This window comes from Binatus sp. (SeqCode), assembly GCF_049584895.1.
In the GTDB taxonomy this organism is placed as follows: Bacteria; Desulfobacterota; Binatia; order Binatales; family Binataceae; genus Binatus.
Map to the genome: position 1 here is coordinate 1 of NZ_JBAUYR010000107.1, position 57,671 is coordinate 57,671.

49 protein-coding genes, 2 tRNA genes and 1 pseudogene (1 of these 52 running past the window's edge) are annotated in these 57,671 nt (G+C 60.5%); 33 read left to right on the forward strand and 19 right to left on the reverse strand.

Annotation, left to right across the window (positions count from 1 at the left end; translation table 11 throughout):
• Nucleotides 1-1,465, reverse strand: a pseudogene (locus WB650_RS18840) (vitamin B12-dependent ribonucleotide reductase); the annotation flags it as partial.
• A 403-nt stretch (nt 1,466-1,868) separates the two neighbouring features.
• Between WB650_RS18840 and WB650_RS18845 the strand changes: the two are divergent.
• The 6 genes from WB650_RS18845 to hemB all read left to right on the forward strand — a co-directional run bounded on the left by WB650_RS18845 (nt 1,869) and on the right by hemB (nt 8,881).
• A complete protein-coding gene (locus WB650_RS18845) occupies nt 1,869-2,315 on the forward strand; it encodes a DciA family protein (RefSeq protein ID WP_423961600.1) in 447 nt (148 codons plus the stop codon).
• A gap of 77 nt (nt 2,316-2,392) precedes the next feature.
• Nucleotides 2,393-4,069, forward strand: a complete 1,677-nt coding sequence (locus WB650_RS18850) for a DUF1800 domain-containing protein (RefSeq protein ID WP_423961602.1) — start codon at nt 2,393-2,395, stop codon at nt 4,067-4,069.
• A 66-nt stretch (nt 4,070-4,135) separates the two neighbouring features.
• Nucleotides 4,136-5,374: a DUF1501 domain-containing protein gene (locus WB650_RS18855; RefSeq protein WP_422306531.1), complete on the forward strand. Its 1,239-nt coding sequence runs from the start codon at nt 4,136-4,138 to the stop codon at nt 5,372-5,374.
• Between the two features lie 214 nt (nt 5,375-5,588).
• Entirely contained in the window at nt 5,589-6,497 is a 909-nt protein-coding gene (locus tag WB650_RS18860) for an RnfABCDGE type electron transport complex subunit D (RefSeq protein WP_422306527.1), read from the forward strand.
• A complete protein-coding gene (locus tag WB650_RS18865; protein ID WP_422306525.1) occupies nt 6,418-7,812 on the forward strand; it encodes a DUF2330 domain-containing protein in 1,395 nt (464 codons plus the stop codon). The genes WB650_RS18860 and WB650_RS18865 overlap by 80 nt, the downstream gene beginning before the upstream one ends.
• A gap of 94 nt (nt 7,813-7,906) precedes the next feature.
• Nucleotides 7,907-8,881: a porphobilinogen synthase gene (gene hemB, locus WB650_RS18870; RefSeq protein WP_422306523.1), complete on the forward strand. Its 975-nt coding sequence runs from the start codon at nt 7,907-7,909 to the stop codon at nt 8,879-8,881.
• A gap of 239 nt (nt 8,882-9,120) precedes the next feature.
• Here the strand turns inward: hemB and cobA are convergent, their stop codons facing one another.
• From cobA to WB650_RS18900, 6 genes are all read right to left on the reverse strand, one after another.
• The gene (gene cobA / locus WB650_RS18875; protein ID WP_422306521.1) at nt 9,121-10,692 is read right to left on the reverse strand and encodes a uroporphyrinogen-III C-methyltransferase; all 1,572 of its coding nucleotides are present in this window, start codon (nt 10,690-10,692) and stop codon (nt 9,121-9,123) included.
• A gap of 299 nt (nt 10,693-10,991) precedes the next feature.
• Nucleotides 10,992-11,933, reverse strand: coding sequence for a hydroxymethylbilane synthase (hemC, locus tag WB650_RS18880; protein WP_422306519.1), 942 nt, complete (start codon nt 11,931-11,933; stop codon nt 10,992-10,994).
• Nucleotides 11,934-12,244: 311 nt separating this feature from the next.
• Nucleotides 12,245-12,706: a hypothetical protein gene (locus WB650_RS18885; RefSeq protein ID WP_423961605.1), complete on the reverse strand. Its 462-nt coding sequence runs from the start codon at nt 12,704-12,706 to the stop codon at nt 12,245-12,247.
• Nucleotides 12,707-12,753: 47 nt separating this feature from the next.
• Nucleotides 12,754-14,082, reverse strand: a complete 1,329-nt coding sequence (hemA, locus tag WB650_RS18890; protein WP_422306517.1) for a glutamyl-tRNA reductase — start codon at nt 14,080-14,082, stop codon at nt 12,754-12,756.
• A gap of 1 nt (nt 14,083) precedes the next feature.
• Nucleotides 14,084-14,914 carry a c-type cytochrome biogenesis protein CcsB gene (gene ccsB, locus WB650_RS18895; protein WP_422306515.1) on the reverse strand — a complete coding sequence of 277 codons (831 nt, stop codon included), beginning with the start codon at nt 14,912-14,914 and terminating at the stop codon, nt 14,084-14,086.
• Nucleotides 14,915-14,919: 5 nt separating this feature from the next.
• The gene (locus WB650_RS18900; RefSeq protein ID WP_422306513.1) at nt 14,920-15,597 is read right to left on the reverse strand and encodes a precorrin-2 dehydrogenase/sirohydrochlorin ferrochelatase family protein; all 678 of its coding nucleotides are present in this window, start codon (nt 15,595-15,597) and stop codon (nt 14,920-14,922) included.
• Nucleotides 15,598-15,708: 111 nt separating this feature from the next.
• On the opposite strand from WB650_RS18900, the gene WB650_RS18905 reads away from it, so the two are divergent.
• The 11 genes from WB650_RS18905 (at nt 15,709) to WB650_RS18955 (ending at nt 26,053) form a co-directional block, all read left to right on the forward strand.
• On the forward strand, nt 15,709-16,044 hold the full coding sequence (locus WB650_RS18905; RefSeq protein ID WP_423961608.1) for a DUF192 domain-containing protein: 336 nt from the start codon (nt 15,709-15,711) through the stop codon (nt 16,042-16,044).
• 431 nt (nt 16,045-16,475) lie between these two features.
• Nucleotides 16,476-16,646 (forward strand): Flp family type IVb pilin, encoded by a 171-nt coding sequence (locus WB650_RS18910; protein ID WP_422292543.1) that lies wholly within the window; start codon nt 16,476-16,478, stop codon nt 16,644-16,646.
• Between the two features lie 81 nt (nt 16,647-16,727).
• The gene (locus WB650_RS18915) at nt 16,728-16,898 is read left to right on the forward strand and encodes a Flp family type IVb pilin (RefSeq protein WP_422306509.1); all 171 of its coding nucleotides are present in this window, start codon (nt 16,728-16,730) and stop codon (nt 16,896-16,898) included.
• An 81-nt stretch (nt 16,899-16,979) separates the two neighbouring features.
• Nucleotides 16,980-17,150 carry a Flp family type IVb pilin gene (locus WB650_RS18920; protein ID WP_422306507.1) on the forward strand — a complete coding sequence of 57 codons (171 nt, stop codon included), beginning with the start codon at nt 16,980-16,982 and terminating at the stop codon, nt 17,148-17,150.
• 512 nt (nt 17,151-17,662) lie between these two features.
• On the forward strand, nt 17,663-18,754 hold the full coding sequence (gene cpaB, locus WB650_RS18925; protein ID WP_422306505.1) for a Flp pilus assembly protein CpaB: 1,092 nt from the start codon (nt 17,663-17,665) through the stop codon (nt 18,752-18,754).
• Between the two features lie 30 nt (nt 18,755-18,784).
• The gene (locus WB650_RS18930; RefSeq protein ID WP_422306503.1) at nt 18,785-20,677 is read left to right on the forward strand and encodes a type II and III secretion system protein family protein; all 1,893 of its coding nucleotides are present in this window, start codon (nt 18,785-18,787) and stop codon (nt 20,675-20,677) included.
• 77 nt (nt 20,678-20,754) lie between these two features.
• On the forward strand, nt 20,755-21,978 hold the full coding sequence (locus WB650_RS18935) for an AAA family ATPase (protein ID WP_422306501.1): 1,224 nt from the start codon (nt 20,755-20,757) through the stop codon (nt 21,976-21,978).
• Between the two features lie 9 nt (nt 21,979-21,987).
• Nucleotides 21,988-23,364 carry a CpaF family protein gene (locus tag WB650_RS18940; protein WP_422306499.1) on the forward strand — a complete coding sequence of 459 codons (1,377 nt, stop codon included), beginning with the start codon at nt 21,988-21,990 and terminating at the stop codon, nt 23,362-23,364.
• 18 nt (nt 23,365-23,382) lie between these two features.
• On the forward strand, nt 23,383-24,318 hold the full coding sequence (locus tag WB650_RS18945; protein WP_422306497.1) for a type II secretion system F family protein: 936 nt from the start codon (nt 23,383-23,385) through the stop codon (nt 24,316-24,318).
• 1 nt (nt 24,319) lies between these two features.
• Nucleotides 24,320-25,258, forward strand: coding sequence for a type II secretion system F family protein (locus tag WB650_RS18950; protein ID WP_422306495.1), 939 nt, complete (start codon nt 24,320-24,322; stop codon nt 25,256-25,258).
• 294 nt (nt 25,259-25,552) lie between these two features.
• The gene (locus WB650_RS18955) at nt 25,553-26,053 is read left to right on the forward strand and encodes a hypothetical protein (RefSeq protein WP_422306493.1); all 501 of its coding nucleotides are present in this window, start codon (nt 25,553-25,555) and stop codon (nt 26,051-26,053) included.
• A 140-nt stretch (nt 26,054-26,193) separates the two neighbouring features.
• Here WB650_RS18955 and WB650_RS18960 read toward each other — a convergent pair whose 3' ends face one another.
• The 3 genes from WB650_RS18960 to WB650_RS18970 all read right to left on the reverse strand — a co-directional run bounded on the left by WB650_RS18960 (nt 26,194) and on the right by WB650_RS18970 (nt 28,899).
• Nucleotides 26,194-27,675: a sigma-54-dependent transcriptional regulator gene (locus tag WB650_RS18960; RefSeq protein WP_423961612.1), complete on the reverse strand. Its 1,482-nt coding sequence runs from the start codon at nt 27,673-27,675 to the stop codon at nt 26,194-26,196.
• Between the two features lie 274 nt (nt 27,676-27,949).
• Entirely contained in the window at nt 27,950-28,222 is a 273-nt protein-coding gene (locus WB650_RS18965; protein ID WP_422306489.1) for a hypothetical protein, read from the reverse strand.
• Between the two features lie 77 nt (nt 28,223-28,299).
• Nucleotides 28,300-28,899, reverse strand: a complete 600-nt coding sequence (locus WB650_RS18970; RefSeq protein WP_422306487.1) for a hypothetical protein — start codon at nt 28,897-28,899, stop codon at nt 28,300-28,302.
• Nucleotides 28,900-29,099: 200 nt separating this feature from the next.
• Here WB650_RS18970 and WB650_RS18975 point away from each other — a divergent pair, with 200 nt between their 5' ends.
• Nucleotides 29,100-31,355, forward strand: a complete 2,256-nt coding sequence (locus tag WB650_RS18975; protein WP_422306485.1) for a hypothetical protein — start codon at nt 29,100-29,102, stop codon at nt 31,353-31,355.
• Nucleotides 31,356-31,761: 406 nt separating this feature from the next.
• Here the strand turns inward: WB650_RS18975 and WB650_RS18980 are convergent.
• The 6 genes from WB650_RS18980 to WB650_RS19005 all read right to left on the reverse strand — a co-directional run bounded on the left by WB650_RS18980 (nt 31,762) and on the right by WB650_RS19005 (nt 36,637).
• Nucleotides 31,762-31,837 (reverse strand) — tRNA-Asn (locus tag WB650_RS18980).
• Between the two features lie 137 nt (nt 31,838-31,974).
• Complete coding sequence (locus tag WB650_RS18985) at nt 31,975-32,844, reverse strand: hypothetical protein (RefSeq protein WP_422306482.1); 870 nt, start codon at nt 32,842-32,844, stop codon at nt 31,975-31,977.
• Nucleotides 32,845-33,044: 200 nt separating this feature from the next.
• Complete coding sequence (locus tag WB650_RS18990; protein WP_422306480.1) at nt 33,045-33,407, reverse strand: RNA recognition motif domain-containing protein; 363 nt, start codon at nt 33,405-33,407, stop codon at nt 33,045-33,047.
• 273 nt (nt 33,408-33,680) lie between these two features.
• Entirely contained in the window at nt 33,681-34,571 is an 891-nt protein-coding gene (locus WB650_RS18995) for an alpha/beta fold hydrolase (RefSeq protein WP_422306478.1), read from the reverse strand.
• A gap of 198 nt (nt 34,572-34,769) precedes the next feature.
• Nucleotides 34,770-35,525, reverse strand: a complete 756-nt coding sequence (locus WB650_RS19000; protein WP_422306476.1) for an acetoacetate decarboxylase family protein — start codon at nt 35,523-35,525, stop codon at nt 34,770-34,772.
• Nucleotides 35,525-36,637 (reverse strand): LLM class flavin-dependent oxidoreductase, encoded by a 1,113-nt coding sequence (locus WB650_RS19005; RefSeq protein ID WP_422306474.1) that lies wholly within the window; start codon nt 36,635-36,637, stop codon nt 35,525-35,527. Before WB650_RS19005 ends, WB650_RS19000 begins: the two co-directional genes overlap by 1 nt.
• Before the next feature lie 340 nt (nt 36,638-36,977).
• Here WB650_RS19005 and WB650_RS19010 point away from each other — a divergent pair, with 340 nt between their 5' ends.
• Nucleotides 36,978-38,321 (forward strand): 2-isopropylmalate synthase, encoded by a 1,344-nt coding sequence (locus tag WB650_RS19010; protein ID WP_422303347.1) that lies wholly within the window; start codon nt 36,978-36,980, stop codon nt 38,319-38,321.
• Between the two features lie 187 nt (nt 38,322-38,508).
• On the opposite strand, the gene WB650_RS19015 is transcribed toward WB650_RS19010, so the two are convergent.
• Both WB650_RS19015 and WB650_RS19020 read right to left on the reverse strand, forming a co-directional pair.
• Nucleotides 38,509-39,735, reverse strand: coding sequence for an MFS transporter (locus tag WB650_RS19015; protein WP_423961617.1), 1,227 nt, complete (start codon nt 39,733-39,735; stop codon nt 38,509-38,511).
• A 230-nt stretch (nt 39,736-39,965) separates the two neighbouring features.
• Complete coding sequence (locus tag WB650_RS19020; protein ID WP_422303160.1) at nt 39,966-41,039, reverse strand: AI-2E family transporter; 1,074 nt, start codon at nt 41,037-41,039, stop codon at nt 39,966-39,968.
• A 219-nt stretch (nt 41,040-41,258) separates the two neighbouring features.
• Here WB650_RS19020 and WB650_RS19025 point away from each other — a divergent pair.
• From WB650_RS19025 to WB650_RS19070, 10 genes are all read left to right on the forward strand, one after another.
• Nucleotides 41,259-41,333, forward strand: a tRNA-Val gene (locus WB650_RS19025).
• Between the two features lie 70 nt (nt 41,334-41,403).
• The gene (gene thrS / locus WB650_RS19030) at nt 41,404-43,341 is read left to right on the forward strand and encodes a threonine--tRNA ligase (protein ID WP_422303161.1); all 1,938 of its coding nucleotides are present in this window, start codon (nt 41,404-41,406) and stop codon (nt 43,339-43,341) included.
• A 121-nt stretch (nt 43,342-43,462) separates the two neighbouring features.
• A complete protein-coding gene (gene infC, locus WB650_RS19035) occupies nt 43,463-43,912 on the forward strand; it encodes a translation initiation factor IF-3 (RefSeq protein WP_422303167.1) in 450 nt (149 codons plus the stop codon).
• Nucleotides 43,913-43,943: 31 nt separating this feature from the next.
• Nucleotides 43,944-44,141 carry a 50S ribosomal protein L35 gene (rpmI, locus tag WB650_RS19040; protein WP_422303162.1) on the forward strand — a complete coding sequence of 66 codons (198 nt, stop codon included), beginning with the start codon at nt 43,944-43,946 and terminating at the stop codon, nt 44,139-44,141.
• A 56-nt stretch (nt 44,142-44,197) separates the two neighbouring features.
• The gene (gene rplT / locus WB650_RS19045; RefSeq protein WP_423961619.1) at nt 44,198-44,563 is read left to right on the forward strand and encodes a 50S ribosomal protein L20; all 366 of its coding nucleotides are present in this window, start codon (nt 44,198-44,200) and stop codon (nt 44,561-44,563) included.
• A 119-nt stretch (nt 44,564-44,682) separates the two neighbouring features.
• Nucleotides 44,683-45,729, forward strand: a complete 1,047-nt coding sequence (locus WB650_RS19050) for a phenylalanine--tRNA ligase subunit alpha (RefSeq protein ID WP_422303163.1) — start codon at nt 44,683-44,685, stop codon at nt 45,727-45,729.
• Nucleotides 45,726-48,146, forward strand: coding sequence for a phenylalanine--tRNA ligase subunit beta (gene pheT / locus WB650_RS19055; RefSeq protein ID WP_423961621.1), 2,421 nt, complete (start codon nt 45,726-45,728; stop codon nt 48,144-48,146). The genes WB650_RS19050 and pheT overlap by 4 nt, the downstream gene beginning before the upstream one ends.
• Nucleotides 48,147-48,191: 45 nt before the next feature.
• Nucleotides 48,192-48,491 carry an integration host factor subunit alpha gene (locus WB650_RS19060; RefSeq protein WP_422298369.1) on the forward strand — a complete coding sequence of 100 codons (300 nt, stop codon included), beginning with the start codon at nt 48,192-48,194 and terminating at the stop codon, nt 48,489-48,491.
• A 5-nt stretch (nt 48,492-48,496) separates the two neighbouring features.
• Nucleotides 48,497-48,955 (forward strand): MerR family transcriptional regulator, encoded by a 459-nt coding sequence (locus WB650_RS19065; RefSeq protein WP_422303165.1) that lies wholly within the window; start codon nt 48,497-48,499, stop codon nt 48,953-48,955.
• A 91-nt stretch (nt 48,956-49,046) separates the two neighbouring features.
• On the forward strand, nt 49,047-50,780 hold the full coding sequence (locus tag WB650_RS19070; RefSeq protein ID WP_423961624.1) for a thiamine pyrophosphate-dependent enzyme: 1,734 nt from the start codon (nt 49,047-49,049) through the stop codon (nt 50,778-50,780).
• Nucleotides 50,781-51,005: 225 nt separating this feature from the next.
• On the opposite strand, the gene WB650_RS19075 is transcribed toward WB650_RS19070, so the two are convergent.
• Entirely contained in the window at nt 51,006-53,510 is a 2,505-nt protein-coding gene (locus WB650_RS19075) for a glycosyltransferase (RefSeq protein ID WP_422303940.1), read from the reverse strand.
• A 336-nt stretch (nt 53,511-53,846) separates the two neighbouring features.
• Here WB650_RS19075 and WB650_RS19080 point away from each other — a divergent pair, with 336 nt between their 5' ends.
• The 4 genes from WB650_RS19080 to WB650_RS19095 all read left to right on the forward strand — a co-directional run.
• A complete protein-coding gene (locus WB650_RS19080) occupies nt 53,847-55,541 on the forward strand; it encodes a two-component system sensor histidine kinase NtrB (protein ID WP_422303939.1) in 1,695 nt (564 codons plus the stop codon).
• Nucleotides 55,542-55,551: 10 nt separating this feature from the next.
• The gene (locus tag WB650_RS19085) at nt 55,552-56,991 is read left to right on the forward strand and encodes a sigma-54-dependent transcriptional regulator (protein ID WP_422303938.1); all 1,440 of its coding nucleotides are present in this window, start codon (nt 55,552-55,554) and stop codon (nt 56,989-56,991) included.
• Nucleotides 56,992-57,168: 177 nt separating this feature from the next.
• Nucleotides 57,169-57,384 carry a twin-arginine translocase TatA/TatE family subunit gene (tatA, locus tag WB650_RS19090; RefSeq protein WP_422303937.1) on the forward strand — a complete coding sequence of 72 codons (216 nt, stop codon included), beginning with the start codon at nt 57,169-57,171 and terminating at the stop codon, nt 57,382-57,384.
• A 22-nt stretch (nt 57,385-57,406) separates the two neighbouring features.
• Nucleotides 57,407-57,671, forward strand: the 5' portion of a protein-coding gene (locus WB650_RS19095) for a hypothetical protein (protein ID WP_422303936.1). It continues 59 nt past the right edge of the window; only the first 265 of its 324 coding nucleotides appear in the window; it begins with the start codon at nt 57,407-57,409; the stop codon falls past the right edge of the window.

Here is a 57,671-nt window from a genome sequence, read left to right on the forward strand (position 1 = left end):
GTCCCATATGCTCCGCGATGCGCGCCGACTGCAAGTACGCCTCGCCCGTCATCAGCGCGGTAATCGCGGCAGCGTAGCTGCGGCCCTGGTCGGAGTCGTAGGGCATCCCGAGCGCCATCAGCAGCGCGCCGAGATTCGCGTAGCCAAGACCTAGCTCGCGGAATGCGCTGGCATTCTTTGCGATCTCATCGGTCGGGTACGACGAGTTATCGACGACGATATCCTGCGCGGTGATCATCACGTCGACCGCGTGCCGGAATGCGCGCACGTCGAACTCGCCGCGCTCGTCGATGAACTTCATCAGGTTGAGCGACGCGAGATTGCACGCCGAGTTGTCGAGATGCATGTACTCGCTGCACGGATTGGACGCGTTGATGCGTCCGCTGGCGGGGCAGGTGTGCCACAGGTTGATGGTGGTGTCGAATTGCATCCCGGGGTCGCCGCATGCGTGCGCGGCCTCGGCGATCATCTGCAGTATCTTGCGCGCGGAACGAGTCTCGGCGACTTCACTCGACTTGACGAAGTGCGTCTGCCAATCGGCGTCGTCGAGGACCGCCTGCATGAAGCCGTCAGTGGCGCGCACGGAATTGTTCGCGTTCTGGAAGAACACCGAGCCGTAAGCAGGGCCATCGAGCGACGAGTCGTAGCCCGCTTCGATCAGCGCCCACGCCTTGCGCTCCTCTTCGACCTTGCACTTGATGAAATCGACGATGTCGGGATGGTCGGCGTTGAGCACGACCATCTTGGCCGCGCGGCGCGTCTTGCCGCCCGACTTGATGACGCCGGCGCTCGCGTCGGCCGCCTTCATGAACGACAACGGTCCCGACGCTGTGCCGCCCGCCGAAAGCTTCTCCCGGCTTCCGCGCAGCGCAGACAGGTTCACGCCGGCGCCGGATCCGCCTTTGAAGATCATGCCCTCGTTACGGTACCAGCTCAGGATCGAGTCCATGCTGTCCTCGACCTTGAGGATGAAGCATGCGGAGCACTGCGGCTTGGCCTCGATCCCGACGTTGAAATACACCGGGCTGTTGAACGACGCGTTTTGATTGAGCAGCAGGTACTTGAGCTCGGCGTGAAAGGTGTCGCGCGCGTCGGCGTCGGCGAAGTAACCTTGCTTGTCACCCCATCCGCTGATGGTATCGACCACCCGCGAGATCAATTGCCGGACGCTGGTCTCGCGCCGCGGCGTGCCGAGCGGTCCGCGAAAATATTTCGAGACTACGACGTTGGTCGCCGTCTGCGACCATGCTCGCGGCACCTCGACGTCTTTCTGCTCGAATACTATGCGGCCGTCTTCGCCCGAGATGACCGCGCTGCGGAGGTCCCAATCGACCTGGGAATACGGATCGACGCCCGCGGTGGTGAAGAATCTCTCGAGCACGATGCCGCGTCCGGGCGCCGCGGAATTGACCGGAGGGGCGTTCGGAGCCGGTGCGCGGTCTGTAATTTTTGACTTCGAATCCATCTCTAAATCAATCGCTCCCCCGCCCATCACCGCATCCTCCCCGCCCCAGTTACGTGCGCGTTAAGCCCGCATTTAGGTCCACTATTGATGTCGTCGCTGTTTTGGTCGGCTTCGACGTTTTCCAGTGTCGCCAAGTGCGTCGTGAGGGCCAATATGCACGCGCTCCGTGAGGCGTGTCAAGCCCCGACCCCCTACAGGTAGTGTAGGACAGGTTGTTCACAACCCATATATTAGGTTGTGGATAACTTTTGGTAAATCTTCGCTTATATTAAAAATTATGACTGACCGATGCGGTTGCATTAATGCTGCTAATGGCGATCATTGGTTAAATGGACATTGAAAGAATTCGGTGCACATTCAGCCGGTATGCGTTCACTCGAAGGGGCGCTATCGTTGAGCCTTCATGCCGACTCGACGCCACAAGGCTCCCGAACAGATCGGCGCCGCGATGCAACCGGTGCTCGACCGGATCGACCGCGAGGGTCACTTCGCGATCGTGCGGCTGGCGAAAGCATGGCCGGAGATCGTCGGCGAGACGATCGCGCGCCGCACTGAAATCGTCTCGCTGAAATTCCACACCGCAGTCGTAAAAGTGTCGGGTGCGATGTGGATACAAGAGCTCAACCTGATGAAATCGCAAATCCTCGCGAGAGTGACCGATCGAATCGGCGACGATGCCGTGCGCGAACTGCGTTTCGTGCAAGGACGGCTCACTCGCCGCGAGCGTCCAAAATTACGCACCGTGCCGCGTGCCGTGCGAAAATCCATCGAGCTGCCGGAGTTGAAAGATCCCGAGCTGCGCAAAGCATTCGAACGGCTGATCGAGGCTTGGGGACGCTCCTCGAGGTAAACGAAAATACTCCCAGATACGTCAAATACCGTGAATCCGCTCGCTGCGGTGTTCGTACTATAGACGAGTAACCTGTCGTGGCTCTCGAAGCATCCAAGCAGGACCGCATTCTGCACGTTCTCAACCGGCTCGCGTTCGGGCCGCGCCCGGGCGACTTCGAACACGTCAGCGCGACGGGGCCTGAGCGCTACGTTCAGGAGCAACTGCATCCCGAGTCGATTGCGATCCCGAGCGACCTGACCGATCGCGTCAACGACCTTTCCACGCTGCACATGAATCCGATCGCGCTGTTCATCGAGTATCAGCGGCCGATCAATCTCGCGCGCAAGGACGCCAAGGCCGACGCCGGTGGCGACAAGAACGCGGTCAAGGACGCGACCAAGGACCTCCGAATCAAGCAGCGAGTCGTCATGCGCGAGGCGGTCGAGGCGCGGATGATGCGCGCTATCGAAGGGCCGCGGCAGTTGCAGGAAGTGATGACCGCGTTCTGGTTCAACCACTTCAACGTCTTCGCCGGCAAGGGCCTCGACCTCATCTGGACCGGCGCGTTCGAGGAGACTGCGATTCGGCCGCATACCTTCGGCAAGTTCCGCACGCTGCTCGGTGCGACCGCGCATCATCCGGCGATGATGTTCTACCTCGACAACTGGCAGAACACCGCGCCCGACAGCCCCGGCTCGAAGGGCAAGTTCGAAGGTATCAACGAGAACTATGCGCGCGAGCTGATGGAACTGCACACGCTCGGCGTCAACGGCGGATATACGCAGGCCGACGTAATCGCGCTCGCGCACATTCTGACCGGATGGGGACTGCCGAAGCCCGGAGGCGGCGGTGGTGAAGGAAATCGCGGGCCTGGTGGCGAGCGCATGGCGGGCGAGCGCATGGCCGGAATGTTTCCATTCATGCGCCGGCGGCAAAACTTCGGACGGTTTGGCGCGGCTGCTGCCGATCCGAGCGGATTTTACTTCGACCAGTCTCGTCATGACTTTTCTGAAAAAACATTTTTAGGACATCAGATAGAAGGCGGCGGGATCGAGGAAGGTGAGCATGCGCTCGACATCCTGGCGCGCAGTCCCGCCACAGCGAAGCATCTGAGTTTCAAGCTCGCGCAATACTTCGTCGCCGACGATCCGCCGAAAGCACTCGTCGAGCGGATGGCTCAGCGATACCTAGCGACCGACGGCGAGACGCGCGCGGTGCTAGAGACGATGTTCACCAGCGCGGAATTCTGGGACCCGCGAAACTATGGGGCCAAGTTCAAAACGCCTTACGAGTACGTTATCTCCTGCGTGCGCGCGACCGGCGTGCCGATTCGGAACTACCGGCCGCTCTACGGCACGATGCAAATTCTCGGCATGCCGCTGTATGCGTGTCAGACGCCCAACGGCTACGCCAACACCCAGGACGCGTGGCTGAATCCCGACGCGATGATGACGCGGCTCAGCTTTGCGACCGCGCTCGGCTCGGGAAATCTGCCGCTGGAAAATCCGCCGTTCGAAGAAGACGCGGACGCCGGCGGTGGTGGCGAGATGCGTCACGAGCCACCGGCGGTCGCGCGCAACGGCGCCGGCAAAGTGAATATCAACTTCGATCCCGGACCGCATGGACCCAAGATGACGCCGCCCGATCCGGTGCAGCTCGCCGCGACGCTCGGCGATTATTTTTCACCGGCGACGGCTAGCGCGGTCGAAGCATCGCCGACAAATCTGCGCGCGCCGCTGATTCTCGGCAGTCCCGAGTTCATGAAGCGCTGAGAGTTCACAATGAAGAATCCTTTTCAGGAAAGTAACGCGTGCATCGAGTGTAGTCCCGCGACTCCAATCAGCCGGCGCGCGTTTATGCGCCGCGCTGCGATTCTATCGGCGTCGGGAATCGTGCTACTGAGCCCGCACGCGTGGGCAGCGCGCTCGCCCGATAGCGACAGCAAGCGCAGGCTCATCGTTGTATTCCTGCGCGGCGCGGTCGACGGCCTGAACGTGGTCGTCCCGCACGGCGAGCCTGCGTACTACGACGCACGCCCGACGATCGCGATTGGACGCACGGGCGCGAACGACGGCGTGATCGATCTCGACGGACATTTCGGATTGCATCCCGCGCTCGCGTCGATGGACAGCCAATGGCGAGACGGCACACTCGCGTTCGTACATGCGTGCGGCTCGCCCGATCCGACGCGATCGCATTTCGACGCGCAGGATTTCATGGAGAGCGGCACCCCCGGCGTCAGGACCACGCAGGACGGATGGCTGAATCGCGCGCTCTCCTCTTTTCCCGGGACGCATTCGCCGACCGAGGCGTTGAGTCTCGGGCCGACGGTGCCGCGGATTCTGAGCGGCAAGGTGCCGGTTGCGAATATCGCGCTCGGCCGCGCTGCTGAGCGGCCGATGCCGATGGACCGGCCGGTGATCGAAGCCGCGTTCGACAAGATGTACGTCGGCAACGATTCCATCAGCCGCGCATATCGCGACGGGCGTCAGGCACGCATGCGACTGGTGAGCGAACTCACGCAGGACATGACCGAGGCCAATGCCGGCGCGCCCTCGCCGCAAGGATTTTCCGACGACACCGACCGCCTCGCGCGCCTGATTGGCCGCGACCCCACGATTCGCGTCGCGTTTATGGCGCTGGGCGGCTGGGATACTCACGTGAGCGAAGGCGCCGCCAACGGCCAGCTCGCGGGACATCTGAAGCCGCTCGGCGAAGGACTCGCGAGCCTCGCCAAACAGCTTGGGCCGAGCTACCAGGACACCGTCATTTTGGTTATCTCAGAATTTGGCCGCACGATGCACGAAAACGGAAACGGCGGCACCGATCACGGGCACGGCAACGTGATGTGGGTGATGGGCGGACCGGTGAAGGGGGGGAAAGTTTACGGCAAATGGCCGGGCCTCTCGACCGCGAGCCTCTACCAGGAGCGCGACCTCGCAGTGACCACCGATTTTCGCGAACCAATCGCAACGGTCCTAAAATCGCACATGCAGTTCACGGATTCACAGACCGATCGAGTATTCCCCGGACGCCCTCGCCCCAGCGGCAACGTCGACGGCTTGATCAAGGCGTGAATCGGACCCGAGTGTCAGGTTCCGGTCGACGTGTAGTGGCGTACGCCAATACGCCACGCGCGCAGCGCTACTAACAGAAAAAAGATTCCCGCCAGCGGGGCCGCGTCGAGGAGCCGCATCCTCGACAATTTAATCGCAAGGTTTTTTCGATCAGCCTGAATTCTCTGCAAGAAAATTCGCCGCCCGCGTTCAAAGAGTCGAGAGGGACGACTCGATGGACGCACTCAGCTCGACGCCAAAGCACTGGACTGCCTCGTTCGCCGACCCGCGCCTGTTCCAGATCTTTTCGCTCGGTATATTGCTGGCCGCCGGTGCCTACTTCCGCGACTTCAGTATCCGTCCCGAGCACGTCGTGCTGACCTTCGCCGCCGGTCTGCTGACGCAGGCCGCGTGCTGGAGGCTTACGCCGTCGAAGCCGCGCACCTTGCGCAGCGCCATCATCACCTGCCTCAGCCTGACGCTGTTGCTGCGCGCCGATAATCTGCTCGCACATCCGATTGCGGCCGCCTTCGCGATTTTGTCGAAGTCCATTTTCCGAATTCGCGGCAAGCATCTCTTCAATCCCGCGACCTTCGGCATCATCTTCGCGATCATCTTTCTTCCCGGCACCTGGGTATCTCCGGGTCAGTGGGGCCAGGACGTTGCCGTCGCCGGATGGGTCGTGATGCTCGGCATGCTGGTGACGAATCGCGCACGCCGCGGCGATATCAGCTGGATGTTCCTCGCGTTCTATCTGGGCGCGATCGCGCTTCGCATCGAATACCTCGGTCAGCGGTGGGCCGTCTGGACGCATCAGCTCGAAAGCGGCGCGCTGCTCCTGTTCGCATTCTTCATGATTTCCGATCCGATGACCGGCCCGAACGATCGCCGCGGCAGAATGGCGCACGCCGCTCTCGTCGCCGCGATCGCATACGCGTGGCAGGTGCGCCTCTACCACACCAACGGACTCATCTGGGCTTTGTTTATCGCGGCGCCATTTGTTCCGCTGTGGGACGCGATTTGGCCCGCGCGCAAATTCGAATGGACACAAAATGGAGGTACCCATGTTTCTTTTTCACCGTATCCCGATTCGCGTTTCGTTGGCGCTAGCGATCATCGCGCTGACTCTCGGCACGCCGCATGACGCGCGTGCGTTCTGCGGCTTTTATGTCGGCAAGGCTGACGAGCCGCTGGTGAATCATGCGTCGCAAGTCGTGATCGCGCATCATGACGACAAGACCGTCATCAGCCTGATGAACGATTACCAGGGCGAGCCGTCGGATTTCGCGCTGGTAGTGCCGGTGCCGGTCGTGCTGCAGAAGGGCCAGGTGCATATCGGCGACCGCGAATTGTTCCAGAAGATAGACGCGTACAGCTCGCCGCGCCTGGTCGAGTATTACGATCCAGACCCGTGCCAGTTGATGCGGCCGATGGCGATGGCAGGTAGTTTCGCTTCGAGGGAAATGGCGGCGGCCCCAGCGCCCGGTCAGGCTGAAGCCAAAGCGCTAGGCGTTACGGTCGAAGCTGAATACACCGTCGGCGAATATGACATTGTAATTTTGTCGGCCAAAGAATCGATGGGTCTGCAAACCTGGTTGCAGCAGAGCGGATACAAGATTCCGATCGGCGCCGACCGCGCGCTCGAGCCGTACGTTCGCAGCGACATGAAGTTCTTCGTCGCGAAGGTCAACCTGACCGAGCACAATCGCACCGGGCTGACCTACCTGCGGCCGCTGCAGTTCGCCTTCGAATCGCCAAAGTTCATGCTGCCGATTCGGCTCGGGATGATTAATTCGCAAGGGCCGCAGGACCTCGTCGTCTACATGCTCACCGAAAACGGACGCGTCGAGACCACCAACTATCGCACGGTGAAATTGCCGACCGGCATGGATATCCCCGAGTACGTCCGCGATGAGTTCGGCGACTTCTACAAGGCGATGTTCGACGAGCAGGTCAAGCACAACGACATGCGCGCGGTGTTCACCGAATACGTGTGGAACATGGGATGGTGCGATCCGTGCGCGGGCCCGCCGCTGTCGCGCGACGAATTGAAGAGCCTCGGCGTGTTCTGGCTCGACGACCAGCAAGGGGGTGTTCCGCGGTTTCGTCCTGGCGGGTTCATGCCGTATCAGCAGCCGGGCGGTCCGACGCCGGTGATGCTCACGCGGCTGCACGTCCGCTACAGCGCCGACACGTTTCCCGAAGATTTGATCTTCCAGGAGACGCAGGATCAGGAAAATTTCCAGGCGCGCTACGTGATGCATCGGCCGTGGGATGGATCGCCTACCGCATGCGAGGGCGCTCGCAACTATTTCGAGGAGCTGAACAAGCGCAAAGCGCACGAAGCTGAGACGCTCGCCGATCTGACAGGATGGAATCTGCAGGATGTGATCAAGAAAGCCGGCCTGCCGCCAGAGTCGCAGCCGAAGCCATGGTGGCAAGGAATCTGGGGTTCGTGACGCTTTGATCGTGAGTGCGCGCGGGGTTCAATCGCCTCGCGCGCACGTTATTCAGCCGCCCCACATATCTATATAATTCAACACGAGCACCACGATGGCCTTTCCAATCAATCGCCCGCGCCGTCTGCGACGCACCGAAACAATTCGCCGGATGGTCCGCGAGACGCGTTTATCACCGGACGACCTGATCCTCCCGATGTTCGTGTGCCCTGGGCGCGGCGTAAAAAAAGCTGTCGCCTCGATGCCTGGCGTCGCGCAGATGTCCGTCGACAACGTCGTCGCAGAAGCGCGCGAGACCTGGGCGGCCGGCGTCCCCGCGGTCATCCTGTTTGGAATTCCTGAACGCAAGGACGCGAACGGCAGCGAGGCATGGAACGACAACGGCGAGGTGCAGCGCGCGATTCGCGAGATCAAGGAACGCGTGCCCGGCATAGTGGTGATCACTGACGTTTGCATGTGCGAGTACACCGACCACGGGCATTGCGGGGCGCTCGCCGGTAATGACGTCGATAACGACGCGACGCTCGAACTGCTGACGCGCTCGGCGTTGTCGCACGCGCGCGCGGGTGCGGATATCGTCGCGCCGTCGGACATGATGGACGGGCGCGTCGGAGCAATCCGCACCGCGCTCGACAGCAACGGCTTCAGCCACGTCGCAATCATGGCGTATTCGGCGAAGTTCGCGTCGGCGTTCTACGGCCCGTTTCGCGAGGCGGCGGAGTCGGCGCCGAAATTCGGCGATCGCCGCTCATATCAGATGGACCCGCCCAACGGCGACGAGGCGATGCGCGAAGTGGCGCTCGACCTGGAAGAAGGCGCGGACATCGTGATGGTCAAGCCGGCTCTGCCATATCTCGATCTGATATACCGAGTGAAACAAGAGTTCAATGTGCCGGTAGCCGCGTACAACGTCTCCGGCGAGTACTCGATGATCCGAGCCGCCGGCATCAACGGATGGATCGACGAAGAACGCGCCACGATGGAAGTACTGACGTCGATCAAGCGCGCCGGCGCCGATTTGATCTTGACGTATTTCGCCACAGACGTAGCCCGCAAACTCCGCGGTTGAAATCGAATGTGAAACCCGCGATGGGTTTCACACTTCCTTCGGCAGGGGTGACCCCTGCACCCAGTACTAAGAAAGATGCGGGACTTCGTCCCTGTTAGAAGTTATGGGGCGGAGGCGCGGTCCTTCTTACCTCGCCCGTTGTTTTACGGGAGAGGAGGCCGGCGGGCGCAGCCGCCGGTAGGTGAGGGTTCCGGGCTTCATGCTACAAGCTTGCAACGTCGCTGCCCGGTCTTTCTGCGTCATCTATTTTTCTTCATCTGAGCAAAATACACGCGAATCGCTTCTGTCAGCGCTTCAATCGTATATTTTCGCGGCCTCACCACCACGTCAAATCCCCGATCCTCCGCTGTCGCCGCTGTGATTGGGCCGATCGCTGCCACTCTAATCCCCTTCCCCGACGTGCCGATCAGCTCGCAAAAATTCGTGACGGTGCTCGAACTGGTGAACGTCACCAGGTCGATCGCTCCCGACGCAATCATCTTGCGCATCCGCGTTATCTGCGGGCCCTTCGGCTTGACGGTTCGATACGTGGGCGCGACGATCACTTCCTTGGCGCCCTTGTCGCGCAGAATTTCGGGCAGCGCTTCGCGCGCCACCTCGGCGCGCGGAATCAGGAAACGCTTGCCGCGAATCTGCTTGATCCCGATGGCGGAAACGATTTCCTCCGCGCGATATTCGTCGGGAACCGCCGCAACTTCTAACGCATAGTCGGCAAGGCGTGCCGCGGTTGCAGGTCCGATCGCGGCGATCGACGCATTCCTGAGCGTGCGAATGTCGCGTCCCTGCGACTTAAGGCGTTCGATAAAACTCTCGACTCCCATCGCGCTGGTGAAAATTATCCAGTCGAATGAATCCCGCGACGGTGTCGAGACGCGTTTGATCGCTCGATCCACCGCTGCGTAGCTTCGCGGCGGTGCGGTTTCGATAGTCGGAAATTCCACGACCTCGGCGCCGAGCCGCCGCAGTGCTGTCGCGAATTCTGACGCGGCCGCGCGCGCTCGCGTTACTACGATAGTGCGTCCGAAGAGCGGGGTGCGCTCGGCCCATTGCAGATGCTCGCGCATGCCCGCGAGCTCTCCGACGACGATTACCGCCGGTGCGCCGATCCCTCCGCGCGCCGCTACGTCCGCGAGCGTTGCCACCGTCGCACTGACAGTTTTTTGCGCCGCCATCGTAGCCCATTGCACCGCGACCGCCGAAGTTTCATCGGGAAGACCAGCCGCGCGGACCCGATCGAGCGTCGCGCGCATCCGCGCCGTTGCCATCAGGATCACGATAGTGCCGCCGTGACGGGCCGCCGCGACCAGTTCTTCCCACGGCACCGCGCTCGCACCCTTGCTTTCATCTTCGTGGCCGGTGACGAACGCGACGAACGAGCCGTGCCCGCGATAGGTCAGCGGAACGCCCGCGAACGCCGGCCCCGCAATTGCCGATGTGACACCGGGCACCACTTCGAACTCGACTTGTGCGCGCGCCAGCGCCTCGGCCTCCTCGCCACCGCGCCCGAAGATAAACGGATCGCCGCCTTTGAGCCGCACGACGACCCGCCCCTTGCGCGCGTGCTCGATAAGCATCGCGTTCAACGCATCTTGCTCGATACTTTTTTTCGACCCGCCACGTTTGCCCGCGTAAATCAACTCGGCCTTCAGCGGCGCGAGCCTCAGCAGTTCGGGACTAACCAGGTCGTCGTAAATAACGACGTCCGCGCGGCTCAGCACATCAGCGCCGCGAATCGTGATCAAATCGGAAGCCCCAGGCCCGGCACCAACCAGGAAAACCCTGCCGCGTTTATGCTTTCCGGCGTTTGTCATTCCGTTCTTTGTGTCATTCTGAGCGAAGCGAAGAAACCCGGATCTCTCTCGGCGCAAGACACTTCAAACTCACCGAGAGCACGCAGAGCGCGAGCGCTATGCGTTTCAGCTTGAGTAACAGGCACCGGACGCAAAAGCGTCCGGCGAGATTCTTCGCTACAGCGGCTTTCGCTCAGAATGACACAGGGATCCACTCTTGATGACAAGAAGTATGTCCGCCTTTTTGTGTCATCCTGAGCGCAGCGAAGGATCTCGCGCGCCAGCGCGTCTCGCTCCAGCACGAAAGTCCCGGAAGCAACCTACTTTCCAATCATCGCGGCGGCGCCGCGCGCGAGCATTTTTTCGGCGAAGCGTTTGCCCGAATCTTCGGCCGCGGACGGTGCTAGATCAGGCGCCATTGAAATTTCCATCGACTCCGATAACTCTCGCGCACCGTCGGGGCTGAACAGCATGGCCGCGAGTGCGAGCGTATCGCCGACGATACTCGCCTTCACTCCGACCGGAGTCGTGCATGACGCGTCAATCGTGGCGAGGAACGCCCGCTCCGCCGCGGTTTCATAAAACGCGTGCGCGTCGTTGATCGCACCGAGCGTACGATCGAGCTCATCTCTTTTGCCATCCGCCAGCGTTTCGATCGCGAGCGCGCCCTGTCCACCAGCTGGAATGAAATCGTGCGCATCGAGCTCGACGAACTTCACATCTTTGACCCGGCCCAACCGCTTGACGCCCGCCATCGCGACTATGATCGCCTCGAAGCTTGCGTCGGCGACGTGCGCGAGACGCGTATCGACGTTGCCGCGCAGCGGCAGTATCTCAAGGCCTCGATTCTTCCTGAGCGCCTGGAAGCGGCGGCGCGACGACGACGTTCCAAGTCGCGCGCCCGCAGGCAGCGCGGACAATGTCGAGCCGTCGCGCGTCACCAGGATGTCGGAGGTATTCTCGCGCCCGGGCACGGCAGCAATGCGAAACTGTTCGGGCAGCAGGGCGGGGAGATCCTTCATCGAATGGACTGCGGCGTCGATCGTGCGGTCTGCGAGCGCCTGTTCGAGCTCTTTTATAAAGAGTCCCTTGCCGCCGACGTTCGCGAGCGATGCGGACGTCATCTTGTCGCCGCTGGTGCGAATCTCGACGACTTCAATTTCGATTCCGGGGATTTGAGCAGTCAGCCGGTCGCGAACGATCGACGCCTGAGCGAGCGCGAGCTTGCTTGGTCGCGATCCTATTTTGATTTTGAGGGGCACCGGGGAACCTAAACCGTAACCCTTTCCCGCGTGGGGATTATCCCCATATTGGCACCACACCTAAAGCTCTGCCGGCGGCTAGTACTCACGCTGACACTACTCTTCGTAGGACAGATCTGGATCGTGAGAATTGCGAAACCGATAGTCTAAGGAGCCTCTCGCTTGGTAACAGAATCCCATTTTTCGATGCTGGCCAGCGCCATCTTGGTAGAAGACGAAACCTACAGCCCAGACAGCTAAATTTCCGCCATCGAGCATTTCTCTCTGTCCAGGTTGAAGCGTTAGACGCGCCGACTTGGTCATGTTGAGAGTCATCCCAGCTTCCAAGGTAGGGCTCGGATCGTCTTTATGGTGCTCTCGTATCCATTTTCCAAAGTGTCCAGCTCCTCGTCGAAGGGTTGAGGTATGCGAGAGAACATACGCCATGGGACTGAATCCACAGGTCCAAGCTGAATTGTGACGTTGCTCGAAATGATTGTGGCGGTGCTAGCACCGATGTTAGAAAACTCCAAACAGACTTCTATCGGTCCGTTGGGGACGGGCTCTTTCGCGAAGGTTATATCGCGCACTCGAATCAGTGGGCGATGAGTCAGAAGTATTTCCTGCCGCAGCAATTCCCTTTGCGCTTCGTAGATTGCGTTCGTCTTGCCCATCCACTCAGCTTGTTTGCCCATCCACTCAGCTTGAGTTCGCCCCACGCGCACAAGCAGATATGTGATAATGACGAGCAGCGCGGCGCACGCGGCTTGGATTACGGCGCTAGCAACCATCATATTCTCGTGATCCTCGGTTCAGAGGGGAGTCAAGGCGCGGTGAGCCGTCACTCTAGGTCCGGGTCGTCGTCATCGGTGTCGGAATCGTCGTCTTGCGCGTCGAATTCGGCGCCCAACAGGCGGCGCGCGACTTCGGCGGCGAAGGCTGCGTCGAGAGTCTTGTCGTCGCGCTGCCTCAGTCCCGACAAAATACGATGAAGCAATTTGTTGGTCAGGCCGCGTGTCAGTAATTCGACTCGTTCGCGCTCTGCCGGCTCGAGTTGCGCGAGCCATCCGCGCGCGCGGCCCAGTTCGTCGTCGCGCAATCGTTCGACGCTGTAGCGGATGTCCTTGATAGTCGGCGTCAGGTCCAGGCCCGCGAGCCACTTGAGGAACGATTCGAGTTCAAGCTCGACGATTTGCTCGGCCTTTTCGGCTTCGCGCTCGCGGTCTCCAAGCGATCGTTGAACGAGCGCGCCGAGATCGTCGATATCATACAGATATACGTTTTGCAGCGCGTTCAGCCGCTCATCGAAATTGCGCGGCACGCCCATGTCGATCAAGAACATCGGCCGGTAGCGACGCTCGCGGATCACCGACTCGAATTCGTCGGGCCCGAGGATTGGCTTGGTCGATGAGACCGAGCCGATCAGCACGTCCACCATCTTGAGGTAAGGCTTATAGTTGTCGTACGGCACAGCGGTGCCGCCAAGATCGCGCGCGAGCGCGACTGCGCGATCAAAAGTGCGCGACGTTATCAGCAGCGACTCGATTCCGAGCGCGTTCAGTTGGCGCGCGGTCAGCTCCGCCATCTTGCCCGCTCCCATCAGCATGACGGTCTTGTCCTTCAGCGTGTCGAAAATCTGGCCCGCGAGCGCGACCGCCGCAGAACTGACCGAAACCGAACCGTGACCGATAAGCGTGCCCTTGCGCACGCGCTTGGCTACCGTGAACGCCTTGTGAAACGCGCGATGCAAAATCAGGCCGACGCTGCGGGCTTCGGACGCCTGTGCATACGCGAGCTTGAGCTGACCCAGAATCTGCGGCTCGCCGACGACCATCGAGTCGAGACTCGCGCCGACACGGAACAGATGGCGCGCGGCGTCGCGGCCGGCGAAACTGTAAACCGCATCGGCGAACTCGGTGTGCGCGACTCGTCTATCACCAGACAAAAATTTGAGCGTCTCATCCGCCGCGCGGGACGCATCGACGGCGACTCCTACCACTTCGACCCGATTGCAGGTGGAAATCAGCGCCGCCTCCGCGACCACGGACGACGATTCGCGCAGCCTGCCAAGTGCGGCAACGATCTCATCGTCGGCAAATGCAAGCCGCTCACGCAACGCGACTGCGGCGCTGCGATGGTTTATCCCCACGATGAATAGTGTCTGGTCCATTTCAGCCGAAACTGCCGCCGTGCTTGCCGGGAAAAATCAGGTTAACGCCGACGAACGAACCAACCAACACGCTCGCGAGCACGATTGTGAGCGCCGCCGCGCGCCGCCCGCGCCATCCCACGGTAAGGCGCGATTCGAGCAGTCCCGCGTACAGGATCCAAATCACCAGCGACCATGATTCCTTGGGCTCCCACGACCAGAAATGTCCCCAGGTCGCGTCGGCCCAAATCGCGCCGCTCACGATCGCCAGGCTCAGCATCACGAAGCCCCATCCCAGCAGGCGATAGTTGATTCGGTCGAGCTTTTCGAGACTCGGCGCACCTTCGTTGGCGGGACCGAGCGCGCGCTTGGATTTGAGCCGCGACTCGTACGCGAGATAAACGATACTCACGCTCGCCGCCAGCACAAACATCGTATAGCCGAGGATTGCGAGCGTCACGTGAATCGGCAGCCATACGCTGCGCAGCGTTTCCGGCAAAACCAGCCGTCCGCTGCCGCTGGTGGTGAGCGAAGCGGCTCCCAGAGCGATAGTCACCGCCGGCGCTACGAACACGCCAATCACCGCGAGCCTGAGACGAACGATCATCAGCAGGCCGGCCAAGGCAGTAAGCCACGCCATGAAGGAGAGTGCCTGCGCGAAAGTGGCGACCGGGATATTGCCCGCCTGCAGGCCGCGTGCGGTCAAATCCAGCGCGTGAAAAACTGCGCCGGCGCCGAGTATCGCAACTGCATAGCCGGAGGCGCGACTGCGGCCCGCCGATCGATCGAATACAAACAACGCGGCTGAAAGCGCGTAGCACGCAAGCGCGGGCATGAGCCACAATGTGTCCATCGTTTTTAGTGAAGATCTTTCGCAAGCGCGAGTCCAAGCGCCGCCAGACCGACACCGTCACCAAGATAACTAACAAGTATCCGCTCGATCGCCGCATCGTCGCCCGCGGCAATCGCGTCAGGCAGGGCCGAGTCGGCGAGTTCCTTCAATCGGCGCATGCGATCGGCCGGATCGATTTCCTCGGCGTGCAGCCGCCGGCGCGCGGCGCGCAACACTTCGAGCGTCAGAGCGTACTCCGCGCCGAACTGATCCTCCAACGCCCGTCTGAGCCGCGCCGCAAATGCGGGCGAAGCGCCGCCGGTCGAAATTGCGATCTGAAGCTCTCCGCGTTTGACGACAGCGGGGGAGATGAACGTACACAACTCGGGAACGTCGACAACATTTATAGGGATCCCGAGCGCACGCGCCTCGGCCGCCAGTTCGCGATGCAATTTCGGATCGTCGGTTGCAGCGTATACCAGTACGCATCCGCGGATATCGCCGCGTTGATATTCGCGGGCGATGTGGGTGACGAGCCTGCGCGCAACGAGTGTCTTCAGCGCCGGCGACAGGCTCGGACTCACGACGGTTACGCGCGCGCCCGCCTCCAGCAGCGCCTCGACTTTGCGCGCGGCGACCTCGCCGCCGCCGACCACCACGGATTCGCGGCCGGTGACGTCGAGAAATATCGGAATGTATCCCATGAAACTTAAGCGATTTTATTACATGATGACGGAATGAGACAGTCCCAAAAGTCCGATACGCCGTCAACGAGCCATTCTATAGTCCGGGCTATCAATCAAACCCGCGGGACCGTGTTATGCGCGCGACTCGAGAATGCCGGCGGTCTCGCGGGCCAGGGCCGCGGCCTGCTGGGTCGTGACGGTCTCGAGCCAGGAACGGGGATGCTATTCGAGAACGGTCGATTCACGCCGTTCATGTGGATGCACATGTTCTTCATGCGTTTCGCGATCGATATCGTTTTCCTGGGACGGGGCAATACCGTCATCAGGATCAATCGGCGGCTTAAGCCGTGGCGAGTCTCATCCATGGTGTTTGGAGCGCGAAGCGCGCTGGAACTCACCGCGGGTGCATCGGACGAGAGTTCGACACAGAGGGGAGATCAAATTGTGTTCGAAGCTGTCGAGTAGGTGCGGGAATTTCGCCTAAAAAAAGATCTAATTTCAGCGAGCCGGGGGCATATTTAGGTTGAGGGTATCGTTTAGGCTATCTATATAAAGTTACAGTCTCTTTAGTTGCTTTAGATTTCCACAAACAATCCATTTGTGTCTTACTCTGTTGCGGGCTAGCAACCAACAGTTGCATGACTGCGGCGGCCATAATTCGCTTTAAGCTGAAAAAGCTGAAGGAATTGCTCAATAGATCAAGATGGCACGAGAGATGCTCACGGTAAACTCGCGCTTTTGGCATAGGAAAACTGTCAGTAGCGAGCTCGCCTTGGAGCAATGGAGTGGAAGTCGCCTGGCGCCGCTGGACCGCAGCGCTAGGTTGAGCAAGGTCGATTAACTAACGGGGACAATGGCCAATTTCGGCCACACAAAGGACAGGAGGACACAGAACTATGGACAAGATCACGAGGATGTTTGTGAAGGCGCGCGAATATCAGGCCGGCCAGACGATGGCGGAGTATGCCTTGATTCTCGCCGCAGTCGCGGTGGTGGTTTTCGTCGGCTACCAGACGATGGGCACGACCATTACCACGCTGCTGGGTAGCGTGGACGGCAAGCTCTAATAGACCGCGGGTTTTGGCGGACTTAAATCGTCCGCCACACCAAACCACGCGAAAATTATCGCGCAAGGGGGAACGAAGGACATGAGTGCAATAACAAAGTTAGTTGTCCGCGTGCGCGAGTTTAATCGCGGACAGACCATGGCGGAGTACGCGCTAATCATGGCGGCAGTCGCAGTCGTAGTGTTCGTCGGCTACCAGACGATGGGCACGACTATCACCACGTTGCTGGGTAGCGTGGACGGCAAGCTCTAAGCGAGAACGGTGGAAACATGGGTGGCGGAACTAAACCATCCGCCACCCACCTAAAAGACTAACGGGGTTGAGGAGGAAGTCATGTACGCGATCACGAAGTTGGTAGTGCGGGCCTGCGAGTTTCACCGAGGCCAGACGATGGCGGAGTACGCCCTGATTCTGGCAGCGGTGGCAGTCGTGGTTTTCGTCGGCTACGAGACGATGGGCACGACCATCACCACGCTGCTGGGCAGTGTTGACACAAGCCTGTAGTGATTCGATGGCAGTGATGGTCGTCCATGAATGATTTCTTAGCGGGGGCTGCAAACCAGCCTCCATTAGGAATTGATTCCGGAAAACGCGACTGCCGGGGAGGGAAGTCAATGAGCCGCCGGAAGGGAGTTTACAACTCAGCGTCTATTTCGCGCGGTCAGACCATGGCCGAGTATGCACTCATACTCGTCACTATCGCTCTCGTAGCCACTGCGCTTGTCCAGAATGCGGGTACTCTCGTCACTACATTAGTCAGTCACGTGAGTGCGCTATTTTAGTCACGTGGTATTTCGAGGAAATTCCTGATGACGGTAGGCTCAATTCAGCTTCGTAAGGACAGTCTTGAGGTTGCATGTACCGAATCTGCCTCTAAAGGCGGCCTCGATTCGCTAATCAATACCATCGTCAGCATGGCTAATATTGAAGCTACTTTTACGACGTACAAGATGCTAGGATGCGCAACTATTCTTTGAAGATAGCCGGCCGCCACGCGGCCGGAGGGGAGGGTTGATATGAGACGACCGATAGTATTCGTCCTGCTGGCGGGATTCGCGGCGATGCTGGCTTCGGTGATGGTCTACTCCGCTTTGAAGCGGAGAGAGGCCGAAGTTCAGAACGCCATGTCGCACAACGTCGAGGTCGTGGTCGCCGCATACGATCTGCCGCTCGGCACCAAAATCGATCTGGGCGAAGTAAAGTTGGCGCGCTGGTCGGCCGACAGTTTGCCCGAAGGCGCGTACACCGATCCCAAACAGGTCATCGGCAGCTACGTGAAGAACTCGTTGGTAGCCAACGAGCCGATCGTGCAGGCCAAGCTGTTTACCGGGGACAAGACGGCGGGCGTGATGCCGCTCCTGATTCCGTTCGGAATGCGCGCCGTATCGGTTCCAGTGGATGAGGTCAGCGACGTCGCCGGCTTCGTACTGCCGCATACCCGGGTGGACGTTCTGGTCGCGACCACGGGGGAAGGGTCCGGAACCGGGGACAAGGCGTTCTCAAAGGTGATTCTGCAGAACGTCGAAGTGCTCGCGGTAGCGCAGGAAGTCGAGCAGAAGAAGGACGAGCCGGAAATCGTGAAAGTCGTCACGCTGCTGGTGACGCCGCAGGAGTCTGAACGCCTGGCGCTGGCGAGTCATTCGGGAACACTGCGGCTCGCGATGCGTAATTACAATGATAACAAGATCGTCCTGACCAGCGGCAGCGACATCTCACAGATGCTGCGGGCGTACAGCCTGGCGCCTGACGTTCCGGTGATGGCGGTACAGCCTGAGCCCCGTCACGTGGCCGTGGCGCCTCGGCGGAAAGCGGTCGAGATCGAGATTCTCCGTAACGGCAAGTCGTCCGAGTCAGTGTCGTTTGTGAACGAAGCCGCGGCGGATGTCGACTCGGGCAAGTCAGCCGGCCATATCCGCAAGGCTGCGGTGAAAACTGACGAAGACACCGATGACGATGCTTCGGACGCCAGTGCCGATGCTACAGGTTCAACGACGGTAGCAAGCGCTCCTGCGCCGGAGCATCACGACCTGGCGGGGGCGATTCCGGCTAGTGCATCAGCCGCGCCGGCGGACCATGTCCCGACGCCTAAAACAATCGATATTCCCTAAGCAAGCCGCTGAGGAAGACGAGGTGAAGAAATGAAATCAACACGAGGATGGGGACTGCTTCCGTGGCTGGTTGCAGCGTTCAGCGTGCTCGCGCTGCGGCCCGGCCTGCTGTTCGCCGACGAAGTCACAACAATGGCTCTCTCCTTGAATGCGGGTGAGAGTTACATAATCAACAACGTCAGCCCCGGTGAGACGCCGGCGGTCAACGTGATCACGAATCCGCATGCGCTGGTGGTGCATAATGAGGAGCCGGGCAAGGTCATTCTCCTGGGCGCAGAAGCTGGAGAATGGACCGTTGCGATCAAGACCACCGATGGCGGCACCGTCAAGTATGACGTGACGGTCAAGTCTATCTCTAACATCAACAATATCAATCATCCAGGCATGAGCCCCGGACCAATCACGGGCACCGGTGCGACCACTGGAACAGCGGCTCCGATAGTGGCCAGGATGGATCCGGGCACAGGTCCGGTCGCATCGGCGTCGTCGCCGGCCTCGGCTTCTTCATCGGTGTCGTCTTCTTCTTCGGGAAGCTATACGACCACGACCGATACGGTGGCCGCTGCTTCGCCAAGCGCCCCTCCACCAGCGCTCGGAGTTCCAACGCCTCCGGCTCCGATCAGTCACTCGAGCTTCGATTTTGCTCCTTCCGTTCCGGCTGCTTCCTATGCGTCAGCCCCGGCGTCGTCGAGTCAGACCGCTTCCGCATCGTTGTCGAACGAGCGGTATCGGGTAGATCCGTCCGTCAGTCTTAATGGCGGCGAATTGCACTCGGGCGCGGTGTCAGGCGGACGACATTATCTACCGGAAGACGGCGTGCAGCTGCAGACCGGCAGTTCGAGAATTATCGACTTTGCAACCAAGCTGCGCCGCGTGTCGATAGCCGATACGACGGTCGCGGACATCCAGGTAATCAACCCGTTCCAGGTGAACCTGATTGGCCACAAGCCGGGCTTCACGACTCTTGCAGTTTGGGACCAGGCCGGCACTTACCAGGAGCGCCCGGTGCGAATCGATCCCAACGGCAAACAGCAGGTCCTGCTCAACACGATGGTGGCGGAGCTGGATCGGTCCGCAATGGAGAACCAAGGCACCAACCTGGGGCTTGCGCTCGCCCATGCTGGAGTATCGCTGGTCAGCTTGCCTGGCGCAGTCGCAACTCCGTTTTCACCTACCGCAAGTGTAACGTCTCCTTCCGGAACGGTTACTACGGCCGGTCAGACGCTGGAACCGGGTGGAGCGCTCACCGGATTGCTGTTGTCGCAGGGCTTGACTTATGGTGTCGCGCTAGGAAATAGCGACTACCAGTTGCAGGGATTTTTCCAGTACCTCGAGAACCATCAGCTCGCGAAGATTCTTGCGCAGCCGCATCTGCTGGCCAATTCCGGTGAAGAGGCAAAATTCCTGTCAGGCGGCGAAATTCCCATCGTCATCGCTCAGGCCTTGAATACGTCAGTCGTATTCAAGCAGTTCGGTACCTCGGTCGAGTTCGTTCCAACCGTCGTCGGCCGTAACGATATCGAGTTGCTGGTGAAGCCGGAAGTCTCTGAGCCCGACTACGCTCATGGCGTGCAATTGTTCGGCTTCAGCGTACCCGCATTCGTGACTCGGCGTGCAGAGACCCTGGTGCAGGTGAAAGACAATCAGACGCTGATCATCGCGGGCCTGATTGAGCATGAAAAGAAGACGCAGATTCAAAAGGTCCCGTACATGGGAGACATTCCTTATCTCGGCGGACTGTTCCGCACGACCAGCTACACGAACACTGAAACCGATCTGGTGATGAGTGTGACGCCGCAAATCGTGCAGCCGCTGCCCGATGGCGCCGCGGTTTACAATCCGACTTCGGTGCCTGATCTGACCACGGAACAGATCCAGACCCGTCGCCTGGCACAGCCGGATGTAACGCGGCCTAGATTTTAGTTTGGCGGAGGACAAGACACAGCCGAGTAATTAGTGCATGATATGGCACCGCATAGCTGAAGCAGGGAGAGTGTGAAGTGTCATCGCTCGGTAAAAAAAATGATGGAAGGCACGGCGGACTGAAAGTCCAATTGGTGGGCCAAGGCGACGATCACCGGACCGAAGTCCGGGACGCTTTGGCCGCCTTGGGCGACCCCGTACTGAACATCAACGAAATCGAACCGGATCCGGATGCTGCTACCGATGTCAATTTTGACGTCACCATGGTGGTTTTCAACGGCAACGACGAACTGTCTCTGAGTTATCTCAATACCCGGGCGGGCCAAGAGCCCCGCCCGGCTCTTTTTGCGCTACTGCACGATCGTTCCCCGGATCTAATGAAGCGGGTGTTGAGGGCGGGCGCGGATGAGCTCCTGTTTCTGCCGCTCGATCCGGGCGACGCCACCCGCGCGCTGCTCAAGATAAGCGAAACTCGCCGGCGCGAAGAAGTTCATGTCGGTGGAGGTACCATCGTTTCGCTGGTGAGCCTGATTGGCGGTACCGGCGTGACGAGCCTCGCGGCAAACCTCGCATTGGCGCTGCGGTACGCATTCGACAAACGGGTTGCGGTGGTCGATCTCGACCTCCAGACCGGCGGGCTTTCGGTGTTCCTGAATCTGGAGCCCGAGCGCACGATCATGACGCTGACCGAGGGAACCCGAAAGCTCGATTCGATTCAACTCGAGTCGGCGCTCAGCAAGCACGCGTCGGGAATCTACCTGCTCGCGGCGCCCAAGCGGATCGAAGACAGCGAGTTGGTCACCGACACAACAGTAGGTGCGACGCTCGAGCTGATGCGCCAGTTGTTCGACTTCGTGATCGTGGATTGCGGCACGCATATCGACTCGAACACGGTCGCAGCCTGGGAGCGCTCTAGTCACTTGTTTTACGTACTCGACCAGTCTATCGGCGCGGCGCGATGCGCGTGGCGATTTGTCGACCTGGTCGGACGGCTGGGATTACAAGGGACCGAACCCAACTTCATTCTGAGCCGCTTCGTGCCCGGCCATCCGATTACCGAAGACCAGTTGAGCCATACTCTGGCCAAAGCGATTCACACGCGGATTCCGCGCGATGAAAAAGTTCTCGAGCGCGTGCAGTTGAGCGCACAGGATTTATGGCAGGTGGCGCCGAATTCGCCGCTGGCCAAGAGTGTCGAGGACCTGGCGCGTCGGCTCGAAGTCGGCAGCGAAGTCCCCGACGCCGATTCCTCGAATTCTCTAGTTTCGCGCCTATTGAACGTCATCGGCGCGCGCAGTTGAGGTACGAACATGAAGCTCGTTGAGAGAATTTCGCAGCAGAACGCCGCAACGCCGGCGCCGTTTCAGCGCTCGCTGATGAGCAACGGCCCTGCCAAGCGCACCGTCAAAGACTCGCAGGCCGAAGGCTTTCAGCAGCTCAAGCTCGCGGTCCATAACCGCCTGTTCGAGATGCTGGACGTCACCCGGCTCGAAAGCCTCGAGCCGGTGCTGGCGGCGCAGAAAGTCACCGAGGCGATCTCCGCGATCCTCGACGACGAGGGACGGCTGCTCACCGACACCGACAAGACTCATCTCATCGAAGAGATCAAAAACGAGCTGCTCGGACTTGGGCCGCTCGAACCGCTTTTATGGGACGACGAAATCACCGATATCCTGGTTAATGGACACAACCAGGTTTACGTCGAAAAGCGCGGCAAGCTTCACGCCACCGAGGTCAAGTTCCAGGACGATCAGCACTTGATGCTGATCATCGATCGGATCGTCTCGCAGGTCGGACGCCGGGTCGACGAAGCATCGCCGATGGTTGACGCGCGGTTGCCCGACGGCTCGCGTATCAACGCGATCATTCCGCCGCTGGCGCTGGACGGACCGTCGCTCTCGATTCGTCGATTCGGCCGCAAGCGCTTCAACATCGACGACCTGGTCGAGAAGAGGACCGTCGTACCCGAAATCGTCGAGTTCCTTCGCACCATCGTTCGCGCGCGCCTCAACATCCTGGTGTGCGGCGGCACCGGCTCGGGCAAAACGACTATGCTCAACTGCATGTCGCTGTTTATCCCGGCCGACGAGCGTATCGTGACGATCGAAGACTCGGCGGAATTGATGCTGCAACAGCCGCACGTAGTCAGGCTCGAAACGCGGCCCGCGAACGTCGAAGGCAAGGGCGAAGTCAGCCAGCGCGACCTGGTGAAGAACACGCTGCGTATGCGCCCAGACCGCATCATCGTCGGCGAGGTCCGCGGCGGCGAAGTGTTCGACATGTTGCAGGCGATGTCGACCGGTCATGACGGCTCGATCGCGACTATCCACGCCAACACTCCCCGCGACAGTATGGGACGCCTCGAGATGATGATGCTGCTGTCGGGCGTGCAGATTCCGCAGCGCGCGATGCGTCAGCAGATCGCGTCCGCACTCAACATCATCGTTCACGTATCGCGTCTGTCGGACGGCTCGCGCAAAATTCTGCGAATCTCGGAGATCAGCGGGATGGAAGGCGAGATGGTGATGATGCAGGACCTGTTCGAGTTCAAGCGCACCGGAATCGGACCGGGCGGCGAAGTGCTCGGTCAGTTTCTCGCTACCGGAATCCGTTCAACTTACTCGCAGCGGCTCGAGGCTGCGGGATACAAACTCGACGGCAAAATCTTCCGCAACACTATCGGATAAAAGACTATGGATTTTTTGATGGCAAGCGGCATATTCGCCCTCGTCTTCATCGGCGTGCTGGTCTTCACCAGCAGTCGCGGCAGTGAAGTCGAGCAGTCGCGCGAGGTGGCCCGGCGCCTCACCCGCCCCGCGGACGAGATCGAGATCAGCGTCATGCGCAAGCAGCGGCCGCAGGAAGGAGCGCTGCTGGGCGCGCTGTACAAGATGAACCTGCTGCGCAAGCTCGAAGAAGCAATGTGGCAGGCCGGCATGTACATGAGGGTCGGCGACATCCTGCTGATCATCGTGTTGGCGTTCGGCGCGGGTTTGTTCGGTGGCAATATCTTCTTCCACGATATCTGGTTCGCGCTGGTCACCGGCGCAGTGATCGGCATCATGCCATTGCTCTACATCCAGTTCATGAAGAAGCGGCGCTTGAAGGCCTTTGCGAATCAGTTGCCGTTCGCGCTTGACCTGATCAAATCCTCGCTCGAGGCAGGCCATTCGCTGCAGCGCGCGCTGCAAGTCCTGGTCAGCGAGTTTGCCGATCCGCTGGGCAGCGAATTCCGCACCGTGCTCGAACAAAACCGGATTGGACTGCCGCTGCCACGCGCGCTCGAAGACATGCTCAAGCGAGTTCCGGAGGACGACCTCCGGTTGCTGGTGGTCGCGGTGCGCGTGCAAACGGAAGTTGGATCGAGCCTGGCGCAAATTGTCGGGCGACTCTCCGAAATCGTACGAATCAGGCAGCGCTTGCGGATGCAGATTCGGGCCCTGACCGCACAATCACGCCTGGGCGGAATGGTGGTCGGTTGCCTGCCGATCGTGGTGCTGATTCTGTTCAGCCTGGTTCAGCCGGGCTATACCGATCAATTGTTCCATGACCCGACCGGTCAGAAGATTTTGAAATTTGCGGTCGGCTCGGACCTTCTCGCCCTGATCACCATCAGGCGACTGCTAAGGGTGAACTACTGATATGAGCCCATTCATGATTGGTGTCGCGGTCTTTTTGCTGGCGGCTGGCGCGTGTGTGGCTTTGTATCTAGCCATCTCGCCGCAGAGCCGGGCGGTCGATGAACGCTTCGCGGATCTGGCGGTCAAGATGCGAGCCTCGCAGGGCGCACTCGCCGGTGACTCGCAGGACGACAACCTTCTCCGCATGGTTTTCAGATGGGCCGCCAAGCGCGTCCCGCCGCCTAACCTGGATACTCCCACTGGAGAGAAGCTACAGCACACTCTGGTGCAGGCGGGATTTATAAAGTCCAGCGCGGCGCAGACCTATCAGGTCGCCCGGGTGCTGATGGCTGTCGGGGGCGGCGCACTGGGATTGCTGGTAGGAGCCATCTTTCATCCCTCGGCGGCAACACCGCTGCTACTCGCGGTGGGCGGGGTCGGCATCGGGATTTTCGTCCCCAGTTACTACCTGGGACGGCGCGCACGCGCGCGCCAGAGCGCCATCGCAAAGCAGCTATCGGACGTGCTCGATCTGCTGGTGGTATGCGTCGAAGCGGGGATGGGGTTGTTCGAAGCAATTCGAATCGTCGGCACAGAATGCGAACGTCATGGCCAGGAAATCGGCTTCGAGCTGAGCCTGGTCGCAACCGATATCTCCGCGGGCGCGACCCTCGGCCAGGCGTTGCGCGGGCTGGCCGATCGGACCGCGGTTGAAGATATCAAGCCGCTCGCCGCAACCTTGATTCAGAGTGAACAGCTTGGTGCGCAGATCGGACCCGCGTTGCGCGCCAGTTCCGACGCGTTGCGCCAGCGTCGCCGGCTGCATGCTGAGGAAGACGCGCAGAAGGCATCGATTAAGATTCTGTTCCCGCTGGTCATCTTCGTATTGCCATCGATGATCGCGGTAATTATCGGACCGGCAATGATCTCGGTCCTCCGTACGCTCTCGAGTCCGGGCTGATTTCAGCGCCGCCGAGAGAGCGATCCAACGCAGCCTCTCCCGGGAGGCCTCGGACTGGCGCGGCGCCGCGTCAGTCCGGGGCCTGTTCGTTTCCGCGCGCCGCGGCGGCGCCGCTTCTTCCATGTAAGTTTTCCCAGAAAGATTAAAAGTACGGCTCTTAGATTTGCCGGCTGGCATATCGTTTGCGCCGGTTATTCGCACGATGATTCCCGGCTGAAATGCCGACGAAAATTGGAGAGATTCGTATGAAATACGGAAGTTTGGTTACACTGTTATCAGCCGCAGTCCTGGCAGTTGGAACGCTCACCCCGGCATTCGCTCAATACCACGATCCAGAATATGCGACCGGCGATCGGGACTACCGAGGCGACGTCAGACTTCGACAACGGAGCGGCCCAGCGCTGGCATCGATTCCTCGATCAGGATGAAAACCGGGATTTTGCCCGCAGATTTCACGGCAATCCCAACATCATTCACGATCCGCGCGAAATGGATCAGTGGACCGGCGTTCGCGAGCTCTTCTCCGACCACCCCGATGTGCGCGACTACGTGCTTCAAAAAGTCCGCGACTACAATCAGAACACGCGACCCTCTGAGAAGTGGGATCGCGAGTTGGCGGCGAATCCTAACTTCGCGGACCGCTATCGCCAGAATCCCGGCGTGATCGACTCAAATTTGGACAAAGACGAACCTGAGATCGCTGAATTTCTGAGGACCAACCCGGATGTACGCCCCTATCTCGAGAGGGACAGCCGACGCGACAGCCGCGATTACCACGACGAAGATCGCTACTAGATTTTGGTGGCACAGGCTTTAGCCTGTGATTTCTGGTCCATGCATCCAGGGAAGAATCACAGGCTGAAGCCTGTGCCACGTGTGTCAAAAAGCGGCCGCGGATTGCTCCGCGGCCGCTCATGGAGGTCTTGAATCCTGGCTTACAAGCTGAGTCGTTTCATCAATCTGTACAGCGTCGTCCGATCAACCCCGAGTGCGGTGGCCGCATCGACCCGGTTCCCGCCTGCTGCGGAAAGTGCTGCCCTGATTCGCATCGTTGCGGCACGATCGAGGCTCTCTTGCAGGGTTCCCTCTTCGGAAGGCTCGACCGGCTTCTCGGCGACCTCGACCTGATTCGAATCGGTCGCAGATCCCGCGGCCATATTTGCTCCAACCGCCGAATCGATCCCGGCCGCACGGGCGATGCCAGCCACTTGCACGAGTTCTTCATCGGAGCCGTCGTCATCGAAAGCGAACGCCTCCGGCATCAACGTTTCCTGCCCGCTCATCACGACCGCGCGCTCGATAACGTTCTCCAGTTCGCGCACGTTGCCCGGCCATCGATGGGCGAGCAGAGCCTCCTCGGCTTCCGGCGACAGCATCAGCGGCCGGCCGGCTTCGGTGGAATGAAACGCGAGAAAATGACGCGCCAACGGCAGGATATCTTCGTGACGCTCGCGCAGCGGCGCGATGCGCAATGGAATGACGCTGAGCCTGAAGTACAAGTCGGCGCGGAAGCGGCCCGCCGCGACTTCGTTGCGCAGCTTGCGATTAGTCGCCGTGACTATCCTGACGTCCACCTTGCGTGGCTTCGATCCTCCCACCCGGAGCACCTCGCCGTCCTCGAGCACGCGCAGCAACTTGGCCTGGAAGTCAGGACCTGCCTCGCCGATCTCGTCAAGAAACAGAGTGCCGCCCGACGCGCGCTCGAAGCATCCCGCGCGGTCCCGGATTGCGCCGGTGAACGATCCCTTTTCATGGCCGAACAGCTCGCTCTCGACCACGCCATCGGCCAGCGCCTTACAGTTAATAGCGAGGAATGGACCGTCTGCCCGATTGCTCCAGTAGTGAAGCATCCGTGCGACCAGTTCTTTGCCGGTGCCGGTCTCGCCTTCAATCAGAGCCGTCGTGCGTGAGGACGCCACCCGCCGAATCATCGAGACCAACTGGCGGCTCTTCGGGGCCTCGGCGATGAAGCCGGCTGCGACGGTGGCGACGTCGAGCTGCTCGCGCAGCTTGCGATTCTCGCGTTGAAGCGCGCTCATCTCGACCGCGCGGTTGACGACCGCGCTCAGCTCGTCGCTGTCGAACGGCTTGGTTACGCAACCGAAGGCACCCCCGCGCAGCGCTTCCTTCGCCGACTCGGCGGCAGGCAGCGGCACGCTTATAACTACAGCCACATCAGGGTCCTTGCTCTTCACATTCTTAAGTAAGTCCATCCCATCCATCCCCGGCATCCTCATGTCTGCGATGATTACGTCTGCTCCCTGATGTTCAAGCACCTTAAGTGCGGATTCGACATTGGGACACGTTTCGCATTCGTAACCAGCCTGTGAAAGGACCATCGCGGCGCTGCGTGCAACGTGAAACTCATCATCGACGATCAAGACTCGCGCATTGCTCTGTCCGTTGCGCTTTCGCACACTCAACCCCAAAGACCACGTTTCCCTGGAGGGGCAAACGCGGCTTAGTGTAGCATTCTTGCCCTCGCCAGTAGGGCTGTCAATATGGGGAAAAGGCCTTGGATTTATTGGAGTTTTTCGGAAAATCTGACGTTGCGAAGATGAAACGCGCCAAAATTATCCTACTCGAAGTGCAATTCGGCAAAGCGGAAACTACATCCGCCATCGACCTCGCAGATGCGGTATCGCCACGTCCCTCGATTGGAGTGCGACAGGGAGCAAGCTTTGCTCGTTTCTAATTCGGAGAAGGATTTCGCGCGGTAAGCGGTATCGGCAACAGCCCCGGCGGCGAATTCAGGTATCCCAAGGCGGGTTCGTCCTTGTAGTCGGCTGCGTCGCGCGCCTGACGGGCAAGGTCTTCGGAATTGCACTCGGCCGCACCGGCAGCGGCGGCGGTTATCTCGCAGGCCGACGCAGCATCGTTGTCAGTCGGCTGAACATAGGTCGATGCGCATCCGTACACGCCGCTGGCCGTAACTAGTATCGCGACTGCCAAGAGTCGATTCATCCTGCTGCCAATCATGGTTCCGGGGATAAGCTAGCAGTTGTTAGATCCTGTCGATACGACCCAAGCACGGCTGACGGTTATCCTTGTGTCGGGCTATTCGACGGACTCGACTGCGGCGTCGCCGAAGAAGTCGGCGATGGGCTACCAGTCGCGGTTGGTCCAGCGTCCGGAGCAGGGCTTGCAGTCGCAGTTGCGGCGCTGCTGGCGGTTGAATTCGCCGCGGCACCGTCGCTCGAGGCTGCAGTGATCGGAGAATTCTGGTCTGGTGAAGCATTCGGCGGGACATCAGAAACAATCCGCACCAGATCCTGGCCCTTGTAGCAGAACTGGACCGGATGCTTCTGATTCTTGGTCACGCCTTCAGTTGGAGTCAGGGCTACTTCGGCGAGCCCGATGGTGAAGAAGTCGGCCGCGGCCTCGGCGACCGCAATTGGAATCTTTCCACCTGCTCCATATCCGCGCGTGTAAAGTTTGTAGAAGTCGCAGCTGGTTTGATCGGGTTGGACTAACGTGGTGTCGGGAGCACCGAGCTTTGCCAGCACCTGATTGCGGGTCATACCCACCTGAAAGTAGTTCAAATCGGTTGGGGTCGGGCGCGTAGCCTCCATATAGACCGAGCATGCGACCATCGAGCTCGCCAGCAACAGCGCCGCGCAGAACAACAGAATCGATTTCATGCTCCCCCGTTTCAGACCGGGCTCAGATGCCGCACGCAATCTACCGGACGAAGACTTATCACGCAGATTGGGTTTGTGACAACCAGTTTGTTACTGGATCTCCACAGGAAGTGCTGAAGCGGATCTGACCCAATCAAGGATTCAACCAGACCGGGCGCCTGCGTTGTCTGCATGAGGCGGAGCCGGTACTGTCCCTGACAATGGCCGCCAACTCACGCGACGGCCGGGCGAACGCCAGGCTGTTGTCATCTGCCGCGGCAGCGCTTGGCGGAGCCATCGTGATCGCGCTGGCGATCCGTCGCGTCGACAGAATCCCTTACACCCTGAGCTGGACCGCCGCCCTGCGCGGAATCTGGCCGATGCTGCCGGTAACAGTGCCGGCCGCGATTCGGGTCTGGGGATTCTGGGGATGGAGCGCCGCGGTAGTCGCAGGACTGTTGCTGAAAGCCGATCCCGAGCTGGGGCTATGCGATTCCGCGCTCGGCGGTGCAACCGGAGTGTGGGTTGGCGCCTTCCTGCTCGGCAACTTGGTGGGGCCGGTCGGCCTGTTTCGCGCACCTTTAGCTTGGGCGCTGCCCGCGGTCGGAACGTTGTGGCTATTGCGCTATCCACCCGCAATCAGGATCTCGCCGCCGACTGCCGGCCAATGGTTCGCGTTGCTGGCTATAGCGTTGTTAGCCGCCTCGATACTTCCGTTGCAGCTCGGCTCCCCGATGGTCCCGTACCTGGACGCACTATCGTGGCCGGCCTCCGCTCAACGCATCGTGAGTTTTCACGTCTATCAGCCGTTCAACAATGATCCTTACGGGTTCTGGGCGCCGTTCTCGCAGGAGCCTGCGCTGGAGATGTTCTACGCGATGCTCGCGCTTGGCAGCCGCACGAGATTGGCAGTGCTGGCCGAGACCGCCGCGATGCTTCCAATGTGTGCGCTGCTCGTCTTCAGCGTCTATCGGCTGGGTCGAACATTCTTCGGCGACGTCGTCGGTGGCTTCGCTGCCATCCTGCTGTTTCTCACTCCTCTATTCGGTTATGCGCAGGGAATGCGCGGAACGGCGCTGGTCTTCGTCCTGGTGGGCGTCGGCCTTGGATTCTTCCTTGATTCGAGGCACAGCCGCGTCCGGATGGCGCTCGGGGCGCTGCTAATCGGCACTTCAGTAGCGGTGCAAGCACCCATCGGCGCTTTCGCGATAGTGCTGGCAGGCGCAGGAATTATACTGTGGCTCGCGACGGGCGACGTCTCCAGTTTCGTCGCCGGGGGACTGTGCCTGGTGGGTGCGGTTCTGTTCGGTGCGCCTGAAATCCCGGTCGGACTCAACCGGTCAATTCCATGGGTGATCCTTCCGCTATGCCAACTGGCAGGCGTCGCGCTGATTTTGATTGGAGCCATGCGTCGCGACGCCAAGGCTTTTCAAAATGTCCGGGTCATTCGAGTTGCCGGACTGATTCTCACTTCGGCGCTGATTCTTGCCCTGATTCTCGCGGTCGTCATGCTCAAGCCAATCGATCCCGACGTCTGGAACGACCCGCTCCGGTCCTCGACGCTGCTACTATCGGACACGTCGCTTCATTCCATCCTGGCGCCGTACAGATCGCTCTTCGACAACCTTCCGCTGCTGACGGTCGTGGCGCTGGAAGGCCTGATCATCATGCTCCGGGGCATCTGGATCGGCACCGAAGCAGGCCTCAATGCCGCTCTGCCGGCTTTCGCGCTGCTTCTCTGCGTGCCGATCAGAATCATCCAGGTTCTGCTCGCCGGGCACGTCAATCCGGTGCAGGAGGTCATGCTTTGGAACTTCAGCCACAAGCTCGCGGTATATTGGTGCCCGTACTTTCTCGCTGTAATCGCCGCCGTGCCCTTCGCTGCCATTTATAATTTTCGCTACCAGCGCCTGGCGGTCTTCGGGGTTCTCCTGCTGGTTTTCTATCCATGGAGTATTCCGACAACTGGTAAATCAATATGGACCGACGATCGCGAGCATTCGATTGTCGAGCGATGGGCGGTCAATCTCGACACTGCTGCGAACGGCTACTATTCGAGTTTTGCGGGGTCGCCCTGGTATGCGGATGGCAGATGGGCCTCGAGTCCTGCGGATTGGGCGCTATTTGAGGTTCTGGAGCGTGAAAAGTCGGCCGGAAGGATCACCGCGAACACGCATATTCTTCACGTGGCGGACGGACCCAAAGATTTCGTTCGGCTCGCGGTCTTCACCGGCATTTACGACGACCCGATTGAATACTCCTACGACCCGAACGATCCATTTTACTGGGGTGGGCGAATCGGCGGCGTCAAAGAGATGGAGAGCAGGCTCGCCGATAAACCGCCGTACATCCTGTTCCAAACGCCGGCACCCGCCGGAATGAATCTGTCGCCTGAGGGCTACGACGAGATCTTTCGCAACGGCGACCTGCGCCTGTTCCGCCGCCACAGTCCTGGCGACAACCCTCGACCCGGATGAATTGGACGCACCCGGCCGTTTGAATGGAAACAAAGGCGGGCTCACAATTGTTATCGAGATAGTGTTCGATTATTCGGGAATAGGGTGGAAGCTATGCTCAAACTTGCGACGTTGATTCTTGCATCTGGGCTGCTGCTCGCGAGCGGCTGCGCTGCACACGCTCAAAGAGTGGCTCTTCAGCAAAAGTGCGATAGTGGCGATCAGAATGCTTGTCAGCAGATTGCCCAGAACGAAGAGCCTGCGGGGTATCCGGGAGCTCCGAACGTCCGAATATTTCCTGCTGGCCAATCGATCGGCGGCGTCGGCGTCGGCGGGATAGCCGGGGGGGTTGGCGGGGTCGGCGGGATGAAGTAAGCGCTAGAGCCGTAGCCTTGCCGGCACCAGCCGTGCCAGACCTTGCGGAGAATGGCTCCCCGGGCCGGATTCGAACCAGCGACATGACGGTTAACAGCCGTCCGCTCTACCGACTGAGCTACCGGGGAGTACTTTACTGAATTCGGTCCTGCACCGAGCCGGAACTACTCTCGATATACGCGCATCGATGCGAAATCAAGTGGAGCGACATTATAGCTGGAGACCTCCGGTACGAATCAAATCGAATCTGCGGGCCGCAACTCGACTACTCCAGTTTCGCGGGGGCCTTGGAGCCTTGCAGCGTTTTGTCCTGCACCTCGCCCATCTTCTTGACCGTCTCGGCAACGTACTTCGCAGGGAGCACGCCGGCGAGTCCCGAGAAAACCGGATCAGTGTTGAGCGAAGTATTGGCCTCGAGAATTCCCCATAACGCGAAGCGAAGCCCGGCGCTGACGAAGACCGGGGCACCGCTGGAAAATCCGGGCGCGCCGCCGCCGTCAAGATAGCTGAGCTGCTGCAAGCCTGCGCCGATGACCTCAGTGTCGGCGGGCGCGGGAACCGAGACGTGACCGAAACGCGCCAGCGCCTCGAAGCGATGCTGATTGACGCCGACGGTCGCCGCCGTCAGGTAATACACCTGCGCTCCGGTTTCGGGCCGCGCGAATGGGTCGTCGCTGCCGAGCAGCGAGGCGAGCGCGATTGGCGCGATACTCGCGCCCTGCGGAGTCAGCGGAATCGCGGCGACGTCGGCCTTCTCCTCATTCGGATCGAGCACCCAGCGGTTCTCGGGCGGCAACGGCTCTTCGCGCATCGCTCCGGTCTTCGAGTCTTCGAGCGTCAGCAGGAGCCCGTCGCGCGGCTTGCCGTAGCCGTCGAGCAGATTGTGATGCGCGGTCACCAGGTAAACGAACGATCGCCCGGGGAACGCCAGGCTCGGCACGGCGACGAAGAATGCGGTGCCGACCTGCACCGATCGCCCGCCCGAATGAGTCACGATGCCGGCGACATTGCGCAGCGTGCCGGTCGGGACGCTGCCGTTTCCATTGTCGTCGGCGCGTAACGGATTCGGTGCGATAGCGAGGATGGACGCGAGCGCGACGGCGGCCGCCGCAATCGAGAGTGTGGCTTTTCTCATTCGATCAGATTCATCCAGAGCTTGATTTGGGGTTGGCCCGGCTCAGTTTCGGCGCATAACGATAGCAGAAGAGCGCACGTGAGAAGAGGTCGATGCCGGCTCAGTGAGAGTTCAAAGCAGAGCGGCGCGGCCCAAGCTTCAGCTCTGACCGCGCCGCCAACCAACTACTTTTTTATCAATCGCTGTTCGTGATGCAGCTTCTACCAGCGGTTGCGATTTCCACCGCCGCCACCGCCTTCTCTGCCGCCACCACCACCGCCGCCACGCCGCCGATCTCCTCCTCCGCCACCACCGCCGCCGCCACGCGGCCCGCCGGTGCTGGCGCGAGCCTCGTCAATCTTGATTCGCCGTCCCTTCAGGTCAGTGTCGTTGAGAGTCTGGATTGCAGTGGCCGCATCGGCCGCCTCCGCCATCTCGACGAAACCGAAGCCGCGCGACTGTCCCGAGAATTTGTCGGAGACCACCACCGCGCTTTCGACTTTCCCAGCCTGCGCAAAAAGCTCCGCCAGGTCGTCCTGCGTAACCGCGTAGGCGAGGTTGCCTACATACAACTTAGTGGGCATAAAAGCCCCTCCTTAACTTTTTGCCGGGAAGCTCCTATACAGACGACCATCCGGTAATGTCCGGGATCCGAGAGAAAGGCGGCTGTCCAAGGCATGTTAGATCCTAGAAATAAAGATAGGCGCGAGGCAAATCTGAGTAAAGTCTGAACCGGGAAGGTGCGGGAATTCAGTGGACGGACCGTGAATTTTACCTCGCCCGTTCCTTCACGGGAGAGGAGGCCTGACGCAACGCGGCAGGTAGGTGAGGGTTCCGGGCGGCAAGCACAATCTCAATCATACCGGATGCGAATCGAGGAAATCGCGGACGTACTGATTCACCAGCGCCGGCTTTTCCTGCTGCACCCAATGACCCGAATCCGGAATGTATTTGATCTCAAATGGGCGGGTAAACAATGGTTCCATGCCGTAGGTCAGTTCCTTGCCGAGCGCGAAATCCTGCTCGCCCCAAATCAAAAGCGTCGGCGCCGAGATTCTGCGATCGATCCAGGAGTTGGTGCCGGGGCGCGCCATGAAGCCGGTGCGGAAGTTCGCGCGATAGTAGTTGATCGCGGCGGTTATCGAATATGGATTGCGGAACGCGGCACGGAAGTAGTCGAGGTCGGCGTCGGTGAAGACATTCTTTTGAATCGTGCCGTTGCGCAGCGCGTTGATCAGCGCTTCGTAGTTATTCCGGCGAAACGCCCACTCCGGGATACGGCGAATCTGAAAGAACAGCATGTACCAACTGCGCAACATCTGGCGCGGATTGCGCCGCAGCGCGCGGCTCATCCGCTCGAGATGCGGACAGTTCATCACGATGAGCCGATCGACGACCTCTGGACGCATCATTGCCGTCGCCCACGCGACGGCGCCGCCCCAATCGTGGCCGACTACGGTCGCGCGCTGGTGGCCGAGCGCCTCGATCAGATCGGCGACGTCGCCAACCAGCTTGTCGAGCGTGTAGTTGCCGACGCCGACCGGCGCGTCAGATTCGCCGTACCCGCGCATCTCGGGCGCGACGCATTCGAAGCCGTCCGACAGCGCGCGAATCTGATGACGCCACGAATACCAGCATTCCGGGAAGCCGTGCAGCATGACGATCGGCGGTCCCGATCCCGCGCGCGCGACGCGCAAAGTGATCCCGCTCTTGAGTTTGATTTTTTCGAAGCGGAAGGGGTCAGGCATTTTTCCTTCCGTCATTCTGAGCCGCTGCGGCGAAGAATCTCGACGGACGCTCTTGCGTCCGGCGCTTGGACGCGCTGATGAGCATCACAGAACCGGAACCGGCTTCGCTTGCGCGAAGCTGTCCGAGATCCATTCCTCCCGTCGCTAACGCTCCCGTCGTCAGGATGACAAAAGGAAAGCGCGCAGAGCTGATCTCATTCAGGCGGCTACCTTGGTCGTACCCTGCATCGCCGGCACCTCCGGATTGCAGATGTACCGGATCTTCGGGAGCGTCACGTCTGCCGTGGTAAAGGTCGCGGAAATCGGATTGTCGAGGCGCAGATTTCTACCTGCCCCGAATGCGTCGTTGTCCATCAGAACAATCCGTGGCTTGCCGCGCTCAGCTTTCGAGAACGTGAACTCGGGATCGACCTGCACCAGCACCAGCTTGCCGTCTTCCTTGTTGCGGGCCAGATGCATGCTCGCGATGTACTGGATGTCGCCGCCGGAAATCATATCGCGATCGAGTAGCTCGCATTCGAGCACTGGCTTGCCGCCGGCGCTAACGCGCGCAACCACTCGGTCATGGCGGAGGTCGAGCTTCACGTCGCCCGCAACCGTCGGATAACCCCATCGCGCGGCCATCTCGCGCCGCGCATCGTCATTGTCGCAATAGCTGCGGAGTACAAAGCCGCGCGGACGAACGCCGGTGCGGCCAGAGACGCGAACCTCGGCAATCGAGAACGCGCCGACCGGACTTTCCGGATACGACGTCACGCAGAAAATCGCGTACTCGGGAATCGACGGATGCATCGTTGCCGGCAGCAGGTTGTCGGCCGGGTCGTCGTCGATCTCCATGTTGATCGTGAGAATCTTCGCACCCTTCAAGATCCACGACTCAGTCTTGTAGCCGTTGATCGTCGGCGCCGCCTTGCCCCAAGTGGCGAGATCGAGCTTTCCGAAACGCGGCGGCATCAGCGGCCTCCTGCAGCAGCGGAAGCGGTATCGCTCGCGCCCTGGAAATGAGGCATCACTTCTTTCGCGAACAGGCGGATCGAGTCGAGCACTTTTTGCTGCGGCACGGTCTCGAGCGCGTTCAGCAGGAAGTTTACGCGATCAACGCCGACCGCTTCCCACTTCTTCATCTCGCGAGTGATGCGCGCGGGGTTTCCAATCGCGATACCCTCAGGGGCACCGGACGCATCGCCCGGCCCCGCCGCATCCTGGCGCAACGACGGCAGCAGTCCAAGCGACGGATACGATTTGCTCGGATACGCCTCGCGCGCGGCAAGCAACTGCGCCGCGAGATAGTTGAAGGTGCCGGTGAGACGCTTGCCGACCTTGACGCCCTCGGCGTCGTCCTCATGGCAATACAAAAAGTTCACGGTTGAGACGGCTTCGTTGACAACCTCGCCGACCGGCGTGCAGTTCTGGATAATTTTGCGATAGCGCTTGACCTTCTCGTCCTGCTCGGCGAATCCGCCGAAGGTGAGGCCCAAGCTCCCCATCCCGCGCTCAGCCGCGTCGATCTCGGTGCCGGGACTGGTGACCGCGACCCACAGCGGCGGATGCGGTTTCTGATACGGCTTCGGCACGATCGTGCGCTGCGGCATCGACCACGACCGACCCTGGTACGAGAAGCGCTCCTGCGTCCACATTTTCGGCAGGCAATGGACGAACTCGTCCCAGGTTTTCTTGGTCTCGTCGGGACTCGCGCGAAATCCCGCCAGCTCGGTCCAGGTCGCGGAACGGCCCGTGCCAACGTCGAGGCGCCCGCCGCTCAGGATGTCGAGCACAGCGGTGCGCTCGGCGATTTTAATCGGATGATTGAACTCGGGCACGCATACCACAATGCCGTGACCGACGCGCATTTTTTTGGTCTTCATCGCGCATGCGGTCAGGAACAATTCGGGCGCGGGGCAATGCGAATATTCTTCGAGGAAGTGATGCTCGACGGCCCACACGGAATCGAAGCCGAGCGAATCGGCGAGGGCGACCTGCTCGAGGCAGTTGTCGTAAACAGTTTTTTCGGTTTCGCGCCCCCATGGTCGCGGTACCGAGATTTCATAGAAGAGGCCGAATTTCATAGCATTACCTCCATACCGTTCGTTTAGCGCAATCGCGCCGAAATCGAAAGTCCCGTAACAGGGAAGGGCAAATCACTTAATTGAATGTGAAACCCGCGATGGGTTTCACACTTCCTTCGGCAGGGGTGACCCCTGCACCCAGTGAGGAAATCGCGAAATGTCGAGGACGCCATTTCGCTCCCGGTGCCGCTCCCTCCTCGCGATTGTTCCGCTTCCTTCGAGGGAAGGGGTTAGGGGTTAGGTTATTTGGCGTCATCGGAGCGCATGCATCATAAATGCTCCTGTATATCGCTTGACATATGTTGATTCTGAGCCTTAAATCGGAGTCGAGGAAACCCGCATGAAACATGAACTAATCGATGTGGCCGAGCCGAACCTTCTCCGCGAGCAATTCCCCTACGACGCGGTGCCGCGAATAATCTTCGACGGCGAGTTCGAAAAACCTGACCCCGCACCCGATTTCTTCATCACCGACACCACCTTCCGCGACGGACAGCAGGCGCGTCCGCCGTACACCGCCGGCCAAATCGTCGCGATGTACGACATGCTGCATCGCCTCGGCGGTCCCAACGGCGTCATCCGGCAGACCGAGTTTTTCCTGTACTCGAAGACCGATCGCGAGGCGGTGAATCGATGCCTCGCGCGCGGCTACCAGTTCCCCGAAGTGACCGGATGGATTCGCGCGGTGAAAGCGGACTTCAAGATCGTCAAGGAGATGGGCCTGCGCGAGACCGGGATTCTTACTTCGGCGTCCGATTACCACATTTTCAACAAGCTCAAGAAAACCCGGCGTGCGGCGATGAACGATTACCTCGAGATCGTGAACGCGGCGCTCGATGCGGGCCTCAAAATCCGATGCCATCTCGAGGACGCGACCCGCGCGGACTTTTACGGCTTCGTCGTGCCGTTCGTGTCGAAGCTGATGGAACTCGGCGATGGGGCAGGGCTTCCGGTCAAGATTCGCGTCTGCGACACACTCGGATTCGGCGTTCCGTATCCCGGTGTCGCGCTGCCGCGCAGCGTGCCGAAGCTGATTTTAGGCTTGCGTCGTGAATGCGGTGTGAAGCCGGAACAACTGGAATGGCACGGGCACAACGACTTCCACAAGGTGCTCGCCAACGCGACTGCCGCGTGGCTCTACGGATGCATGTACGCCAACGGGACGATCCTCGGCTACGGCGAGCGCACCGGTAATCCTCCGCTCGAGGGGCTGGTGATGGACTATGTGTCGCTGAAGGGCGACGCCAACGGAATGGACTTGTCGGTGATCACCGAAATCGCGGAGTACTTCGAGCGCGAAGCCGGGTACAAGATTCCCGCTAACTATCCTTTTGTCGGGCGCGACTTCAACGTCACGCGCGCAGGAATCCATGCCGACGGGCTGCTGAAGGACGAAGAAATTTACAACGTCTTCGACACCGCGAAGATTCTAGGGCGGCCGCCGCGCGTCGCGGTCGACAAGACTTCGGGCGTGGCGGGAATCGCATGGTGGATCAATTCGTACTTCGGTCTCGCGCGCATCGCGCAGGTCGAAAAGCGCTCAGCGGAGGTGATGGAGATCGCGAAGTGGGTCGACGCGCAATACGACGACGGCCGCACCACGTCGATTTCCGATCAAGAGATGGAGACGCAGGTCCGACGGCATCTGCCGCGATTGTTCGAGAGCGCTCGGCTGGCGGGATAGAGACGCGCTTGCGCGCGAGATCCTTCGCTGCGCTCAGGATGACACAAAGAAGCGGGCTAGCTCACGTGTCATTCTGACAAAGCGAGCAACGCGCGCGGCAGGACATGGCTTCTGGCCTCCGGACAGCTTGCGTACGCGAGCCGGTTCCGATCTTCTTGTTCGCGCGCTGCATGCGCACCACTTTGCTTCACTCACTGGAGTGCAAGTCGCGGCCCATGCGCTCGCGGCCTAGCAGGATGACCACGGCCGCCAGGACCATCACGATTGCGGCGACGCCTGCGAGCGTCGCCGCGTAGCCGAATTTCTCTGCCAGCAATGCCTGGCTCACGGCGGCTCCGGAAGCCATCAAGACGCCGATCTGATACGCGAGTCCTGAAAAAAGGCCGCGGACTTCCGGCGGTGACAGCTCAGTCAGATGGGCAGGGATTACGCCCCATGCGCCCTGCACCATGAACTGCATCAGGAACGCGCCGAGCGTCAGCACCGTGACCGTCGAGGGATAGATCCAAAGCGGGATGACCAGGCCGGCGCAGATAACCGCCGTCGCCATCGTGCGGCGGCGTCCCCATCGATCGGAAAAATAGCCGAAGGTCAGGCCGCCGAGCAGCGCGCCTACATTATAAATAACCGCGATGGTCGCGACGGTGCGGGTGTCGAAGCCGCGGGTTTTCTCGAGGAAGGTCGGGTACATGTCCTGGGTGCCGTGCGAGACGAAATTCATCATCGTCATCAGCGCGCACAGGTAGATGAACAATTTCCAGTTGGCGCGGACGGCGTTGCCAATCTTCGCTCTGTCCGGACGCGTGCGCTGCCATGCCTCCGACTCCGGCACCTTGGTGCGTATGTAGATCGTCAGCAACGCGGGCGCGCCGCCGAGAAAGAACATCGCGCGCCATCCGAAGTGCGGGAAGACGAAAAAGAACGCCGCCGCCGCGAGCAGGTAGCCGACCGCATAACCCTCCTGCAGCAGTCCTGAAAAGAATCCGCGCCATCGCGGCGCCACCGCTTCCATCGCGAGCGACGCGCCCACGCCCCATTCGCCGCCCATCCCGATTCCGTACAGCGCGCGCATCCCCAGGAACCATCCGTAGCTCGGCGCGAGGCCGCTCAGCACTTCGACGACGGAATAGAAGATGACGTCGATCATCAGCGGGATGCGGCGGCCGTAGCGGTCGGCGATCCAGCCGAAGATGAGCGCGCCGACGGGACGCAGCGCGAGCGTCGCGGTGATGGTGAACGCGATGTGCGAGATGGGGCGATGGAATTCGCGCGCGACCGCGGGCATCACGAAGATCAGGATGAAGAAATCAAAGGCATCGAGCGCCCATCCGAGAAAGCTCGCGAGCAGAGTGTGCGCGGCTTCGGCGGAAGTGATCGCGCGCACAGGCTCGAGGGTAGGTGCGGGAGCGTCCATGGCGAGCAATGATTATTCGAACCGTCGCGATTTGTCATCGGATGCAGAGGAGGTGCGCGCGCAGCGCGCGATTACAGAAACCGGAACCGGCGGCGCTTACGCGAAGCTGTCCGGAGGCCAGAAGCCATGTCCTCCGCTCGCGTTGCTCACTCTGTCAGGATGACAAAATTGTCCGCCTCGCTTCGTCGATGACACCAAAAAAATGAAGGCGCGACTGATGCGATCGAAGGTTACGCGGCTTCTTTGCGGCTGCCTGAGTATTCCTTCCGATAGACGCGCAGCAGGGCCGCGAAGACCGACATGATTGCGGGGCCGAGGAACAGGCCCAGCGGGCCGTAGGCTTCGAGGCCGCCGAGAATTCCCAGGAACAGCGCGATCGTCGGCAGTCCGGTGCCGTGCTTCATCGCGAGGGGCTTGATGAAATTGTCGATGACCGCGAGCGCTACCGAACACCAGATGAGCAGGCCCACCGCCGCCGACCAGCTCACTGCGAAGCCGAGGTAGATCATGGCCGGAATCCACACAAGTGCGGTGCCGCCGATCGGCATCAGTCCCGCCGCCGCCGACGCTAACGCGAGGAACAGCCAGTACGGCACGCCGAAAATCAGCATCCCGATGCCGATCGACACGCCCTGCAGTACGGCGGTCAGCATCAGGCCGCGCATCACCGACGAGAGCGTCGTGCGCAGCGTGTCGAAAATCGCCTTCTTGTCGTCCTCGTGCAGTGGGGTTAGGTCGCGAAGGCTCTTGTAATAGTAGTCGCCGTCGCGCAGCAGGTAGAAGAACGCGAGCAGTGCGATACCGAAGTCGACCACGAACCCGAGGATATTTTTCGCGGCGTGGGTCGCATTCGCTGCAACGTAATTGCTGGTTATCTGCGCCGCTTGCAGAGTCAGCTTGGGCAGTTCCTCGTCGAGCTTGTAGCCGCGCTCCGCCATTTTTTTCGAAATCCACGCGCCGAGCTGTGTGTTGACCGCCCAGTCATGCAGCTTCGACACGCCGCCCGTGTTCACCATCACCGTGGCCTGCGTGTACAGCGCTTGCGCCTCAACTACGAGACGTCCCGAGGCCCAGATGGCAGGCAGAATGACGCCAAGCCCGACGACGATGCTGATGATCGCGGTCGAGAGCGACCGCCGCTTGACGTATTTCTCGACTTCGATCAGCGCCGGATGCGCCATGAAGGCGAGCAGAATCCCCCACGCCAACGGCGTCAGGAACGGCAGCATCAGCTCGTACAGTTCGTAGGCCATCACGGCCAGGAAGCCGAAGAAAAAGAGCTGCACTATGCGCTCGCGATCCATTTTCTGAGGCGTAGGCGATCCTCCGTGCGCGCGGATACTTGGCGCGAGATCCTAGCAGATTGCCGGGGGAACGGTCGCCTGCCGGGATCCTAACCTCTCCTCGGACAAGGAGAGGTTAGGAGCAGGCCTAACGCGCGAAAACTTCGGTTGCCCGCCAGCGCATAATCGGTTACCTTCAGCGTTTGCTTGATGTGTTTAACCAATACCCCTCGCCCGTGAAGGCACGTAGCTCAGTGGGAGAGCGCTTCCTTGACACGGAAGAGGTCGGCGGTTCAATCCCGCCCGTGCCTACCAGGTCCGTGCCCACAACCACGTGCGCGAATCTCGCTTCGCCGTTTCCCGCAATGATTAAATTTTTCGCTTGATGAGTTCCGACGTAACCGTAACCCTCGGCCGCGAATCGCGCGTCGTGCCGGCTGGCACTATCGTTCGCGACCTGCTGAAAGACGTCCCGAGCAAAGACCTGGTGGCAGCGCGCGTCGACGGCAAGGTCGTCGATCTCACCCGCAAGCTTGATCACGACGCCGCCGTCGAGCCGGTGCTGGCGGAGACGCCTGAGGGCCTCGACGTCATCCGTCACTCGACTGCTCATCTGATGGCGATGGCCGTGCAGTCACTCTATCCCGGCACCCAGGTGACGATCGGGCCGGTTATCGAAGACGGCTTTTTCTACGACTTTGCGCCCGCGACGCCGTTCACGCTCGAGGACTTGCCGAAGATCGAAGCCAAGATGCGCGAGCTGTCGAAGGCCGATCACAAGATCACGCGGACCGAAGTGCCGCGCGCAGAGGCCGTCGCGAAATTCTCGGCGATGGGCGAGAAGTACAAGGTCGAGATAATCAACGAGGCCGAGGATCCGATTTCGATTTACAGCCAGGGCGACTGGATGGACCTCTGCCGCGGACCGCACGTGCCCTCGACGCGCTACTTGAAGGCGTTCAAGCTGACCAGCGTTGCGGGCGCGTACTGGCGCGGCGACGAGCACAACGCGATGCTCTCGCGAATCTACGGCACCGCGTTCGCCACCAAGGAAGCCCTCGACGAACATCTGAAGCTGGTCGAGCTTGCCCGCCAGCGCGACCATCGCAAGCTCGGGCGAGAGATGGGCCTCTACATCTTCGATCCGATTTCGCCGGGATCGCCGTTTTACCTGCCCAAGGGCGTCATCATTTTTAATGCGCTGGTCGACTACATGCGGCGGCTGTACCGGCGCTACGGCTACGACGAAGTCGTCACCCCGCTGATTTTCAAGAACGAGTTGTTCAATACGTCGGGACATTGGGAGAATTTCCGTGAGAACATGTTTGTCTCACCGGATCCCGACAGCGACACGCATACTATCGATACCGGACCCGACGGATGGCATCACGGGTACAGCCTCAAGCCGATGAATTGCCCCGGCCATGACGTCGTGTACCGGTCGGAGAAGCGCTCATATCGCGACCTGCCGGTGCGCTTTGCCGAGTTCAGCCGGCTGCATCGCGCAGAAAGATCGGGCACGCTGCACGGCTTGATGCGGGTGCGCGCGATGTCGCAGGACGACGCGCACATCTTCTGCCGCGAAGATCAGATCGAGGACGAAATCGCGTCGAATCTGCGGATGGTGCGCGAGGTGTACGGCACGCTCGGTTTCGAGGGCGTCGAGTTCAAGCTCGCGACGATGCCCGATCAGCATCTCGGCACCGAAGAGCAATGGCGAATGGCTGAGGGCAAGCTCGCCAACGCGATGAAGCGCAACGAAATCGCGTTCGAGATTAATCCGAAGGAAGGCGCGTTCTACGGCCCCAAAATCGAGATTTACGTATCCGATGCGCTCAAGCGCAAATGGCAGGTCGCGACGATCCAGCTCGATTACAACGCGCCCGAGCGCTTCGACCTGACCTACACCAACAGCGCCGGCGCCGAAGAGCGGCCGGTCGTGATCCATCGCGCGATCCTCGGCTCGCTCGAGCGCTTCATCGGCGTGCTGATCGAGCATACCGGCGGCGTGCTGCCGCTGTGGCTGGCGCCCGAACAGGTGCGAGTGCTGTCGCTGAGCGAGAAGGTCGAGGATTACGCCAAAGAAATCGCCGACCTGCTCAAGCGCGAGGGATTCCGCGCCCACGCCGACATCCGCAACGAGAAGCTGGGCTTCAAAGTCCGCGAAGCCGAGTTGGCCAAGGTGCCGTATATGGTAGTCGTCGGCGAACGCGAGGCGGCCGATCGATCGGTCTCGCTACGCTTGCTGCGCGGAGAAAAGAGCAATGCGATGCCGCTGGCGGCGTTGCTGGAAAGATTAAAACAGGAGCCGATACCGGCTTAGGAAATTCATCCGGCCATCAAGCCGGAGGAGGTGTCTTATTCGTCGAGATTTCAGAACCCCACCGTCAAGGGAGCCCGCGATTCGCGTCAATAACCTGATTCGCGCGCAGGAAGTCCGTGTAATCGACGCCGACGGCAGCCAGGTCGGAATCCTGCCGCTGCGCGAGGCGATCAAAGTTGCGGAAAGCCGTGGCCTGGACCTGGTCGAAGTCTCGGCGACGGCTAATCCGCCCGTTTGCCGCGTCACCGACTTCGACAAATATCGCTACGCGCAGAAGAAAAAGTCGCACGACTCCAAGAAGCACACCATCAGCATGATCAAGGAAGTGAAGATGGGATCGGCGACCGGGCAGCACGACGTCGACTTCAAAACTGCGCACATCAAGCGCTTTGTTGGAGAGGGTCACCGTGTTAAGCTCACCGTTTCGTTCCGGGGCCGCGCGATAACACATCCCGAACTCGGACGGGCTTTGATCGAGAGAATTATTGCGACGGTAACCGATATCGCGCAGGCGGAAGGCACGCCCCGGATGGAAGGACGCAACATGTCCGTGCTGCTGACGCCGCGATAAAAAATTTTAGGAAAGAAGCAAAGCGACTATCATGCCGAAAATCAGGACCAGCCGAACCGCGGCCAAGCGCTTCAAGATTAGCAAGAGCGGCAGGGTCAAATTCAAACACGCGTACGCCCGTCACATGTTCACGGCCAAGAACCCGAGCCAGAAGTCGCGCCTGCGCAGGACCGGTATTCTGACAAAGGCCGACGCCGAGAAAATCAAGATAATGATGCCGTACGGCTGATAGTCACAGAAAACCGAAAAACCAGAATACTGAAAAAAGAAAAGGACTGAACTGAGATGCCTCGCGCAAAAGGCGGACCCAAGACGCGCCGCCGTCATAAGCGTCAACTCAAACTTGCCTCCGGCTTTGTCGGCGGGCGCAAACTTTATCGGCAGGCCCGCTCGACCCTCGAAAAGGGCCTCACCTACGCCTATCGCGATCGCAAGGCCAAGAAGCGCGACTATCGCACGCTGTGGATCGCGCGCATCAACGCACTCGCGCGCGAAAGCGGAATCTCGTACAGCGCCCTGATGAACGGGCTCAAGAAGGCCGGGGTCGAGGTCGATCGCAAGATGCTCGCGAAGCTCGCGCAGGAGCGCGACGTATTGTTTACCGAGCTGGTGCGCACCGCTATCAGCGCGCTCGGCTCAAAAGCAGCATAGAGCCGCGCGTTCGAAAGCGCCGCGCACCAGGAGACCATGTGGGTGATCGCCCACGTGGTTTTTTGTTTTTAGTATCTACGCAATGTTGCGACCAGGTTTGATGTGCGAGGAAGATCGCTATGAAAGAACAACTCGAAGAAATCAGGCGCCGCGCGATGGCCGAGCTCGGCGACGACGCCAATGAAGCGCAAATCGACGCGGTGCGCGTGCGCGTGCTCGGACGCTCGGGCGAGCTGACGGAAATCATGCGCGGTATGCGCGAGGTCCCTAACGCCGAGCGTCCCGCAATCGGCCAGCTCATCAATCAGATCAAGCGCGAAGTCGAAGCGCGCATCGAGACTCTCAGCGAGAAGCTCAAGGCCGAGACGCTGACCAAGTCGCTCAATGAGAAAACCATCGACGTCACGCTGCCCGGGATGCGCATCGCGCGCGGGCATATCCATCCAATCACCGACATCCTCGAACAGATGCTCGCCATCTTCGAGTCGATGGGCTTCGAAGTCGCGATGACCCAGGATATCGAGGACGACTTCCACAACTTCGCCGCGCTCAACTTCCCGCCGCATCATCCGGCGCGCGACATGCAAGACACCTTCTACGTCGACGGCGGGATGCTGCTGCGGACGCATACGTCAAACGGGCAGATCCGCGTGATGGAGAAACGCCGGCCTCCGCTGGCGGTCGTGTGCCCGGGGCGATGCTACCGGCGCGACGATCTGTCGGTGCGCGCCTCTCCGATGTTCACCCAGATCGAGGGTTTCATGGTCGATAGGCGCGGGCGCATCACGATGGCGCATCTCAAGGGCGTCCTCACGGAATTCGCGCGCACGTTTTTCGGCACGACCGCGGTGCGATTTCGATCCAGCTATTTTCCATTCACCGAGCCGAGCGCCGAGCTCGACATGCACTGCCTGCTATGCGACGGCGCGGGTTGCCCGGTCTGCAAGTATTCCGGATGGACCGAAGTACTCGGCTGCGGAATGATCCACCCGAATGTGATGCGCGCGGTCGAGTACGATCCCGACGAATTCCAGGGCTTCGCGTTCGGAATGGGCGTCGAGCGCACCGGCCTGCTCAAGCTCGGGGTCGACGACATGCGCCTGTTCTTCGAGAACGACCTGCGCTTCCTGAGCCAGTTCCCAGCGCTGAGCGGAGGTGTGCGATGAAGCTGCCGCTCAGTTGGATGCGCGACTTCGTCAGCGTCGATGCGCCGGTCGAGGAAATTTCGCGGCGCTTGAGTTTCGCAGGGCTGGTGGTCGAGAATGTCGAGAAGCTCACGCCCGGATTCGCGGGCGTGTACGCGGCGCGTGTCGTCACCGTCGAGAAGCATCCCAACGCTGACCGGCTCAATCTGGTCGACGTGGATGCCGGCAGCAAAGGTCTGTTCAAGGTCGTGTGCGGTGCGCCCAACGTGAAGGCCGGCATGATTGCGCCGCTCGCCCTCGTTGGCGCGCAGCTTGGCAAGGAGCCGCCGCTGGAGGCAGCCGTAATTCGCGGCGTGCAGTCGGAGGGCATGCTGTGCTCGGAGCGCGAGCTCGGCCTCTCGCAGGATCACGCGGGAATTCTCGCGCTCGGCACCGACGCGCCGCTCGGCGGCGAAGTGGCCGCGTATTTGCACCTCGACGACGTCGTGCTCGACGTCGAAATCACACCGAATCGGGGAGATTGCCTCTCGATTCTCGGCCTCGCGCGCGAGGTCGCCGCATTGTTCGGCGGAAGGTTACGGGCGCCACGGCTCCGCGCAGCGCATTCGGCCGGATCTTCCGACAGCGCGCAGTTTTCGATTTCGGTTGCGATCGACGCGCCCGATCTTTGTCCGCGATACGCCGCGCTTGCGATGACCGGAATCAAGATTGGTCCGTCGCCCGCATGGCTGAAGCGCCGGCTCGAGTTGTGCGGGATGCGGGCGCTAAACAACGTCGTCGATGCGACTAACTACGTCATGCTCGAGCTCGGCCAGCCTTTGCACGCGTTCGATTACGCCAAAATCGCGGATGGCAAGATTGTCGTGCGCCGCGCCGGCGAGACGCGCGAGTTCGTCACGCTCGACAACGTCAAGCGCGATCTCGACGCGAACGACCTGCTGATCGCCGACAGCAACAAGCCGCTCGCGATCGCGGGCGTGATGGGCGGTCTCAACTCCGAGGTCAGCGACTCGACTACCACTATTCTGCTCGAGAGCGCGTACTTCGAGCCGATGACTATCGCGCGCACGGCGCGGCGTCTTGGTTTGCGCAGCGAGGCGAGTTACCGCTTCGAGCGCGGCATCGATCGCGAAGGACAAGTAGGCGCGCTGATTCGAGCCGCCGAATTGATCCGCAAAATCGCGCGCGGGCGCGAGGCCTCGCCAATCGCCGACTTCGAGCCGCGCAAGGCCGAGCCGCGCGAAATAGCCCTCGACCTCGCCGCGATGGAATCGCTGCTCGGCGCCTCGATTCCGCCCGGCGTCGCCCGGAGCCGTCTCAAATCACTCGGCGCGCAAGTGAGCACTCGCGGCAAAGGCGTGCTCGCAGTAGTGCCGCCGTCGTTCCGCTCCGACCTGGTCGAGCAGGCCGACCTGATCGAGGAAGTAGCGCGCCTGGGCGGCCTCGAAGACATTCCAGCGCTGCTGCCTGCTCGCGTCAGTGCGCTGGCTCCGGTCAATCGCGAACGCGAGTTCATCAAGGGCACACGCGAGGTGATGCTCGGATGCGGCCTGACCGAAGCCGCGACCATCGCGTTCATCGCGCCGGCAGACAACGCGCGTTTTTCAGGAATCCTAACCGCGACGCGTCCCGTCAAAGTGACGAACCCGTTGTCGGCGGAGCTCAGCGAGCTGCGCGTCAGTCTGATGCCGGGACTCGTCACCTCGCTCAGGTTCAATTTGAACCGCGAGGCGCGCGCCTTTCACGCATTCGAAATCGGCAAGACCTTCCGCATGAACGGCGACCTCGCGACCGAGCAGCTTCATATCGCCGCCGTCAGCCACGGACCGTACGCACTGTCGGCAGTTGGCGGGCATAGCGTCGCCGCGGGATTCTTTACGATGAAGGGAATCCTCGAGACGTACTTCGACGCCATTGGCATTTCGCCGCGCGTCGCCTTTAAGGCTATCGAAGGGGCAGATGCCCCGTTCCTGCATCCCGGACGCAGCGCTATCATTACGTTGGATAATTCGCCAATCGGTTTGATCGGCGAATTGCATCCGGCTGAGGCGATGCGGCTTGATCTGAACGAACCGTGCGCAGTCTACGAACTTGACTTGAGTAGTTTCATTGCCTATGGTTTCTCGCCGCGCAAAACCTTCCAGCCGCCGCCAAAATTTCCCGCGATCAGGCGCGATTTGGCGTTGGTGCTGGATCGGAATTTCCCGGCGGATATGGTAATCAAAACTGTTCGGGAATGCGGCGCGTCACTGCTGGAGAGCGTCGAGGTGTTCGACGTCTACGAGGGGACGGCGGTGGCGGCCGGAAAGAAGAGCGTGGCGTTGGCTTGTCGTTATCGTGCAAAGGATCGCACGCTGACCGATGAGGAGGTGAATCGCATTCACGCAGTGCTGGTCGAGCAGGCGCGGATGCGTTTAGGGGCGGAGTTGCGGCAGTAACAGCGTGCCTAACGCGAGCGGGTGGGGATCGTTACGCCGCAGGGCATGACTAAAGCCGATCTCGTAGATTTGATCTACGAGCGGGTAGGCTCCTCGAAAAAGGAAGCCTGTGACGTGGTCGAAGCAGTATTCGCGATCATCAGGGATTCGTTGCGCCAGGGTCAGAAGGTGAAAATTTCAGGCTTTGGCACCTTTCTCGTCAATCAGAAACATGCGCGCCGCGGGCGCAATCCGCAGACCGGCGAGCCGATCACTATCGACTCCCGCCGCGTGCTGTCCTTCAAGCCGAGCCAGGTGTTGAAGGAGCGGGTTAACAACGGCACCAAGCCATCGCCAGAGGTATGACGCCGATGCCGCGCCCGCCATCAGTACGGCGCCGAAAACCTGCCCCGCAAAAGCCGGCCACGATTACCGCGATTCCGGAGCGCGGCCTCAAGATCGGCGAAGCGGCGCGAGCGCTCGGCGTCGAGACCTACGTGCTGCGCTTCTGGGAAACCCAGTTCCCGTTCCTGAAACCCAAGCACACCCGCACCAAGCATCGCTTCTACCAGGAAAAAGATCTCGACGTGCTGCGTCTGATCAAGCGCCTGCTGCACGACGAAGGCTTCACCATCGTCGGCGCGAACAAGCACATCAAGGAATTTGGCATCGAGGCTCTAATGCGCGGCAAACCGGTCGCCAAACCCGCCCCGACGTCGCCAGCAGAGCATGCATCATCACAGGCGCCCGCAATCGACGGCCAGGCCCGCCGCGTCCTCAACGAGGTCCGCCGCGACCTCGAATCGATCCACAAGATTTTGGAAGACTGATTTCGTTTTCCTCAACCTCGAAGGGAGAGGATAAATGAAATAATCACTATCCTTTCTGCTCCGGGCGCTTGCCTAACCTGAGGAGTCTCCAATGGCGCAAAAAGTTGCGGACGTCATGTGGGCGATGCTGGCGAAGGCCGGCGTCAAACGCTGCTACGGTATCGTCGGCGACGCGCTCAATCCCGTGATCGACGCGCTCCGGCGCAACGGCGAAATCGAGTTCATCCACGTTCGCCATGAAGAGTATGGCGTCTTTGCCGCGGTCGCCGACGCCTACATGACCGGCAAGCCGGTCGCGGTTTGCGGAACCGCAGGCCCAGGGGTCACGCACCTTTACAATGGACTGATGGACGCGCGCAAAGAGGGAGCTGCGGTAATCGCCATCGCCGGCGATGTCGAGTCCAGGCTCATCGACACGTCCGCCCTCGAAGAGCTGAACCCCTACAAGTTTTTCGATACCGCGTGTTTGTACATCGGGCGAGTTATCAATCCCGAACAGGTGCGAGCGGTTGTGACGACCGCGATTATGACGGCAGTTGTCGACAAGGGACCGACGCTGATCTCGATGCCCGGCGATATCGCGGCGGCAAACGCGCCAGCGGATGCTAACGGCTTCACGATTCCCTCCGAGCCGATGTTGCGTCCGTCCGACGCGGACATGGACAAGCTCGCCGAAATGATCGAAGCGGCCAACAAGGTGGCGATTTTCGGCGGCGACGGCTGCCGCGATGCGCGCGATGAGGTGTTACAACTCGCGGCCAGGTTGAAGGCGCCGGTCGGATATTCTTTTCGCGGCAAGCAATGGCTGGAGCATGACAATCCCAATGCGGTCGGGATGACCGGGCTGCTCGGCTACGGCGGAGCGTATAAGGCCATTCACGATGCGGACCTGCTGCTGATGCTCGGCACCGACTTTCCGTTCTCGGAATTTCTTCCCGGCGCCAAGGTCAAGAAGGTTCAGATCGACAAGAACGCCAAGCACATCGGACGGCGAACCGCCGTTGATTTGGCGCTGGTGGGTGATATCAAGACGACGATCACCGCGCTGCTCCCGAAAGTCAGCGACAAACCCGACGGCACGTTTCTCGAAAGGCATATCGCCGAGACCAAATCGTTTCATGAACTTTTGCAGCACTACGTCGATAAAGGACCGGGGATAAAACCGATCCGTCCGGAATACCTGGCGGCGATCCTGAGCGAACTGGCCGCCGACGACGCGATGTTCTTCGCGGACACGGGGACGGCCTGCATCTGGGTCGCGCGGCACATCAAGGGCGGGACGAACCGGCGGATTTTCGGATCGTTTTCATGGGCCTCGATGGCCAATGCCGCTCCCAACGCATTCGGTGCGCAACTCGCATACCCCGGCCGCCAGATGATCGCCGTGTGCGGCGACGGCGGATTCACGATGCTCGATCTCGGCGACCTGCTGACGCAAGTACAGCGCAAGACGCCGGTGGTTCATATTGTCCTGAACAACGAATCGCTCGACTTCGTGAATATCGAGCAGCAGGAAGCCGGCATCGTTCCGTTCGGCGTCGATTTCAAGAATCCGAATTTCGCCAAGGTTGCCGAAGCGATGGGCGCGAGGGGCATCCGCATCGAAGAGCCCGGCGACGTGAGAGAAGGGCTCGCCGCCGCGCTGTCGCACAAGGGCGGTCCGGTCGTCGTGGATGCGGTCGTCGATCCCTACGCGCTGTCGTTACCGGCGCACGTCCCGTTCCACGTGGCCGAGAGCTTCACCCTGAGTCTCGCCAAACAGGTACTGAACGGAAAAATGGATTCGGTGATCAAGACAATCGAACGCAACGTCCGTTTGATCTGACGAAATGTGAGGACGCCCGTTTCTTGTGTCATCCCGAGCGCAGCCGAGGGACCCCGGATCGTTTAACGAAGCAAGGAATGTCGACTCACCTATGGAGCAAGGGACCAAGCTTTCTTTGATATCGGCCGCTCGTCTCCGCGTGCCATGTGTAGGTCGAAATTGCTTGCGTTCGTAAAAGATCCGAGGTCCCTCGGCTACGCTCGGGATGACACAAGAAAGAAACTACTACTCCGCGGCGCGTTCTTGCGAGGTCACGCGCACGCGAGCTGGCTCGCTCGTCGCTGCCGTGACCTGCGCGGTCGCAGGCTGATGAATCAGAACGCCGAGCGGTGCTAGATTCAATTCAGTGGCGCATTCTTCAGTTGCGCGATGCGCGATGCGTCCCGCTTCGACCATCTTCACTGCTATGCATACGCCGCCGGCGATCGTCAGCGCTGCCAGGCTGAGCGCGATTTCAGGTGGTCCTGCCATCGCCGCAACCGTTGCGATCGCCGCGCCCGCTGCCAGAGCCATCGTCGAGATTTGTGTGAACTTTATTCGCGCGAGCACGTGATTGGTGACTTTGCCTGCCTCGTGCTCCTCGTCTGCCGTCTTCAGCTCGATTCGGGTCCACGGATTCGGCCGCACCTCGAGGTCGTAGTCGTTCCATCCCGCATCGACTACTGCGCCATGCCCGCTGCGCGCGAACAGCTTCAGCATCTTGTCCATCAGGCGGTCGCGCGAGATGCTCTCGTTGTTCCAGTAGTCCAGCCGGATTGTGCGCCGGAGCCAGTTGATCGTCGCCCGCTGGCGCACGCCATCGGCACTGCCGAGTCCGGTCAGGGCCTTCGCCCGCGTCTTGTAGCGCATCATCGTTCGCACCATCGGCCCCGTGTAAGCAAGATACGCGATCAGGAGTCGCGCGGTGAAACTCTCGTGAGATTTTTCGAGCGGCGCATGGAACGCATAGTAGAGCGCCCAAATCGGGCCGAGCGCCAGCATCGCCGCCGCAGGAATAATCGACACGCCCAGCACCATCGACGCGACCATCGCGATTGCCGAGAGCACGGTCCACTCGAGCGTCTGCGGCAGAACCTTGAGCAGCGTCAGGCCGGGATCGAACAGCGACTGCGCACGCGCGGTGGCATTCCACAGCACGCGTTTGCGATTGCCGCCGGGAATCGTGCGCGCGAGTCCCGGAATCGTGCCGCGCCACGCAATCTGTCCCATGATATTGAAGCGCCCGGGATATTTTGGATACAGCATCGCTTCGGCGCGTCCATAGCCGCGCTGCTGTCCGTAGTAAGCCTGCACAGTGTTGCGCCGGAAGTGCCACACGAACGCGGCCGGTGAGAATCCCAGCCTGAAGCCCGCGTCGATCGTTCGCCAGCAAATATCAACGTCGTCGCCCGCGGCGGTGAACTGCGAATCGAAGCCGCCGATACTCGCCAGCGCCGCCTTCGAGAAGACCATGTTGCAGCCCGCCAGATGCTCCGCGCGATCCTCCGCGACCAGCACGTGGCACGGCGCGCCCGGCGATGCGGCGCAACTCGCTTCGATCCATCCGTCTTCGTGCGGCGCGTAATTTGGACCGCCGCATCCGTCGAAGTTGTTCTCGACAATCGAGCGCATCATCAGCGTCAGCCAATGCGGATCGACGACGCAGTCTGAATCGGTGTACGCGATAAATTCGCCGCGCGCCGCATGCATCCCGACGTTGCGCGCCATGCTCAGTCCCTTGTTGGGTTGGCGAATGAGCCGGAACTCGGGAAAGTCCATCGAGATGTCGGCAGTCTTGTCGCGCGACCCGTCGTCGACGATGACGACTTCGAAATTCGGATAATCGAGGCGCCGCAGCGACTCGAGACACGGCCGCATCGTGCGCTCGGCGTTGTACGCACATATTACGACCGACACCATCGGCATCGTCGCGGGCCGCGGCGGGCAGGTGCCGTTGAGCGTCACGAACGGCATCACATCCGACGCGCGCATCATCCGCACGCCAAGCCAATCGTTAGAAACCGGAGCAGGAACGGGAGGAGCAACCACGCCAGCGGCACCCGTGCCAAACGCCATTGCGACAGCCTCGTCCTGCCCCGGCGATGCGTCCCTGAATTCGATCATCACCGGCCGCGCTTCAGCGACGTTGTGCAAGGCGACGACGAAATCGCGAATCTCAAGTGGCGCGAGCGCAGGAATTTCCGCGTACAGAAAATCTTCTTCAAGAATCGAAAGTGCGCGAGTCTCCGGCCGCAGTTTTATTCCGACCATCGCTTCCGGCGCGCGTCCTTTGATCGTCTTCACGACGCTGCGCACTCGCCCCCGAGCGTCTTCGAGTCCGCCTGCGCGCAACGCGTCCTGGCTGATCTCACAATCGAGGATGTATCCGGCCAGCGCCGGATGCCGACTGAAAATATTTGCCGTGTGCGCGATTCGCGAGACAACTGATTTGAATCCGCGCCGGCTCGTCAGCTCATCCGCCGCTATTCTCAGCTCCACCATCGCGACCAATCCAGACTGCGCCGCGATATCGAGGCACGGCTGCGACTGCGCCTCCGTCAGCACCAGGCCGGTCGTGTGCGACGCCTTCAGTTCGTCGAGCCGCTTTCGTAGTTTGAGCTTCTGTCCAAAGTCGAGCGATCCGCTCACGTCGGTGAGGCGCATCGCCTTGAAAAAGAATTTCTGTCCTGCGCGAGAAAGGAACTTACCTTTGGAGGTGATGGGTTGAGTAGGTCCGGAGTTGGTAAGCATGGGGATTGGCTGTCCTCTCGATGAGGACCTAATTGCCAGAGCCATGCCATGTGAAAACTCCAACAGTTATGAGGCTTTTCCGGCCAACGCGCGCCTCGCGCCAACCAATTGGGATGGGCGCTGTACGATTTGCGCCTCGCGTCTTCCTGGCGCCAGCGATCAGTGAAATTCGCACGGTGCAAAATCAGGCGTATGCTTTACTAATGGACACGCTAGATTGGTTATTTTGCGAATGTTATAGGTCAATTGAAATAACTACTCTGAAATCTCCCGCCGGGTTTTAACGAAATGAAACTATCGCTCGCTTGTGGATGCTGCAGACCGTCAAAGTCCAAGATGCACCGCGAAACGAACGACCCCCATATCGAGCCTACCCCCGAAGAGCTGTATGCGATTAGGCAACAGCTAGCTGAAATCGAACAATCCTTATCGCGTCTATTCGGCGAGACAACCTGGAGCCGCACGCCCGAGTGCATCCGGATTCGCGCCGAAGCCGCCGATCTCATCGACCACCACTTCGACGGCATCGTCGCTCAATGGGGAGAATCGATCGCCTACATCGTCCACGGGCACTCCAAGTACGACGAGAAAGGCCGCCCAGACAACATGGCCAATTCTCTCATTCGTTTTATTGACCATCTGCGCGACCCCGACGACGTTAACACTTACGTTTACCTCCGCCGGCATTGCCAGGAGGGGATGCTTGCGCGGGCCAAGCCTTCTCAGTTCAACGTCATCCACATCGCGCTCAAACAAATCGTTCTCAATCACGTAAAATCCACGATGACCGGTCCTTCGATGGAACGGGTGCGTGATCTGGTGGTCGCGGCGATCGACGAGCGGCGCCTGATGGTCGCGCAATTTTACATCGAGTCGCGCGAACGCCTGATGCGCGAGTCGGAAGAAAAATATCGCAACACCATCGACCACGCGCCCGACCCAATGTACGAGATCGAGCCGCACACCTGGATCGTGCTGGGCCTGAATGCGGCCGCCATGAAGCTGCACCAAATGGAGTGGGAGCATGAACCCTCCTCGTATGAGGGCGACGTCCATAAAGACGTCATCGGCCGTCCGGTCCCGGACCTGGTGCCGCCTGAGTTGAGGCAGAGCGTGGTCGATAGCCTCGAGCAGGTTTTGCGCGACGGATCCGCGCAGACCCAGGAATTTCCGATCGGTCCGTTTTTCTTCGACGTAAATTCCGCGCTCATCACTTACGGCAAAAAACAATTCATCCAGATGATCCTGCGCGACGTCACCCAGCGTCGCGAGATGCTCGATTCTCTGCTCAAGGCCGAGCGACTGGCCGCGGCCGGCACTTTCGCGGCAGGGGTCGCGCACGAGGTTAACAATCCGCTCGCGTCGATCTCGTCGCTGGTTCAATCGATTCTGACCGGCGAGAACGACCCCGAGCGCCGCACCACGATGCACACCATCCTGTCGCAGATCACGCGCATCTCGAGCACGCTCAAGGATCTTGTAAATTTTGCGCGGCCCACCACCGCGCAACGCAAGCCGGTTGACGTCAACGGCCTCATCGCGGAGACGCTGCGGCTGATCACCTACAACAAGCGCTTCAGCGGAATCCGGGTTGAACCGATTCTCGCGCCTGACCTGCGACGTGCATTCGCCGACGACAACGAAATTCAACAGGTGCTGCTCAATCTGCTTTTCAACGCGGCTGATGCGGCCCCGGCCGAAGGCGCCGTTATTAAAGTGATCACCGAGAACCAGCGCCCGGGGCAGGGCGCGGACAAAACCCGGCGCGTGTTTATTAAGGTCGTGGATAACGGCATCGGCATCCCGCGCGAGCATCTCGAGCGCGTCTTCGATCCATTTTTCACCACCAAGCCCGCGGGCGCCGGCGTCGGCCTTGGGCTCTCGCTATGCCAGCGCATGATTCTCTCGAACCAGGGCACCATTCGCGTCGACAGCGAGGTCGGCCGCGGCACCGCGGTCACGATCACCTTGGGAGCAGCGGCCGAGGAAACGACGCGCGCCCAGCAGGCTGCGGAAATGACGGCATCCTGAGAGCCGTTCTATGGGCACCGACGCTACTATTAACGACGCTTCATGGACCGCGCAGGAACGTGGACCTTACCGGTTGCTGATCGTCGAAGACGAACCCTTGATGCGCTCGATCATCGTGCAACTCGCGCGCAGCGAGGGCTACGAGGTCATGGAAGCGCCGTCGGCAGCAGTCGCGCTCAGCATCTTCGAAAAAGAAAAAATCGATCTCGCGATTCTCGATCTTAACCTGACCAGCGGCGGCAGCGGCCTCGATCTGCTGCGCAAGATGCGCGAGCTCGATCCCGAGGTGATGGGCATAATCGTCACCGCTTACGCCAGCGTCGAGTCGGCGGTCGAGGCGCTGCACCAGGGCGCCTACGACTACATCACCAAGCCGTTCGCGAACGATCATCTGAAAAAGGTGATGCGCAATGCGCTCGAGGGCAAGGCGCTCTTCCGCGAGAACCGTTTTCTGCGCCAGGAACTACGCGAAAAGTACCGCTTCGAGAGCATCATCGGCAAAAGCGACGCGATCGAGAGCACTTTCCGCGTGATGGAAAAAGTTGCGCGCACCGACTCAAGCGTGTTGATCACCGGCGAATCCGGCACCGGCAAGGAGCTGGTCGCGCGCGCGATTCATTTCAGCTCGGAGCGCGCCAACAACCGCTTCCTGCCGATCAACTGCGGCGCACTTCCGGAGAACCTGCTCGAGAGCGAACTGTTCGGCTACAAGCGTGGCGCCTTCACAGGCGCGGGCCAGGACAAAGTGGGACTGCTCAAGGCGGCAGACAAGGGCACCATCCTGCTCGACGAGATCGGCGAGCTGCCGCTGGCACTCCAGGTAAAATTGTTGCGCGCATTGCAGGAGCGCGAGGCGTACCCGCTCGGCGCCAACGATCCGGTGGCATTCGACGTGCGCGTGCTATGCGCCACCAACAAAAATCTCGAAGCCGAGGTCAAAGCCGGTCGCTTCCGCGAGGAACTGCTCTACCGAATCAACGTCATCAATATAAATCTCCCCGCTCTGCGCGAGCGCCAGGACGACATCCCGCTGCTCGCCAACCATTTCCTGCGCAAGTACGAAAAGTCTCTGTCACGCACCGCGATGCGCTTTTCGAAAGGCGCGATGCGCCTGATGCTCAACTACGCATGGCCGGGCAACGTCCGCGAGCTCGAGAACACGGTCGAGCGCGCCGCGATTCTGGCCGAGACTGACGTGATCCATTCGCACGATTTGCCCGACAAGTTGCGCAGCACCTCGCCTGTGATAGCGAGTATCGAGAACACCGGGATGACGCTCGAGGAGCTCGAGCGCGAGCATATCAAGCGCGTGCTGGACAAGGTCGAAAACGACAAGGTCAAAGCCGCCCAAGTCCTCGGCATCCACCTCTCAACCCTCTACCGCAAAGTCCAACGCTACCACCTCGACGACGGCCCCCCCGTCCACCAGGAACCCGCCCGCTCCGCCTGATTTTCCGCTCCGCTTGAACCCGCGCCATCCGGTTCCCCTTCCCGCGCGGGCCGAAAAAGGGGGTTAGGGGTTAGGTTCTCCGGCATTAACCCGACCCGGGAATAACCGTGGCTATCCGCTGGTCAAGGATATACACTGAAAGCTGGAACGGTCGCATGCGGCCGCCCGGAGAAAAATATGGACCTCTTCGCTCCAACTCACCTCCTGATCATTTTGCTGATCATCCTGGTCATCTTCGGGCCCAGCAAGCTCGGCGATGTCGGCGGCGCGATGGGCAAAGCGATCCGCGACTTCAAACGCGCGATGAACGAGCCCGACAACGCGACCACTCCGCTGGCCAAACCCGACGAAGTCAAAGCCGCCGAAGCCCCCAAGCCCGACAAAGTTTCCTGACCCAGGCTCTCACGACGATAGATTGGCGGGTTTCTCAGTAAAATCCCTGCCGGCAAAAGGTCTCGCGCGAGCATTAACTGCTGTTGCATTGGCAGCATGCGCCATGAGCGTATGCGTCCATCTGATCGTGCTGCTCGGCTCTCACTCCAAAGCACTTTTGAACTTTCAGCTCGGTCTGAGCTTCGGAATTATCGTAATGTTTTTCCCCGCTTATCTGGCGCAGGAGCGCCTTCTATCTGAATCTTCCTCGCGCGATAGATTCCGCATGTTCGATCCAAGATTCAGCC

What these genes read in the sequence shown, in the direction of transcription:
- WB650_RS18845 (WP_423961600.1), top strand. Translation starts at nt 1,869, where the DNA reads ATGCCGACTCGACGCCACAAGGCTCCCGAACAGATCGGCGCCGCGATG.
- WB650_RS18860 (WP_422306527.1), top strand. Translation starts at nt 5,589, where the DNA reads ATGGACGCACTCAGCTCGACGCCAAAGCACTGGACTGCCTCGTTCGCC.
- WB650_RS18865 (WP_422306525.1), top strand. Translation starts at nt 6,418, where the DNA reads ATGTTTCTTTTTCACCGTATCCCGATTCGCGTTTCGTTGGCGCTAGCG.
- hemB (WP_422306523.1), top strand. Translation starts at nt 7,907, where the DNA reads ATGGCCTTTCCAATCAATCGCCCGCGCCGTCTGCGACGCACCGAAACA.
- cobA (WP_422306521.1), bottom strand. Translation starts at nt 10,692, where the DNA reads ATGACAAACGCCGGAAAGCATAAACGCGGCAGGGTTTTCCTGGTTGGT.
- WB650_RS18885 (WP_423961605.1), bottom strand. Translation starts at nt 12,706, where the DNA reads ATGATGGTTGCTAGCGCCGTAATCCAAGCCGCGTGCGCCGCGCTGCTC.
- hemA (WP_422306517.1), bottom strand. Translation starts at nt 14,082, where the DNA reads ATGGACCAGACACTATTCATCGTGGGGATAAACCATCGCAGCGCCGCA.
- ccsB (WP_422306515.1), bottom strand. Translation starts at nt 14,914, where the DNA reads ATGGACACATTGTGGCTCATGCCCGCGCTTGCGTGCTACGCGCTTTCA.
- WB650_RS18900 (WP_422306513.1), bottom strand. Translation starts at nt 15,597, where the DNA reads ATGGGATACATTCCGATATTTCTCGACGTCACCGGCCGCGAATCCGTG.
- WB650_RS18910 (WP_422292543.1), top strand. Translation starts at nt 16,476, where the DNA reads ATGGACAAGATCACGAGGATGTTTGTGAAGGCGCGCGAATATCAGGCC.
- WB650_RS18915 (WP_422306509.1), top strand. Translation starts at nt 16,728, where the DNA reads ATGAGTGCAATAACAAAGTTAGTTGTCCGCGTGCGCGAGTTTAATCGC.
- WB650_RS18920 (WP_422306507.1), top strand. Translation starts at nt 16,980, where the DNA reads ATGTACGCGATCACGAAGTTGGTAGTGCGGGCCTGCGAGTTTCACCGA.
- cpaB (WP_422306505.1), top strand. Translation starts at nt 17,663, where the DNA reads ATGAGACGACCGATAGTATTCGTCCTGCTGGCGGGATTCGCGGCGATG.
- WB650_RS18930 (WP_422306503.1), top strand. Translation starts at nt 18,785, where the DNA reads ATGAAATCAACACGAGGATGGGGACTGCTTCCGTGGCTGGTTGCAGCG.
- WB650_RS18940 (WP_422306499.1), top strand. Translation starts at nt 21,988, where the DNA reads ATGAAGCTCGTTGAGAGAATTTCGCAGCAGAACGCCGCAACGCCGGCG.
- WB650_RS18945 (WP_422306497.1), top strand. Translation starts at nt 23,383, where the DNA reads ATGGCAAGCGGCATATTCGCCCTCGTCTTCATCGGCGTGCTGGTCTTC.
- WB650_RS18950 (WP_422306495.1), top strand. Translation starts at nt 24,320, where the DNA reads ATGAGCCCATTCATGATTGGTGTCGCGGTCTTTTTGCTGGCGGCTGGC.
- WB650_RS18965 (WP_422306489.1), bottom strand. Translation starts at nt 28,222, where the DNA reads ATGAATCGACTCTTGGCAGTCGCGATACTAGTTACGGCCAGCGGCGTG.
- WB650_RS18970 (WP_422306487.1), bottom strand. Translation starts at nt 28,899, where the DNA reads ATGAAATCGATTCTGTTGTTCTGCGCGGCGCTGTTGCTGGCGAGCTCG.
- WB650_RS18975 (WP_422306485.1), top strand. Translation starts at nt 29,100, where the DNA reads ATGGCCGCCAACTCACGCGACGGCCGGGCGAACGCCAGGCTGTTGTCA.
- WB650_RS18985 (WP_422306482.1), bottom strand. Translation starts at nt 32,844, where the DNA reads ATGAGAAAAGCCACACTCTCGATTGCGGCGGCCGCCGTCGCGCTCGCG.
- WB650_RS18990 (WP_422306480.1), bottom strand. Translation starts at nt 33,407, where the DNA reads ATGCCCACTAAGTTGTATGTAGGCAACCTCGCCTACGCGGTTACGCAG.
- WB650_RS18995 (WP_422306478.1), bottom strand. Translation starts at nt 34,571, where the DNA reads ATGCCTGACCCCTTCCGCTTCGAAAAAATCAAACTCAAGAGCGGGATC.
- WB650_RS19000 (WP_422306476.1), bottom strand. Translation starts at nt 35,525, where the DNA reads ATGCCGCCGCGTTTCGGAAAGCTCGATCTCGCCACTTGGGGCAAGGCG.
- WB650_RS19005 (WP_422306474.1), bottom strand. Translation starts at nt 36,637, where the DNA reads ATGAAATTCGGCCTCTTCTATGAAATCTCGGTACCGCGACCATGGGGG.
- WB650_RS19010 (WP_422303347.1), top strand. Translation starts at nt 36,978, where the DNA reads ATGAAACATGAACTAATCGATGTGGCCGAGCCGAACCTTCTCCGCGAG.
- WB650_RS19015 (WP_423961617.1), bottom strand. Translation starts at nt 39,735, where the DNA reads ATGGACGCTCCCGCACCTACCCTCGAGCCTGTGCGCGCGATCACTTCC.
- WB650_RS19020 (WP_422303160.1), bottom strand. Translation starts at nt 41,039, where the DNA reads ATGGATCGCGAGCGCATAGTGCAGCTCTTTTTCTTCGGCTTCCTGGCC.
- thrS (WP_422303161.1), top strand. Translation starts at nt 41,404, where the DNA reads ATGAGTTCCGACGTAACCGTAACCCTCGGCCGCGAATCGCGCGTCGTG.
- rpmI (WP_422303162.1), top strand. Translation starts at nt 43,944, where the DNA reads ATGCCGAAAATCAGGACCAGCCGAACCGCGGCCAAGCGCTTCAAGATT.
- rplT (WP_423961619.1), top strand. Translation starts at nt 44,198, where the DNA reads ATGCCTCGCGCAAAAGGCGGACCCAAGACGCGCCGCCGTCATAAGCGT.
- WB650_RS19050 (WP_422303163.1), top strand. Translation starts at nt 44,683, where the DNA reads ATGAAAGAACAACTCGAAGAAATCAGGCGCCGCGCGATGGCCGAGCTC.
- pheT (WP_423961621.1), top strand. Translation starts at nt 45,726, where the DNA reads ATGAAGCTGCCGCTCAGTTGGATGCGCGACTTCGTCAGCGTCGATGCG.
- WB650_RS19060 (WP_422298369.1), top strand. Translation starts at nt 48,192, where the DNA reads ATGACTAAAGCCGATCTCGTAGATTTGATCTACGAGCGGGTAGGCTCC.
- WB650_RS19065 (WP_422303165.1), top strand. Translation starts at nt 48,497, where the DNA reads ATGCCGCGCCCGCCATCAGTACGGCGCCGAAAACCTGCCCCGCAAAAG.
- WB650_RS19070 (WP_423961624.1), top strand. Translation starts at nt 49,047, where the DNA reads ATGGCGCAAAAAGTTGCGGACGTCATGTGGGCGATGCTGGCGAAGGCC.
- WB650_RS19075 (WP_422303940.1), bottom strand. Translation starts at nt 53,510, where the DNA reads ATGCTTACCAACTCCGGACCTACTCAACCCATCACCTCCAAAGGTAAG.
- WB650_RS19080 (WP_422303939.1), top strand. Translation starts at nt 53,847, where the DNA reads ATGCACCGCGAAACGAACGACCCCCATATCGAGCCTACCCCCGAAGAG.
- WB650_RS19085 (WP_422303938.1), top strand. Translation starts at nt 55,552, where the DNA reads ATGGGCACCGACGCTACTATTAACGACGCTTCATGGACCGCGCAGGAA.
- tatA (WP_422303937.1), top strand. Translation starts at nt 57,169, where the DNA reads ATGGACCTCTTCGCTCCAACTCACCTCCTGATCATTTTGCTGATCATC.